The 50,784-nt window shown below is 59.6% G+C and carries 44 protein-coding genes; 10 read left to right on the plus strand and 34 right to left on the minus strand.

Annotated elements, in window-relative coordinates; genetic code table 11:
• Positions 1-447: 447 nt before the first annotated feature.
• From rpsI to LQE90_RS11350, 3 genes are all read right to left on the minus strand, one after another.
• Complete coding sequence (rpsI, locus tag LQE90_RS11340) at positions 448-840, minus strand: 30S ribosomal protein S9 (RefSeq protein WP_114567818.1); 393 nt, start codon at positions 838-840, stop codon at positions 448-450.
• A gap of 3 nt (positions 841-843) precedes the next feature.
• A complete protein-coding gene (gene rplM, locus LQE90_RS11345) occupies positions 844-1,278 on the minus strand; it encodes a 50S ribosomal protein L13 (RefSeq protein WP_114567819.1) in 435 nt (144 codons plus the stop codon).
• A 434-nt stretch (positions 1,279-1,712) separates the two neighbouring features.
• Positions 1,713-3,380: an FAD-dependent oxidoreductase gene (locus LQE90_RS11350; RefSeq protein ID WP_114567820.1), complete on the minus strand. Its 1,668-nt coding sequence runs from the start codon at positions 3,378-3,380 to the stop codon at positions 1,713-1,715.
• A gap of 220 nt (positions 3,381-3,600) precedes the next feature.
• On the opposite strand from LQE90_RS11350, the gene LQE90_RS11355 reads away from it, so the two are divergent.
• On the plus strand, positions 3,601-5,034 hold the full coding sequence (locus LQE90_RS11355; RefSeq protein WP_216529233.1) for a helix-turn-helix transcriptional regulator: 1,434 nt from the start codon (positions 3,601-3,603) through the stop codon (positions 5,032-5,034).
• A 37-nt stretch (positions 5,035-5,071) separates the two neighbouring features.
• Here LQE90_RS11355 and LQE90_RS11360 read toward each other — a convergent pair whose 3' ends face one another.
• Positions 5,072-5,959, minus strand: a complete 888-nt coding sequence (locus LQE90_RS11360; protein WP_231088317.1) for a GGDEF domain-containing protein — start codon at positions 5,957-5,959, stop codon at positions 5,072-5,074.
• 123 nt (positions 5,960-6,082) lie between these two features.
• Here LQE90_RS11360 and LQE90_RS11365 point away from each other — a divergent pair, with 123 nt between their 5' ends.
• Positions 6,083-6,493 carry a hypothetical protein gene (locus LQE90_RS11365; protein ID WP_231088318.1) on the plus strand — a complete coding sequence of 137 codons (411 nt, stop codon included), beginning with the start codon at positions 6,083-6,085 and terminating at the stop codon, positions 6,491-6,493.
• Between the two features lie 12 nt (positions 6,494-6,505).
• On the opposite strand, the gene LQE90_RS11370 is transcribed toward LQE90_RS11365, so the two are convergent.
• The 6 genes from LQE90_RS11370 to LQE90_RS11395 form a co-directional block, all read right to left on the minus strand.
• The gene (locus LQE90_RS11370) at positions 6,506-7,786 is read right to left on the minus strand and encodes an O-acetylhomoserine aminocarboxypropyltransferase/cysteine synthase family protein (protein WP_216529231.1); all 1,281 of its coding nucleotides are present in this window, start codon (positions 7,784-7,786) and stop codon (positions 6,506-6,508) included.
• A gap of 192 nt (positions 7,787-7,978) precedes the next feature.
• A complete protein-coding gene (locus LQE90_RS11375) occupies positions 7,979-8,257 on the minus strand; it encodes an Ig-like domain-containing protein (RefSeq protein ID WP_216529230.1) in 279 nt (92 codons plus the stop codon).
• Between the two features lie 8 nt (positions 8,258-8,265).
• Positions 8,266-9,075 (minus strand): molybdopterin-dependent oxidoreductase, encoded by an 810-nt coding sequence (locus LQE90_RS11380; RefSeq protein ID WP_216529229.1) that lies wholly within the window; start codon positions 9,073-9,075, stop codon positions 8,266-8,268.
• A 12-nt stretch (positions 9,076-9,087) separates the two neighbouring features.
• A complete protein-coding gene (locus LQE90_RS11385; protein ID WP_216529228.1) occupies positions 9,088-10,728 on the minus strand; it encodes a molybdopterin-dependent oxidoreductase in 1,641 nt (546 codons plus the stop codon).
• A gap of 131 nt (positions 10,729-10,859) precedes the next feature.
• Positions 10,860-12,350, minus strand: a complete 1,491-nt coding sequence (locus LQE90_RS11390) for a Fic family protein (RefSeq protein WP_216529227.1) — start codon at positions 12,348-12,350, stop codon at positions 10,860-10,862.
• A gap of 135 nt (positions 12,351-12,485) precedes the next feature.
• Positions 12,486-13,004 carry a hypothetical protein gene (locus tag LQE90_RS11395; RefSeq protein WP_114567828.1) on the minus strand — a complete coding sequence of 173 codons (519 nt, stop codon included), beginning with the start codon at positions 13,002-13,004 and terminating at the stop codon, positions 12,486-12,488.
• A gap of 289 nt (positions 13,005-13,293) precedes the next feature.
• On the opposite strand from LQE90_RS11395, the gene metA reads away from it, so the two are divergent.
• Both metA and LQE90_RS11405 read left to right on the plus strand, forming a co-directional pair.
• A complete protein-coding gene (gene metA / locus LQE90_RS11400; protein WP_114567829.1) occupies positions 13,294-14,235 on the plus strand; it encodes a homoserine O-acetyltransferase MetA in 942 nt (313 codons plus the stop codon).
• Positions 14,228-14,446 (plus strand): hypothetical protein, encoded by a 219-nt coding sequence (locus tag LQE90_RS11405; protein ID WP_216529226.1) that lies wholly within the window; start codon positions 14,228-14,230, stop codon positions 14,444-14,446. The genes metA and LQE90_RS11405 overlap by 8 nt, the downstream gene beginning before the upstream one ends.
• Before the next feature lie 19 nt (positions 14,447-14,465).
• Here LQE90_RS11405 and LQE90_RS11410 read toward each other — a convergent pair whose 3' ends face one another.
• From LQE90_RS11410 to lysA, 4 genes are all read right to left on the minus strand, one after another.
• Positions 14,466-15,143: an HAD family hydrolase gene (locus LQE90_RS11410; protein ID WP_216529225.1), complete on the minus strand. Its 678-nt coding sequence runs from the start codon at positions 15,141-15,143 to the stop codon at positions 14,466-14,468.
• A 570-nt stretch (positions 15,144-15,713) separates the two neighbouring features.
• A complete protein-coding gene (gene pyrE, locus LQE90_RS11415; protein WP_114567832.1) occupies positions 15,714-16,394 on the minus strand; it encodes an orotate phosphoribosyltransferase in 681 nt (226 codons plus the stop codon).
• A 213-nt stretch (positions 16,395-16,607) separates the two neighbouring features.
• Positions 16,608-17,894 (minus strand): homoserine dehydrogenase, encoded by a 1,287-nt coding sequence (locus tag LQE90_RS11420; RefSeq protein WP_216529224.1) that lies wholly within the window; start codon positions 17,892-17,894, stop codon positions 16,608-16,610.
• A 15-nt stretch (positions 17,895-17,909) separates the two neighbouring features.
• Positions 17,910-19,265, minus strand: coding sequence for a diaminopimelate decarboxylase (gene lysA / locus LQE90_RS11425; RefSeq protein WP_216529223.1), 1,356 nt, complete (start codon positions 19,263-19,265; stop codon positions 17,910-17,912).
• A 417-nt stretch (positions 19,266-19,682) separates the two neighbouring features.
• Here lysA and LQE90_RS11430 point away from each other — a divergent pair, with 417 nt between their 5' ends.
• Entirely contained in the window at positions 19,683-20,078 is a 396-nt protein-coding gene (locus LQE90_RS11430; protein WP_114567835.1) for a molybdenum cofactor biosynthesis protein MoaE, read from the plus strand.
• Between the two features lie 156 nt (positions 20,079-20,234).
• Positions 20,235-21,407, plus strand: a complete 1,173-nt coding sequence (locus LQE90_RS11435; RefSeq protein WP_216529222.1) for an Mbeg1-like protein — start codon at positions 20,235-20,237, stop codon at positions 21,405-21,407.
• A 126-nt stretch (positions 21,408-21,533) separates the two neighbouring features.
• On the opposite strand, the gene LQE90_RS11440 is transcribed toward LQE90_RS11435, so the two are convergent.
• The 5 genes from LQE90_RS11440 to LQE90_RS11460 form a co-directional block, all read right to left on the minus strand.
• Entirely contained in the window at positions 21,534-25,253 is a 3,720-nt protein-coding gene (locus LQE90_RS11440) for a phosphoribosylformylglycinamidine synthase (protein ID WP_216529221.1), read from the minus strand.
• Between the two features lie 9 nt (positions 25,254-25,262).
• The gene (locus LQE90_RS11445) at positions 25,263-25,898 is read right to left on the minus strand and encodes a hypothetical protein (RefSeq protein WP_114567838.1); all 636 of its coding nucleotides are present in this window, start codon (positions 25,896-25,898) and stop codon (positions 25,263-25,265) included.
• Positions 25,899-25,948: 50 nt separating this feature from the next.
• A complete protein-coding gene (locus tag LQE90_RS11450) occupies positions 25,949-26,821 on the minus strand; it encodes a phosphoribosylaminoimidazolesuccinocarboxamide synthase (RefSeq protein ID WP_216529220.1) in 873 nt (290 codons plus the stop codon).
• A gap of 98 nt (positions 26,822-26,919) precedes the next feature.
• On the minus strand, positions 26,920-28,488 hold the full coding sequence (locus LQE90_RS11455) for a sensor histidine kinase (protein ID WP_231088319.1): 1,569 nt from the start codon (positions 28,486-28,488) through the stop codon (positions 26,920-26,922).
• 82 nt (positions 28,489-28,570) lie between these two features.
• Positions 28,571-29,281 (minus strand): response regulator, encoded by a 711-nt coding sequence (locus tag LQE90_RS11460; protein WP_103264709.1) that lies wholly within the window; start codon positions 29,279-29,281, stop codon positions 28,571-28,573.
• 150 nt (positions 29,282-29,431) lie between these two features.
• Between LQE90_RS11460 and LQE90_RS11465 the strand changes: the two genes are divergently transcribed.
• Positions 29,432-31,021, plus strand: a complete 1,590-nt coding sequence (locus LQE90_RS11465; RefSeq protein ID WP_225749794.1) for a Tat pathway signal protein — start codon at positions 29,432-29,434, stop codon at positions 31,019-31,021.
• A gap of 445 nt (positions 31,022-31,466) precedes the next feature.
• Here LQE90_RS11465 and purB read toward each other — a convergent pair whose 3' ends face one another.
• Entirely contained in the window at positions 31,467-32,810 is a 1,344-nt protein-coding gene (purB, locus tag LQE90_RS11470; RefSeq protein WP_216529218.1) for an adenylosuccinate lyase, read from the minus strand.
• A 199-nt stretch (positions 32,811-33,009) separates the two neighbouring features.
• Here purB and LQE90_RS11475 point away from each other — a divergent pair, with 199 nt between their 5' ends.
• Positions 33,010-33,543: an MOSC domain-containing protein gene (locus tag LQE90_RS11475; protein WP_216529217.1), complete on the plus strand. Its 534-nt coding sequence runs from the start codon at positions 33,010-33,012 to the stop codon at positions 33,541-33,543.
• A gap of 11 nt (positions 33,544-33,554) precedes the next feature.
• Here the strand turns inward: LQE90_RS11475 and LQE90_RS11480 are convergent, their stop codons facing one another.
• From LQE90_RS11480 to LQE90_RS11530, 11 genes are all read right to left on the minus strand, one after another.
• Positions 33,555-34,127 (minus strand): TetR/AcrR family transcriptional regulator, encoded by a 573-nt coding sequence (locus LQE90_RS11480; protein WP_114567856.1) that lies wholly within the window; start codon positions 34,125-34,127, stop codon positions 33,555-33,557.
• 132 nt (positions 34,128-34,259) lie between these two features.
• Positions 34,260-34,964 (minus strand): succinate dehydrogenase/fumarate reductase iron-sulfur subunit, encoded by a 705-nt coding sequence (locus tag LQE90_RS11485; protein WP_216529216.1) that lies wholly within the window; start codon positions 34,962-34,964, stop codon positions 34,260-34,262.
• A gap of 35 nt (positions 34,965-34,999) precedes the next feature.
• Positions 35,000-36,859, minus strand: a complete 1,860-nt coding sequence (locus tag LQE90_RS11490) for an FAD-dependent oxidoreductase (protein WP_114567844.1) — start codon at positions 36,857-36,859, stop codon at positions 35,000-35,002.
• A 209-nt stretch (positions 36,860-37,068) separates the two neighbouring features.
• Positions 37,069-37,746, minus strand: coding sequence for a potassium channel family protein (locus LQE90_RS11495; protein WP_114567845.1), 678 nt, complete (start codon positions 37,744-37,746; stop codon positions 37,069-37,071).
• A gap of 62 nt (positions 37,747-37,808) precedes the next feature.
• Complete coding sequence (locus tag LQE90_RS11500; protein WP_114567857.1) at positions 37,809-38,468, minus strand: potassium channel family protein; 660 nt, start codon at positions 38,466-38,468, stop codon at positions 37,809-37,811.
• 214 nt (positions 38,469-38,682) lie between these two features.
• A complete protein-coding gene (locus LQE90_RS11505) occupies positions 38,683-39,495 on the minus strand; it encodes a CMP-2-keto-3-deoxyoctulosonic acid synthetase (protein WP_231088320.1) in 813 nt (270 codons plus the stop codon).
• Between the two features lie 297 nt (positions 39,496-39,792).
• A complete protein-coding gene (locus LQE90_RS11510) occupies positions 39,793-40,785 on the minus strand; it encodes a PspC domain-containing protein (protein ID WP_216529215.1) in 993 nt (330 codons plus the stop codon).
• The gene (locus LQE90_RS11515; RefSeq protein WP_216529214.1) at positions 40,782-42,122 is read right to left on the minus strand and encodes a hemolysin family protein; all 1,341 of its coding nucleotides are present in this window, start codon (positions 42,120-42,122) and stop codon (positions 40,782-40,784) included. The genes LQE90_RS11510 and LQE90_RS11515 overlap by 4 nt, the downstream gene beginning before the upstream one ends.
• Positions 42,123-42,134: 12 nt before the next feature.
• Positions 42,135-42,827: a PAQR family membrane homeostasis protein TrhA gene (gene trhA, locus LQE90_RS11520; RefSeq protein WP_216529239.1), complete on the minus strand. Its 693-nt coding sequence runs from the start codon at positions 42,825-42,827 to the stop codon at positions 42,135-42,137.
• 157 nt (positions 42,828-42,984) lie between these two features.
• Positions 42,985-44,823, minus strand: coding sequence for a PH domain-containing protein (locus tag LQE90_RS11525; protein ID WP_216529238.1), 1,839 nt, complete (start codon positions 44,821-44,823; stop codon positions 42,985-42,987).
• Positions 44,823-45,311: a PH domain-containing protein gene (locus tag LQE90_RS11530; protein ID WP_114567850.1), complete on the minus strand. Its 489-nt coding sequence runs from the start codon at positions 45,309-45,311 to the stop codon at positions 44,823-44,825. Before LQE90_RS11530 ends, LQE90_RS11525 begins: the two co-directional genes overlap by 1 nt.
• A 312-nt stretch (positions 45,312-45,623) precedes the next feature.
• On the opposite strand from LQE90_RS11530, the gene LQE90_RS11535 reads away from it, so the two are divergent.
• Positions 45,624-46,421 carry a prepilin-type N-terminal cleavage/methylation domain-containing protein gene (locus tag LQE90_RS11535; protein ID WP_216529213.1) on the plus strand — a complete coding sequence of 266 codons (798 nt, stop codon included), beginning with the start codon at positions 45,624-45,626 and terminating at the stop codon, positions 46,419-46,421.
• A gap of 46 nt (positions 46,422-46,467) precedes the next feature.
• The gene (locus tag LQE90_RS11540; RefSeq protein WP_216529212.1) at positions 46,468-46,911 is read left to right on the plus strand and encodes a GatB/YqeY domain-containing protein; all 444 of its coding nucleotides are present in this window, start codon (positions 46,468-46,470) and stop codon (positions 46,909-46,911) included.
• 58 nt (positions 46,912-46,969) lie between these two features.
• Here the strand turns inward: LQE90_RS11540 and LQE90_RS11545 are convergent, their stop codons facing one another.
• The 3 genes from LQE90_RS11545 to LQE90_RS11555 all read right to left on the minus strand — a co-directional run bounded on the left by LQE90_RS11545 (position 46,970) and on the right by LQE90_RS11555 (position 50,544).
• On the minus strand, positions 46,970-47,896 hold the full coding sequence (locus LQE90_RS11545; protein ID WP_216529211.1) for a DUF4190 domain-containing protein: 927 nt from the start codon (positions 47,894-47,896) through the stop codon (positions 46,970-46,972).
• A gap of 207 nt (positions 47,897-48,103) precedes the next feature.
• The gene (cydB, locus tag LQE90_RS11550) at positions 48,104-49,141 is read right to left on the minus strand and encodes a cytochrome d ubiquinol oxidase subunit II (protein ID WP_216529210.1); all 1,038 of its coding nucleotides are present in this window, start codon (positions 49,139-49,141) and stop codon (positions 48,104-48,106) included.
• 2 nt (positions 49,142-49,143) lie between these two features.
• Positions 49,144-50,544: a cytochrome ubiquinol oxidase subunit I gene (locus LQE90_RS11555; RefSeq protein ID WP_216529209.1), complete on the minus strand. Its 1,401-nt coding sequence runs from the start codon at positions 50,542-50,544 to the stop codon at positions 49,144-49,146.
• Positions 50,545-50,784: the final 240 nt, after the last annotated feature.

The raw sequence follows: 50,784 nt of genomic DNA on the forward strand, positions 1-50,784 counted from the left end.
TCCCGCCGCCCGCCTCCCCGAGGGGTCCGCGGCCGGCCGGGGTCCGTCTCATGCGGATCCGTTCACTTGGCTTTTTTCTCGCTTGTTCTGCTTCTCAGTATCCGGTTTTCAAGGTTCTCCGCCTTGGGCCGAAGCCCGAAGCGCAAGGAGATATACTACCCGTGCCCCCGCCCGGCGTCAAGAACTTTTTTCGAAAAAGTTCTTCGGCCCGTTCCCGTCGAGGCTTCGTCCGCCTTGCGAGGAACCGCGGGTTGCAGCCGCGCCCTCCCCTCGGGAAGCGCGGAGGGAGCATGTTACGTGAAGCCGGGACGCGGCGCAAGGCCCTTTTCGGGAATCGCGCGAAATCGCATAGCTTCACCCGTCCGCAGTCTCGCCCTACCTATATACAGAAAAAGCCCGCCTCGAACGAGACGGGCTTTGCAAAGACATGCTGTTCGCAAATACGACTTAGCGCTTCGAGAACTGCGGGCGCTTGCGGGCCTTCTTGAGACCGTACTTCTTGCGCTCCACCATACGGGAGTCGCGCGTCAGGAAGCCAGCCTTCTTGAGCTCGGCGCGATAATCGCCAGCGGAAAGCAGCGCGCGGGAGATGCCGTGACGCAGAGCGCCGGCCTGACCCGAGATGCCGCCACCGTTCAGAATGGCGATAACGTCGAAGTGGTCCACCGTGTCCGTAACCTTGAACGGCGTCTTGGCGTAATCGACCAAAGCCTCGCGACCGAAGTACTGCGCAGCTTCGCGGCCGTTGATGGTCATCTTGCCGGTGCCGGGAACGAGGCGCACGCGCGCAACAGCGTTCTTGCGACGGCCGGTGCCGTAGTACAAAGCTTCACCTGCCATGGGTTAACCCTCCATCTCGATCTTGCGGGGCTGCTGAGCCATGTGCGGATGCTCCGCACCCGTGTACACCTTGAGCTTCTTGCCCATGGCGCGACCAAGCGTGTTCTTCGGCAGCATGCCCTTGACAGCATGCTCGATAACGCGCTCGGGATGCTTTGCCATGGCCTCTTCAAAGGTCTCGGACTTCAGCCCGCCGGGGAAACCACTGTGACGGTAATAGCTCTTGGACTGAGCCTTCGTGCCCGTCACGCGGATCTTGTCCACGTTGATGATGACCACGAAGTCACCGGTGTCGACATGCGGCGTGTACTGCGGCTTGTGCTTGCCCTTGAGAATATGAGCAGCCTTTGCAGCGACGCGACCGAGAACCTGGTTCTCTGCGTCGATCAAGACCCACTCGCGCTCAACTTCGTTGGGCTTCGCGTAATACGTCTTCACTATCTTCCTCCAAAATCCTGTCCTACCCCGCCGTGCGGGGCGGGATTTCCGTCGCTCTTCAGCGGCTCGACAAAGCGAACCAACCGCTTCGCGGCGAATGATCGGTTTCAAAAGTGCAGGTAGATCGGATGTCGGGTTCCTACGCCGACGCGCAACCTAAGGTCTGGACTCCCCGGTTCGCGCTTCCGCTTCTTACTGCATGCACGGGGCTTTCGAAAGCGAACCTTTGCATTGTAAACAGGGAATACCCCAGAAGTCAACGAATAATCATGACGCTGCGCGCTATTTGCATAAAGAAAGAACGGCCGAGCACCTGGGCAGGCAACGCGGGCAACGATCCGCTCTGCAGGGCGACGTCGGACACGCAAGCGGTCCCCCGCGCCGAAGCGCGAGGGACCGAGGGAGGGGCCGGGAAATCGGATTGGCGGAAAGGCCTATGCCTGAGCCAACTCGTGTCCCAAAACGTAACCGTACGTGATGCAGCGACCGTGGCTGTTGCCGGCAACGTTGATGGGATAGTCAACCGCGCAGATGTCGCCTTGCACATTGCCGAGCGCGTAAAGGCCTTCGATGGCTTTGCCTTCCGCATCGAGGCACTGGAAGTCGACGTTCGTGCGCAGGCCGCCCGGGATGGCAAGCAATGCCGGGCCGACTTTGAGCGCGTAGAACGGGCCTTCCTTCACGGGGGTCAGGAACACGGGCTTCTTGTAGTAGTCGGTGTCCTCGCCCGCTTCGCACATGCCGTTGTAGCGATCGACCGTGGCCTTGAGCGCAGCGGCGTCGCAGCCGATCTTCTTGGCAAGGTCGTCCAGAGTGTCCGCCTGATAGGCAATGCCCTGCTCGATGTACTTGGGAATTTGCGTCTCGAAGTACTGCGGAGCCAGCTCCAGGTCGCTGCCGTAGGGGCGGAACGAATCCCAGAACATACCGCCGCCGTAGGGCAGACCGTTCACCAGGTCGGTCTTCCAGTTGGCGTCGAACACGGACCACGCTTCGCCGTTGGGCTGGCGGTTGATGGCAAGCGACTTGCCTTGCACCCAGGTATCTTCGCACATGAAGCGCTCGCCGTTGTCGTTCACGAACAGGAACGGCCCGTGGAACCAGCAAAACGCCTGCGGATGCATCATCGTGGGAAGCGGCAGGTCCTGCAGCTGCGCACCGGCCCACATGCCCATCTTGTGGCCGTCGCCCGTGTTCACGCCCATCGGGGTGTACTGGCTGCGCGGCTGTCCGTACTCGGCACAGATCGGCGCGTACGCCTTGACCATCTCCGCATCGCCGCCGATGTCGCCCGTGCACAGCACTACGCCCTTGCTTGCGTTGTACTGCACGTAGCCGTCCTTCGTCTCGCAGATGCAGCCCGTCACCCGAGAGCCGTCTTTTACCAGCTGCACGGCCGGCGCGTCGAAGACGAACTGGGCGCCATCGCGCACGGCGTCGTTGTAGCACAGCTCGGCGCCGGCGAACCCGGTGGACTTGAGGCCGGCTTCCTCGGGAATTCGGAGCATGTGGTAACCCGGCTGCTCGGCGTACACGTCGTCATGGCTGTAGAACGCACCCACCATGGCCGAGCCGCCCAACGCTTCAGCCTTAGCCAAAAGCCAGTTCGATGCTTCTTCGGAATGGTTGAAGAACTTGGAAATCAAATCTTCGTTCGCACGGCTTGCGCACTGCGCGATCCAGTGCTGCTTGGCGTTCACGCGATCGACCTTGATGCCCAGTTCGTCCATGTAGTGCGAGTTTATGGCGCCGAAGCCGCCACCGCGGCCGTTCCAACTGGACGTCTTCTCGACCACCGTGACCTTGCCGCCTTTTTCGGCAGCCGCCGCAGCGGTCGCGCATCCGGCCAGGCCCGCACCGATAACCAAGATGTCCGTGTCTACCGTGGACGCGATATCGGTAATGGGCTCCGGCGCAACTTCCCAAGCGTACGCAGACTTCCCTGCGGCGGAATCATCCGTCGTAGAAGCCTTCGAGTCTGACGCCCCGCCCGCCGCAGGCGCACAACCAGCAAGACCCGCTGCGCCCGCTGCAACGGCAGCCGTAGCACCCAGGCCTAGAAACGCACGGCGCGATAGACCGCTTTTCACATGCTCGGACATACGAACCCCTTTCGATTCATTCGCAGATCCCTCCGTCTGCGCTTGAGGTCATCATGGGTCTTCCGGGATGCGCAGTCATCGAACAAAGCGGCCCATTTTCGCAGGAAAACGGCTTATGGGCCACATCGGACCATAGGATTTCCTGAACGCAACTTGCACCTGTCCCACGGTTTTGCTAGCTTTGAAGAGGGAGGCCAGGGGGAAGCGAAACGGAGTACGCATGGGCGAAGCACGGTTGAACCAAGAGGGCGAGCGATTCTCAGGATGGCGTTTGCTGGGCCTGGGATTCTGGCAGGCTTGGCAAATGATCAGCATGTGCACCACCACGCTCATTCCCGATGCAGAACGATTCTCTTTCGCCGGCAATGCTTTGCTATGGGTACTCGCTCTTACCACGATGGGATACCTAGCCGTGATGCTCGCAGCTCGGTGGCATGCCCCGTTTCTCACCCGGCGTAGCTGCTTTGCAGCCGCAGGAGGGCTGACCGCAACGGGATCGGTCGTCATCCCCCTCGCTCTGACGTTCGGGGTCGGTCCGATTGGCTTCTCTGCATTTTTAGCAGGGGCGGTCGCCGTAGCGTTCGGCAATGCGTTGCTGCTTGTCATGTGGGGAGAATTATGGAGCGCGCTTGCCACCGGCCGCGTAGGGCGTCATCTATACGTGTCGTACACGTTTGCCTTCGCGCTGTTTTTCGCAGCATACGCGCTTCCGCAGTGGGCAGCCGTAGCCTTCAACGCCGCAATGCCCCTGGTGTCGGCAGCCGTTTTGAAAGCCTGTAAAAAGGAACCGCGCAGAGAGCCTTCCGTGCTGCCGCTTGATATAAAAACAATACCGGTACCTCGGGTCCTCACATGCATCCTTATCATAAGCGTTGTGTACGGCATGTCGCAGGGAATGGCCAACACGTTTGCCGACGGAGACGCTTCGTTCATCGCGAAAGCGCTCATTTTGGCAGGAGGAGGCATAGGCGCCATCACGCTTTCCATGGTAGCGGCACCGTCGTTCGCCGAGCCCATCGCGTTGTACCGTCCCGTTATTCCCGCCATGGTAGCAGGCCTTGTCCTCTTGCTTCTTCTATCCGCCCCTTATCGCTTTATAGGAGCGGGGCTCATCATCATGGGTGTGTACTGCCTGGATATGTTCATGATGCTGGTATCTACCGACGTTGCTTTCCGCGCGCGCATTCCCGTGGCGCTTTCGTTCGGGCTGGTCATCTTCTGCGCGCGAACGGGCACGCTTGCGGGATCGTTCGCCGCTGACGCGCTGCAACAACCATCGATATGGTCCGGCTCCTTGAGAACCGACGTGTTCCTTGTAGGCGTGCTCATTCTGACATTGGCGGGCATGCTGTTTTTCACGCAGACCGACGTGCAGAGACTGTATGCCACGCCGCGCACAGCGACCGACACGAGCCTTGAGCAAAAATGCGCGCGCATCGCGGCAATGTGCCGACTGACGAACCGCGAAGGAGAAGTGCTGGTCCTGCTGGCGCGCGGACGTACGGTCCGCTATATCTGCGATGAATTGTCCATCGCCCAGGGCACCGCGAAGCACCATGTAAGCAATATCTACCGCAAGGTGGGCGTGTTCGATCGTCAGGGGTTGCTCGACACCATCGAGCAAGGAGGAGTTGGAAAGCCGGGCTGGGAATAGGACCGCAAGCCTGGCTGCGCCTGGGAGGGCGAACGATTTATGAGAAGAACTCCCACGTATTGCCGCCGCTGCGCTTGGCTCGGTACATGGCCGCATCGGCGTTACGGTACAGCTCTTCGTATGTGGCGCCGTCACGCGGGAACCGAGCGATGCCCAAGCTCACGGTAGGATAGTCTCGGCGTCGCGGATCGTTGGCGGCCATCTCCGACACGGCCGCGCACATGCGCCGCGCAATGGCCTCGATAACCTCGCGCGACGAAATGCCGCGCAGGCACACCATGAACTCGTCGCCGCCTATGCGCCCAACCATATCGCCATGACGAACGGCCTCGGAAAGCGCCTCTACCGACCACACCAGCACAAGGTCGCCCACCGCATGGCCGAGCGAATCGTTCGTCATCTTGAAGCCATCCAGATCGGCCATAATGAAAGCATGGTTGACCTGGTCTTCTGATTCCCGGATAAGCTGAGAGGACAGCGCCTCGAACGTAGCCCGGTTCAAAACGCCTGTCAAGGAATCCCGTTCCGCACGCGTCTTCTGCGCGCGCTCGAGCTCGCGCCGCTCGGTCACGTCCCAAAACGAGATAACCGCTGAAGCGGGATTGCCCTCATCATCGGTCACCAGCGTATAATCAACCTGATACCACCGAAAATCGCCGGAAACGGACCTGCGCATGCGGATGACCGCCGTTCCATGAGGAACGCCCCTATCGATATCGTGGTACAGCCCCAAAAACGCATCGACCCCTTCGGGGGCAACCAGTCCTCGTGTTACCAGACTATCGGGAACGTCCTCGTAGCGGATAGGCTCGATCAGCCTTCCGCCGGAAACATTCTGCAAAAGCAGCGCTCGCTCGACGGTGTCGAAAACCGCAATGATCTTGCCGCTCATTTCGACGGCGACCCGAAAAGCATCCTCGCTCATGCGCAAGCGTCTGCGCGTCTCCAACCACGACGTCACGTCCAGTACGCTGCATGAGGCGATTCGTCGATCGGGGTCGTACTTGCAGCGCGTTCGAACCCTGAGGACGGATCCGTCAAGGGTTTCTTGAGGAACTTCGATTTCGATTATGGTTTCGCCCGCTTCGATGCCAATCCGCAGGCGCTCGGAAAACTGATCCCAACCAGACGTGGCAAGCAGGGCTTCGGGATAAAGCTCTCCGGGCGCGCGAACGCAACCCATCAAAGCGAAAAACTCATCGTTGGCAACAAGTGGCCTTATCCCCTCGTCAGTGCACTTCAACTGGGCAAACTCGACGGGGATATCAGACAGCGCGACCATATGCTCTTTGCGGTTTTCCATGAAAAACAGTATACCGAGCCTTGGCCGTCGACCGGAGGGGAATTCAGCAAGAAGCCGTCCGATTTCGAACTCTACCTCGCCGAAAAAGAAACGCAGGCGCTCGTTTTTCGAGCGTCCTGCGTTTCGCGATGCTTGGAATTCTTCTCGCTTGCCTAAAATGCGGCGCGTCTACACTGCGGCAAGAGCCTGTTCGACATCGGCGACAAGATCGCCCGTGCCTTCGATACCGCACGACAAGCGAATGAGATCGGCGGTGATGCCGGCGGCCGCCAGCTCCGCATCGTTCATTTGGCGATGCGTCGCGTTCGCCGGGTGCAACACGCAGGTCCGCGCATCTGCCACGTGCGTAGCGATCTGGGCCAACTTGAGGTTTTTCATGAACGTCTCCGCTGCCGCCCGACCGCCGGCAACGCCAAAGCTGACCACGCCGCTTGCGCCATGGGAAAGGTACTTCTGGGAAAGTTCGTATTCGGCATCGCCCTTGAGGCCCGGATAGCGCACCCACGCCACTTTTGGATGCTGCGCCAAGAATTCGGCCAGCGCAAGCCCGTTGGCATTGTGCTGCGCCATGCGCAGGTGCAGGCTTTCCAACCCCATATTGACGAGGAAGGCGTTTTGCGGCGACTGTGTGCACCCGAAATCGCGCATGAGCTGCGCCGTCGCCTTCGTGATGAACGCACCGGCCAAACCGAAACGCTCGGTGTACGTTACTCCGTGGTAGCTTTCGTCCGGTTCGCACAAACCGGGGAACTTGTCAGCATGCGCGGTCCAGTCGAACCTTCCAGAATCAACGATAGCCCCGCCGACGCTCGCTCCGTGACCGTCCATGTACTTCGTGGTGGAATGGGTGACGATGTCGGCGCCCCACTCAATGGGACGGCAGTTCACCGGCGTGGGGAACGTGTTGTCCACGATAAGCGGCACGCCGTGCGCATGTGCCGCCGCGGCAAAACGCTCGATGTCAAGCACGGACAAGGCGGGGTTTGCGATGGTTTCTCCGAATACGGCCTTCGTGTTCGAACGGAAAGCAGCCTCGAGCTCTTCGTCGGTGCAATCGGGAGACACGAACGTGCACTCCAGTCCCATGCGCTTCATGGTGACCGCCAGCAAATTGTAAGTACCGCCGTAGATTGCCGAACTGGCCACAATATGGTCGCCGCAACCGGCGATGTTGAACACCGCGAAAAAGTTTGCCGCCTGTCCCGACGAAGTGAGCATAGCCGCCGTGCCGCCCTCAAGCTCGGCGATCTTGGCCGCCACGAAATCGTTGGTGGGATTTTGCAGACGCGTATAGAAATACCCTGCTTCTTCCAAGTCGAACAGCTTGCCCATGTGCTCGCTCGTATCGTATTTCCAGGTGGTGGACTGGTAAATGGGAATCTGCCGAGGTTCGCCGTCGCCGGGACGGTAGCCCCCCTGTACGCAGGTCGTGCTTATGCTTTCACTCATAAAGGCTCCTCATCGCAAGGGTCCGGGAAATGTGTCCGGCTCATTATACCGAGCACTGCAACGCGCTTGGTAGCCGTGTCTTTCCGATAACCTGCAATCTGTTTATGGAATAACCGGGCTATCTGTTTTCAAACGCATAGAAACGGCCCCGGACGATCCGGGGCCGTTTCGGCAATCCGCCAAGCAATTTCATCAGGTAGCCGTGAACTCCGCTACGTCGGCCAGGGGACTCGCCGTCCCGTCCTCGGCAACAGATCGAACCAGCAGACGATAGAAACCAGGCTTAGGCGGCGTGTACGAGAAGCTCCATTGAACGGACAATTCGGGAGCAGAGTCGGAAACGTCGAACGTAGTCCAGTTCCGACCGTTGTCCAACGAAAACTGCACCGATGAAATCTGGTTTCCGTAGTCTTCGGCGTATCCGCTCAACGTCACCGGCTTCCCGGCCTCCACCTGCATAGGAACGATCATGGCTCCACCTATTCCTGAACGCCTGCCAACACGCCAATATTGGGGCTGTTGGGGTGAGCGTCGGAAAGCCCTGGATCCGCAGGAGGCTGCTCCTGCGTGGAGACCACGATGCTCGCAATGTCGCGAACGAAGTAGTTTGCAGGCGTTTTCGTCATCCAAAGCTGGTTATTGCCGCCTACGGAAGCGGACAGGTCTTCGTCGTTGATCTGATAGCTCAGCACCGCATGATGCCCCAGCACGTAGCCCAAAGAGAACGAAACTTCGGTACCGTCGGAAGAAACGAACGTCACCGTGTTCGCTCCCGGCTGCACGGACGCACGGCTTAGCAAGTGCTCCACGGGAATGCCCTTCACGTCGGCCGTGATGGTTGCGCGCCCGCCAACCGGATTCCCGCCGCAGGTGCATGACATCACCTTGTTCGTGGACTCCTCCTTGGCAAGATCGCCAACCGAAGCGGTGAACGCTGACTGCACGTCCCCTGAAACCGACAGCTGCCAACCAAGGGGATTGTCGACCGCAAGATCGACGGATGCTCCGCACAAGGCGTTCGTAGCCCGTTGAAACAGTGTTTTGATGAGGGCGTTCGGCGTAATGGCACCCTGGTCATACGAGAATTCGCCCTTGACTACAGTATCAGTGACCTGCACGTTCTCGATCGGCGCACCGTAGGTCCGCGCCTCGTTTTCGCCAGCGGGACGCGATGTCGAAGCATCCGTCTCGGACGCGAGAGCAACCGGCGCGGCCGCCATCGAAGCAACCATGGTCAAACCGGCCAAAGCGGAGAGCGTCGTGCGACCGTGCTGCATCTTCGTTTTCATGTCGACTCCTCTCTACTCTACCGTGAACATGAATTGCGTGTTGTACTGGCAAACACGATCGGCTCCGTCGGGCGTTACGCTGGTGGTGCGAATATCAAGCAGGTACGCACCCGGAGACGGCGGCGTGAAGTCCATGCGCCAATACGTCCAGTAATCGGCATTGTTGTCGGGCGTGTCGAGCGTCGTCCACGTTTTTCCATGGTCGAAGGAGAATTCAACCTTCTTGATAGGCTCGTCCCATGCATCGGCAAAGCCTTCCAAATGCACGGTCTTGGCCTCATCGCCCGACAGGACCACGCCGGTCGGGTAGTTCAGCACGCCGCTGTTGGGCTTGGAATAGATCTCGCCCGTGCGATCGTCGGTGAACTGGCCCACGTACAGCTGGTCATTGAGTTCGTCAGCGAGCTTCGTCATGAACGTCAGATTGGAGATGCGCTTCGTGAAGTTGCCGCCCGAAGTCTTATACACCCAGATCATGCAAGGATATCCTTGAGAATTGGGGAGCAGCTTGCCGTCCATCTTGGTCACGATGATGGCGTCGTTGTCGCGCAGCCAATCGAGGCTCATTTGAGCGTAATCGTATCCGTCGGAGCTGATGGGACTCAAAATGTTGGCACCCGCTTTGGGCTTCGCATAGTCGATGATGGCAGATACGGGAATGCCCTCCACCTCGCTCTGCATGATGGTAGCCTGGCCCACGCCGTTGATAGTGCAGTCCATCTTCATGACCTGCTTCACGGTGCCGAACTTCTGCTCCATTTCGGGCAGCGTCATCTCGACGGAATTCTCGCAATCGCCGTCAATGGAAACGACCCAGTTCTGGTAGATGGATTCGTCAACCTGGGAATCATCGGTCAACCATTGGCTCGGCTCGTCTTTGATGGTCTTGTAGAATCGGTTTTCCGGCGGTGTGATGGTGGTCTGGTCGTACGAGATGGAGGGCTTTGCCTCGTCGGCCTTCAAATCGGTGATGCCCTTGTACAGGTTGTACTTCACTTCGTCCCATCGCTCGAACGTCCCTGTTTTCGCATCGACGTAATGGCAGGACTGGCACGTGCCGCCGTCTTTGTCGACGAACATGGGGCTGCCCATGTGCAGCGTATGGATGGGGTCGCTCAGCTTGTTTCCCGAGTAGGATTCGGAATGGCACGCGATGCAATTTTGGTATCCCTGCTCGGTGTTGTATCCGAAGAAAATAAGCCGATGGTACGTTGGCAAGCTCATGAGCGCGTTCTCGAGCGTGTGGCACGAGGTGCATCCGCGCTTGTCTGCGTCAAGGTAGGTGTCGTTGAATCCGATGTCATCGGAAGGAACCGGCTGCACCAAAAAACCGTTGCGGTCGGTGTAACGACGCGGAGAGCGAGACTCGGCGTTGGCGTCGTTCTTCTCGGTGTTCTGGTAAAACTCGGGCAATGACGCAATGCCGTCCACAAAGCGACCCGACTCGGGAAATCCGCTATAGGCTGCAAGCTGATCGGGACCCGAACTAGCTGCAGGTTCCGCCTTCGTCCCGGTTGAATCCGGCTCGTCCGACGAAGGTTTGGGGCTGCACCCCCATGCGGCAAACGAAGCGACCATAGCTACTGCCACGAGGGAGGCGATCAACTTCGGCTTGCTTCGATGGCGCGAACCCGCGCATTCTTCTTTCTTCATGAAATCCTCCTTTGCAATGGGAAACGAAAACCGATTCTCCTTTCTTCCGGTTGTCCTCTTTTGGCAGGCCAGCGCCACAGCAAGCCGCGAACCCCTCCCTCGTGCCATGGGTTCGCAGCCGCTTGGCGCAGCTATCCCTTCGACTGTCCGCGTCTTTGCGGGCCATCTGATTCTGCGATTTGCGCGCGACGATGGTCGTAATGCTCGATATAGGTCTTGTCCAGCAGGGACTTTTCGTAAAACCCTACGTCTCGGTTGTATTCAAGAGACGCGTCCTCGATGCTTTTGAACTCATCTATGAGCGATCCGTCTTCGCGATAGTATCGAAGAAACATCTCGGAGCAGTGTTCTTGCAAGTAAGGCAGAAACGTGAGGTGGAACTTTTCGGAAGCCACGAAAAAGTGCCGAATACCATCATCATGCTGCCGCAAAAACCCCAGATCAAGAAGGCGGGCGAAATCGCTTCGAGCACATGGATAGGATATCCCGTACCGATGGACGTGGATTGCGTACGTGAACTCGGCGTTGCTGTGCAGAACGGCCTCGAGCAGGACCGCCTTTTGTCGATAGTTCAGCGACTCGTCAGCGTCGATAATGAGGCGAAGTCGCTCGCGCCGGCGCCGCATCCCCTCAAGCTTGGTCATGGTCCATCGCTGCTCGTCCACCACAAGCGCGACGGCCCGCTCAAAATAACCCGTCCAATCGTAGTACCCGTCGCAAGCCACAGCCAGATCTTCGGGCGTTCCGGAAAGGCAATGGTCCTCGACGAAGTTCTCGTCATCGGAGTACAGCAGCTTAAGGACGGGAATATGGGCGGAGAAGTGGTATCCAGCCCGATGCAAAACGATAAAGTACAGTATGTAGGCGAGCACGGAATTTCCCGCCGGAAAGAGACGAAACGTTTTGAAGTAGTACAGAGAAACAAGCGCGTTGATCAGCGTGTGGTTTCCTTCGCAGGTCGCGCAAAACGACTCCAGCGCCAAAGCACGCCGCTCGGAAACGTCGGCTTCGAGAAACTCGACGCCGCATACCTCTTTGATCGAAATGCCCTCGACCAGCTTGGCATGCAAAGACTCGATGAACGAAGCGGAAAGCGGCTCACCGCGATACGCCTCGATGTTCAGCAAGATGTTTCCGGCATTAGAAACAAGCAGTTCAACGCCGTTTTCAGGTTCGCATGCCTGAACGCACACGCGCTTCAACCGCAAGGTGTCGGACGCGCCGTACTCCAACCGCGCGGCAGCAGCAACCTCTTCGGCCGCAAGGTTCAACTCGTAATGCCCGCCCTCGGGATCCGACAAAATGCGAGCGTAGTGAACAGCCAAACCTTCGTTCACCTGGTACGTTTCAAGCAAGCTGCTCAAAAGCCATGTGGGAGCGTACCAATTCTGCGTCATCGGCGCTTCAGTGCTTGCGGCAGATTGTTCCACGGCGAAGGGAGCGGGCAGCGCTCTGCCCTGGCAGCGGCGCAGCTTATTGAGCACGATCCAGCACAACGACAGATCCTCGGGAGAAACGTCGAGGGCTTTCGCGATAGATTCGAGCGTTTGCGACTTTCTCGACGCAAGGGAAAAAGCACGCCCCAGCAACGACCGATCGTCTGCCACAAGACCCTCCCCCATGATCCTCACCTCGTCTCAAGAATCACCTTCTTGGGCCATAGTCTCAAATGCGTAACCAGGCGTTCAAGAGTTCGAGGAAGGACTAGAAAGTATTTGCTATGGGCAGATCATGGGCCGTGAAACCACGTGAAGCAATCAGCTTTCCAGCCCCGTAAGCGAAAGGACGATACCCTCCGGCAAGCGGTCGCGATACGTAGTGGTCTGCACGCGATAGGGATGAACCTTGTTATCTTCTTGGCACAAGACCTCGAAACCACGTTTGCCGAAGAACGCGAACGTCTTCTCCTTGTTGCGCGTCAGGTCGTCCTCGAACAGCTCCCCCATGATTCCGCGGCACCCGTAGTAATCGGCGATCAGGCACAGCACCTCCAGTACGAACGTGCCGCAGCCCAAGTCCTCCTTGCGCGTAACGAAATCGATAATGCGCACGTGATCGTCCGAGGAATCTCCCTGAGTAAGCGTGACGTCGGCGATAATAGTGGAAGCGGCATCGGCGTTCGCATCGTTTTCGGTGCGCACGTTCAGGTACAGCTGAATCCGGTCGTAGCCAAACGGCGCGTATTCAGGCTCCAGGCGCAACCTTCCCGCCAAAAAACAGTAGAGCGTACGCTCCCCGGTATCCTTCGTCGCAATAAGCGTCTCGATTCCCGCCATTGCTTCCTCCCGTCTCGCACCGTATTGCCACCGCACGTCGCAGCGCATCCCTATCGTATCCATTTTCCCCGGCGGATTCGCCCCGCAATGCACGACGAACGACCGGACGAACGCGGCATGGCTGAAAAACGAGGAAGGTTGGAAAAGGAATGGGGCGTTCCGATAACGCGTTATCTCTTCTTCGGATAGGTAGGTCATCTGATTATCCGGTATCATACACTCAGCCAAAACACTCGGCCTTGAGCGCCGCCGCAGCGCATGAAGCGGCAGACGAGATTGCGAGGTCATCATGCCCATCAGAATCCCCGATTCCCTGCCCGCCACCGACATCCTCGAAGGCGAGAACATCTTCGTCATGACCGAGTACCGGGCCATGCATCAGGACATTCGCCCGCTCAAGGTCTTGCTACTGAACCTCATGCCCACGAAGATCGTCACCGAAACCCAAATCATGCGCAAGCTGTCGAACACGCCGCTGCAAATCGAAGTCGAGCTGCTGCAGACCATCAGCCATGAGGCGAAAAACGTGTCCGGCGAGCACTTATCGACGTTCTACACCTCGTTCGACGAGATCAAAGACAAGCGATACGACGGTATGATCATCACGGGTGCGCCCGTAGAGCTGCTGGACTTCGAGCATGTGGATTATTGGGACGAGCTGACAGCTATCATGGATTGGTCGACGACCAACGTGCACTCAGTGTTCCATATCTGCTGGGGCGCGCAAGCGGGCATTTACCATCACTACGGCATTCAGAAGCACGAACTGGAAAACAAGCTGTCAGGCGTATTCGAGCACCAGGTGGACAAGCCCTCGTCGCCCTTGGTTCGCGGATTCGACGACGCGTTTCGCGCCCCGCATTCGCGCTACACCGAAGTGCGAGCCGAAGACATCGAGGCCCATCCGCAGCTCGAGCTGATCGCGACATCGGAAGAAGCCGGCGTGTATCTTGCCAAGAGCGTCGACAGCCGTCACTTTTTCGCGTTCGGCCACCCCGAATACGACGACGATACGCTTCTGAAAGAATACGAGCGAGACGCGGCGAAGGGCATGGGGGTGGCGCTGCCTGCGCACTACTTCCCCAACGACGACCCAACGCAAAAGCCCTCGGCAACATGGCGCGCCCATGCGCAGCTTTTGTACACGAATTGGCTGAACTACTACGTCTACCAGACCACTCCCTACGATCTGGACAAAGTGGGAACCGAGGAGGACTCTTCGCATGAGTAAGCAACGCGACGAAGCGAAGGAACGAGTTTTGCACTACACGCTGCGACCGGTATCGACGCCGATCGCGGAAACGATCGATGGATCCGCCCCCGCCCAAAAGCAGGCGGATCCATTCATTCGCCCGGCAACCGAAGACGACGACGGCTACGACCCTTTCAGCGATCGACCGCCCGCACCGGAGCCCACGTACCAGGAAGACCCCTGGCGCTAACCTTCCGCAATGCAGCTTGCTATCGAGCTTCGTTCCAAGCCAAGAACGCTTCCACCTCCAGCTCGTCGAACGTGCGAACCGCATGATCGCATGATTCGACGAGTTCTTCGTACGTGCCGGAAACGTCGCAGTCGTAGATGCCGAGCGTGCGATAGCCCGCCTTTCTGAGCGTATGCACGGCGTACACCGAATCCTCCATGCCCCACGTGAACGAACGCGGCGTGCCCATGAGCTCGCGCGCGCGGTCCCAAACAGCGGGTTCGCGCTTCGACGCGTTCACGTCATCCACCGACACGATAGCGTCAAAATACGGAGCAAACCCGCAACGCTCCAGGCCAGCTTGCAAATACAGCTGAGGGCTTGAAGATGCGACGGTCATGCGGACCCCGCGGCTGGCAAGTTCCTGCACGAACGCGAGCGCCCCCGCACGAGCCTCGACGCGCGTGCGATAAAAGTCCAGCATGAATTCGTCGACCATGTCCTCCACGTCTTTCCCGGACGCTCCCAAGCCGAATCGCTCATGGAAGAAGGCGCCGCATTCAGGAATGGTGAGCGTGGTCAGCACGTCTTTGTCGTCCTCAGTCAGCGTCACGTCCGCGCGGCGCGCAAGCTCGGCTTCCATCTCGCGCCACACGCACATCGAATCGAGCAACGTGCCGTCGCAATCGAACACGATGCCGATCGAAGATGGGTTCATGGTGGGGGGTCCTTTCGCGGATACGCCGAGCGACCAACGCACGTCGCTGCGGCAAGGTTTCTTGTTCGGGCAAATCTTAGCAAACCCCCGCCGTCGGACGAGCGACCGGAAACGCGAATTTGCAGGATATTTACCTCCGAAGCCAACGCCTGCCTTCGGGCGCTTGAAAGATGGCGGGTTCGCACGTTGCCCACGCGTTCCGCAACGCATGAAGCGCGCGAGCAACCGCAGATCGCAAGTCCCGCCCTCGCTGCCGGGAAGGGTCCCTGCCGTTCTACGACTGCCAGCGCGCGAAAAACCGCCCTCGCTGGCAGGTTTTGACGGTTTGAGGTCGTTTGATTCCGCAGGAGAAGCGCTTGCACCTGCGCAGTTCAGCTATCCGCCGCCGTGACCAGGTAAAACAAAAAGCGAGCCGGGCAACGATGAAAACGCTGCCCGGCTCGACGACCTCAAACCGCAAAAAGCTGCCAGCGAGGGCGGTTTTTCGTGCGCAAGGCCCTTGTCGATAGCGGTCCAGCAGCGAGCCCCGTCCTTCGCTGCACGCCGAGACCGGCAACCGCGGGCACTTGACTACTTCACGCCGTACTGCTGGTAATACGCGTCGAGCGCCGTCTTCACGGCGTCGTCGATGACCACGCCTCCCTGCACTTCGCGGTTGTACAGGTACTCGGTGACCTCGGCCATGCTGACGATGGACGCCACGGGGAACCCGTACTTCTCCTGAACCTCTTGCTGAGCCGTCACAACGCCGCCCTTCCCCACTTCCATGCGGTTGAGCGACACGATAAGCCCCTTGATGTCCACGTCAGCCGCGCCCTTGAGCACGGGATACGTTTCGTCAATGGACTTGCCGGAGGTGGTCACGTCCTCGACCATGACCACGCGGTCGCCGTCTTGCAGGTCGGATCCCAGCAGATTGCCCGCATCGGCGCCGTGGTCCTTGACCTCTTTGCGGTTGGAGCAATAGCGAACTTCCTTGCCGTACAGCTCGGAAATGCCCATGGCGGTAACCACCGACAGGGGGATGCCCTTGTAGGCCGGACCGAACACCACATCGAAGTCCAAGCCGAAATTGTCATGGATGGCGCGCGCGTAGTACAAGCCCAGCCGGTGCAGCTGATCGCCCGTCACGTAGGCGCCGGCGTTCATGAAGAAGGGAGACTTACGGCCGCTCTTGAGCGTGAACTCGCCGAACTTGAGCACCTTGCTCTCTACCATGAACTCGATGAACTCCTGCTTGTACTGCTCCATGCCCGGCTCCTTATCCGTATGCGGCGCGGCCCACCCGCGCACGATCTTCCGGTGAACATGATACTAGAATCAAGCCGGACGAGGGCTTCGAAACGCGAGCAACGCGCATCGCTCCGATACAAGAAGCGGCCCCGACGATCAACATCGTCGGGGCCGCTTGCATACGCTGTCAGAAAATCGGATCGCAGCTTGCTCAGCTGGAAAAGCCGGTCGCTACTCGTCTTCCACGCGGATGACGCTGGGTTCTTCGCGCAGGATATCGTCAAGCTGCGCGATCTCGGCCAGCACGTCGCGCACGCTCTTTTCGCATGCGGTATGCGTCACGTACACCAGATCCACCGTGCCGCCTTCCTTCTTGCCACGCTGCACCACCGAGTACACGCTTACGTTATGCTTGGCGAACACGCCGGCCATAGAGGCAAGAACGCCCGAGCGGTCGGCTACCTTGAAGCGGATGTAATACTTGGTCTTGAGCTCGTCCATGGGAACGATGGGCAAGCTGTCGGTGCAGGTGCAGCCCACAAGCGGCCCCACGCCCAACGTAACATGACGCGCCACTTCCAGCACGTCGCCCATCACGGCGCTCGCAGCCGGACCCGAGCCCGCGCCCTCGCCGAAGAACATGGTCTCGCCCACGGCATCGCCCGTCACGTAAATGGCGTTGAACACGCCGTTGACCGTGGCCAGCTGATGCGTCAGCGGCAGCATGGTGGGATGCACGCGCACGTCGATGCCCTGCGCCGTACGGTGAGCAAGCGCTAGCAGCTTCACGCAATAGCCCATGTCACGCGCCGCATCCAAGTCCATAGTGGTTACGTTGCGAATGCCCTCGGTGTGCACGTCGTTGATGGTCACGCGCGAGTTGAATGCAATGGAGGCCAGGATGGCAATCTTGGCGGCAGCGTCGAACCCGTCCACGTCGGCGGTGGGATCCGCCTCGGCGAAGCCCTTCTGCTGTGCCTCCTTGAGCGCGTCGTCGTAGCTCAAGCCGTCTTCGACCATGCGGGTCAGCATGTAGTTCGTCGTGCCGTTCACAATGCCCATGACCGACGAGATCTCATTGGAGATAAGGGAGTGCTTCATCGGATCGATGATGGGGATGCCGCCGCCCACGCTCGCCTCGAACGCGATTTCCTTGTTCGCCTGGTCCGCAGCGTGCATGACCTCTTCGCCATACGTAGCCATGAGCGCCTTGTTGGCCGTGACCACATTCTTGCCGGCGCGCAGCGCGCCCAGCACCACATCGCGCGCCACGGTAGTGCCGCCGATCAGCTCGATGACGATGTCGATGGAAGGATCATCGAGAATATCCTGGTAATCCTGGGTGAAGATGTCCTCCACGCCGTGTTCGATAGCCTGCTCGGGATTGCGCGAGCACACGCGCACCAGTTCCAGGTCAACACCATAGTGGCGCTTGAAGTCCTCCCGGTGGTTCTTCAGGATGTCGATGCATCCGCCGCCCACCGTGCCGGTGCCCACCAAGCCAAGTTTAACCGCCATGTCGCTCTCCCTTTCCTAAATGTCCCGGCTCATCAGATCATCGTACGTCTCGCGGCGCGTAACCACGCGCGCTTCGCCGTCCTTCACGAACACGACGGCCGGCCTCGGCTGGCCGTTGTAGTTGCTTGCCATAGTGTAGCAGTACGCGCCCGTACCGAAGACAGCAACGACATCGCCCAGGTCAGGATGCTGGATCGGCATGTCGATGACCACGGCATCGCCGCTTTCGCAATGCTTGCCCGCAATAGTGACGATCTCGGTACGCGGCTGCCCCGCCTTGTTGGCGATGACCGGCTCGTAATCGGCGTGGTACAGCGCCGTGCGAATGTTATCGGACATGCCGCCGTCAACCGCCACGTACTTGCGAATGTTCGGCAGGGTTTTGATAATGCCCACCGTGTACAGCGTTACGCCGGCGGTAGCCACCAGGCTGCGGCCCGGCTCGGTGAGCAGACGCGGCTCAGCCACGCCGTACTTCTGGCACGCGGCGAGCACGGACGAGGTCACCGTTTCGGCGAACTCGTCGATGGAGGCCGGCTTGTCGTCAGCCGTATAGGCAATGCCCAGACCGCCGCCCACATCCAATTCCTCGATGCGATAACCGTACTCTTGCTCGATGCGGGCCATAAGGTCCACCATGACCTCGACGGCCTCGGGGTAGGAGTGCAACGAGAAGATCTGCGAGCCAATGTGGCAATGCAGGCCCGCCAAACGCACGTTCGGCGCAGCCAGCACGTCCTTCACACAACCGAACGCAAAATCCTCGCGCATGGTGAAGCCGAACTTCGAGTCCTCGCAACCCGTGCGAATATACTGATGCGTGTCGGCCTCGACGCCTGGCGTGATGCGCATGTAGATAGGCTGCTCGACGCCCAGCTCACCGGCGATCTCGGAGATGCGCTTGAGTTCGATGCGACTGTCGATGATGATGCGGCCGACACCTGCCTGGATGGCTTCGCGCAGCTCGCGCGGCGTCTTGTTGTTGCCATGCATGAACACGCGCTCGGCCGGGAAATCCACTGCACGCGCGATAGCCAGCTCGCCACCGCCCGATACGTCAAGGCACAAGCCCTCGTCGGCCACCATGCGAGCCGCTTCTTTATTGAGAAACGCCTTGCTGGCATACACGATATCGGAATTCTGATAGCGGCTGCGGAACGCCTCGCGGTAGGACTCCATGCGGCTGCGCATGTCCTCTTCGTCCATGACGTACAAAGCCGTGCCCTGCTCGCGCGCCAGCTCCACCATGTCGACGCCGCCTACGTACAAGTGGTCGTCGCGCACTTCGGCGGTACGCGGCAGCACCGCGCCCAACTCCATGGTGGTACGGTTGTCGGGCTGCTTGCTCAAATCGGATGCGGGCAAAGCCATAGGTCCGCCTCCCTTTCTGCCTGTTTGCTTCCCTTGATGTCGCCGACCTGCCCGTCGGCAGAGCCGGCCCGTCGCCGGCTGTTGTGATTGGGGTTCATACTACCAGCCTTGCTGCATTTCCCCGGGTGCAGAGCGTAAATTTTCGTAGAATGGATACCCTGGAGCCAGGAGAAAGCCGTGCGCTGCCAAGCCGCTTCGGCCACCGCGCTTCCGGGCGAAGCCCGCATCGGCGCACGGGGCGCAGGCGAACCGGAATGCGCAGCAAAACACGAAGCCTTGTACGCGCGCCGCACCTCTACAGGGTTGGGTTCCATCCGTAAAAAAGGCAACTTTTCCCTATCAACTTGCTATGACTTTATAGCTTCTATAATCCTCAATAGAGTATACTATGCAGCACAGACAGAAAGGAGCTCGCTCATGGCCAAGCAGGAACCCTCTATCGATCAGTGGCTCAAGGAAGCGAAGCAGGATCCGAAGGCCGCTCAGTGCGGCATGTTTCTCACCCACAACGGCGTGGTGCGCATCACCCCGAAACAGCAGGTACGCGAAGGCGTCGAAGGGCTGGGCGACGTTGCGCAGGTGGAGTTCTCCTACGACGCCGCTGGCGTAGACGCAGCCGTTGAGGAAGCTCTGACCTGGCCGGGCGTATACTACGTGCGCGTATGGCTGAACGAGGGAGTGCTGGGCGTGGGCGACTCCATCATGTACGTTCTGATCGGCGCCGACATCCGCCCCAACTGCATCGACGCCTTGCAGAAACTGGTCGGCAAGATCAAGAACGACCTGGTGGTGGAAAAGGAAATCTACGCATAGGACAGCGGTGCTCGACGTTTCTCAAGGCCTCGGCTGCGCAGCTCATTCAGCAGTCGGGGCCTTTCCATATAAAAACGGCCCTCACCGCGTGCAGGAAGCTGGTGCGCTACACTAGAGGCAGGCACCAAGCGGTCGATCTGCCCTGAAGGAGCGCGCATGAACATCCTCGATTACCTGGCAACGGAATTCGCATCCTTCGACGAGAAGCCGTTCAACCCGGTGGACTCGGCAGCCCTTTCGCAGTTCTGCATGGTTCGCATGGAAGACATCGCTCCTATGAAACGCGCATGGAGCGAACCTCCGAGCCTTCGAGCAGCCGTCGCGGATCGCCTCCGTCCCGTACGGCCCGTGCGCTTCACCGACGCGCTGCGAGCGGAGCATTACGACAGCCTGTTCACGGGCCTGGTGCCCGAGCCCGTGAAAAACAACATGCTGGCCCTTGCAGCCAGCCCGCGCTTTCGCACTATGACCGTACAGGACTGCGCAAGCGTGTTCGACGAGGCGACGCAAACCCAATTCGCCGCTATGACGTTCGTTTGCGGCAAAAAGTTCGCCTACGTGGGGTTTCGCGGCACCGATCGGTCGTTCACTGGATGGCGCGAGAACTTCAACATGACCTACCAATTCCCTGTTCCCGCGCAAGACCTGGCTGTTCGCTACCTGGAAGCCGTCGCGCCCCGCCTGCCGCAGCGGCTGTATCTAGGAGGCCATTCCAAAGGCGGAAACCTGGCCGAATACGCAGCTCTGCATGCAACGCCGAAAGTCCAAGAGCGTATCGAACGCATATACGACCACGATGGCCCCGGCTTTCGGGCGGGAGCCGTCGACGACCGCGCGTTCTCGATCATCCGCGATCGCGTGCACAAGACGGTGCCGCAAGAGTGCATCGTGGGAATGCTTCTGGAAACGCCACGTGAACTGCCCCTGCACGTAGTGCGCAGCGCAGATCACGGTATGATGCAGCACAGCGTGCTGAACTGGGAAGTTAAGGGAACCGATTTCGTCTACGCTGACCAGCTGGCAGATTCGTCCCTCTCGACCCACGCGATCATGGAGCAATGGTTGACCGGGTTCTCCCCCGAGAAAACCCGGCAGGTGGTCGAGGCCGCGTTCAGGGCCATCGAAGCATCGAGCGCGCTCGATGCCGCAGACATCCTGATGGACGGGGTGAAGTCCATAGCCTTGCTGGTCGAAGCCGCCAAAGCGCTCGATCAGGCGAACCGGGACATTCTGGTAAGCGCGCTGGGCACGCTGACCAACCTGATCGCCCACGACGCAGCGCGAGGCGTTGCGGGCTGGCTTGCGCCGAAAACGAAGGGCGCCTCGTAAACCGAGGCCGACGATCGCCCCGACAACTTCACCTATTTGGCAGGAAAAGCGACCCGTCAATGTAACAAGGGCCGACGCACCTCGTGAGTACGCCGACCCCTGCGAACACGCTGTACGCGGAATCGATTAATCCCTGAAGTAACCCACGCCGCCCTCGAACAGGGGCTGGTACAGGTTGCCGGGCACGTTTTTGTACAGGCTGTAACCGCTGCGCTCGGTATGGCCCATCTTGCCCAGAACACGACCATCGGGGCTGGTGATAGCCTCGACCGCCCAAGCAGACCCGTTCGGGTTCACATCCAAGCCCATGGAAGACGCGCCCTGATCGTCAACGTACTGCGCGGCGATCTGACCATTGGCGGCCATACGCTCCAGCAACTCGGGGCTCGCCACGAACCGGCCTTCGCCATGGCTGATCGCCACTGTATGGATGTCGCCCACTTCGCACCGGCTCATCCAAGGCGACAGGTTCGACGCCACGCGCGTGCGCACCAAACGGCTCTGGTGACGGCCGATGTTGTTGAACGTAAGCGTGGGGCAATCCTCGTCCATCGGGCGAATATCGCCGTACGGCACCAGCCCCAGCTTCACAAGCGCCTGGAAACCGTTGCAGATGCCCAGCATGAGGCCGTCGCGGTTCTGCAGCAGATCGCGCACGGCTTCCGTCACTGCCGGAGCGCGGAAGAACGCCGTGATGAACTTCGCCGAACCGTCAGGCTCGTCGCCGCCGGAGAAACCGCCCGGAAGCATGATGATCTGGCTGTTCTTGATAAGGCGAACCAGCTCCGCCGTGCTTTCGGCAACCGCCTCGGGCGTCAGGTTGTTGATGACGAACGTCTCGGCCACGGCACCCGCGCGCTCGAACGCGCGGGCGGAGTCGTATTCGCAGTTGTTGCCCGGGAACACCGGGATGATGACGCGCGGCTTCGCGATGGTACCGTTGTACACAAGCGGAGCGCCGTTCGTGAAGCTCACGGCCTTGACCGGCTCGCCCTGGGCACGATACGGGAACACCGGCTCCAACGCGCCTTCCCATGCCTCCTGCAAACCGGCAAGGTCGATCGATTCGCCAGCAGCCTCGAACACGTACTCGTCAACGGTCTGGCCCAGCTCGGACACGCACACGGCATCGCTTGCATCCGGCAGTTCGACGCACGCGGGCATCTCCACCAGGAAACTGCCGTAAGCGGGAGCGAACAGCTGATCGGCCTGCACGCAATCGGCCAGCTTCACGCCAATGCCGTTGCCAACGCACATCTTGAACAGGGCTTCCGCCGTGCCGCCATATCCGGGCGTAGACACGGACAAAGCCGCGCCGTCGCCGATCAGGCGCTCGACCAGGGCAATAGCCTCCAGCAATCCATCGATCTGCGGCGTGACGCCGTCCTCGGCGTAACGCGGGGCAATGCGCAGCACGCGATTGCCGGCGGCCTTGAATTCGGGCGACGTCGCGCGCTCGACCGAACCCACCGCCGTCGCGAACGACACCAGCGTAGGCGGCACGTCCAGCGTTTCAAAGCTGCCGCTCATGGAGTCCTTGCCGCCGATCGAGCCCACGCCCAGATCGATCTGAGCCATCAGCGACCCCAGAACCGCCGCCGCGGGCTTGCCCCAGCGCTCGGGTTCGTCGCGCAGGCGCTCGAAGTATTCTTGGAACGTCAGGTACATGTCCTTGCGCAAAAAGCCCGCAGCCACCAGCTTCGCCACGCTCTCCACCACTGCCACGTACGAACCAGTGAACTGGTTCGCCTCGGTCAGGTACGGGTTGAATCCCCAGGACATGCCGCTGCACGTGGTGGTCTCGCCATCTACGGGCAGCTTGGCAACCATGGCCATGCTCGGCGTAAGCTGGTGCTTTCCGCCGAACGGCATGAGCACGGTAGCCGCGCCGATAGTGGAGTCGAAGCGCTCGGACAGGCCCTTGTTCGAGCAAACGTTGATGTCCGTGACCAGCGCCTGCATGCGCTCGGCCAGCGTGGAGCCCGGCCAAGAGCGCTCGTAGCGTCCGCCTTCGACCACGCGCACGTCCTGATGCTTCGGCGCGCCGTTGCTGGACAGGAAGTCGCGGCTCACGTCCACGATGGTCTTGTCGTTCCAGACCATGCGCACGCGCGCTTCTTCAGTGACCTCGGCGATAGGCGTAGCCTCGAGGTTCTCCTCGCGCGCAAGCGCCAGGAACGCATCGACGTCTTGGGGCGCCAGCGCCACGGCCATGCGCTCCTGGCTTTCCGAGATTGCCAGCTCGGTGCCATCCAGTCCGTCGTACTTCTTGGGAACCTTGTTCAAGTTGATGAACAGGCCATCGGCCAGCTCTCCCACCGCCACGGACACGCCGCCCGCGCCGAAGTCGTTGCAGCGCTTGATAAGCCGGCACGCGTCGCCGCGGCGGAACAGGCGCTGAATCTTGCGCTCGACAGGCGCGTTGCCCTTCTGGACCTCGGCGCCACAGCTTTCAAGGGAATCAAGGTTGTGGGCCTTCGAGGAGCCCGTGGCCCCGCCGATGCCGTCACGACCCGTGCGCCCGCCCAGAAGCACGATCACGTCGCCCGGTGCCGGCGTTTCGCGGCGCACGTGGTCAGCCGGCGTAGCGCCCACGACCGCGCCGATCTCCATGCGCTTTGCCGCGTACCCGGGATGGTAGAGTTCGTTCACCTGGCCGGTGGTCAAGCCAATCTGGTTGCCGTACGACGAATAGCCTGCGGCAGCCGTGGTCACCAGCTTGCGCTGCGGCAGCTTACCCGGCAGCGTTTCGGATACGGGCACCAGCGGATCGGCCGCACCCGTCACGCGCATGGCCTGGTACACGTAGCTGCGGCCCGAAAGCGGGTCGCGAATGGCACCACCCACGCAGGTGGCCGCGCCGCCGAACGGCTCGATCTCCGTCGGATGGTTATGCGTCTCGTTCTTGAACAGGTAGAGCCAATCCTGCTCTTCGCCGTCCACGTCGACCTTGACCTTCACGGTGCAGGCGTTGATCTCTTCGGACTCGTCGAGGCCGGTCAGCACGCCCTTCGACTTCAGGTACCGAGCGCCGATGGTGCCCATGTCCATAAGACACACCGGCTTATGATCGCGGCCCAGCTCATGACGCATGTCCAGGTACTTCTCAAACGCCGCGCGCACCGCCGCGTCGTTGATTTCGACGTTCGTGAGCTCGGTGCCGAACGTGGTATGACGGCAGTGGTCCGACCAGTACGTGTCGATCATCTTGATCTCGGTGATGGTGGGATTGCGGCCCTCTTCGGCGAAATACTGCTGGCAGAACACGATGTCGGCCAGGTCCATTGCCAACCCGCGGTCGGCTATGAACGCTGCCAGCCCTGCCTCGTCCAAATCAAGGAAGCCCTCGATCGTCTCCACCATGCCGGGAACCGGCTGCTCCATCTTGAGCGTGTCGCGCTCTTCGAGCGACGCCTCGCGCGCCTCGATGGGGTTGATCACGTACTGCTTGATAGCTTCGACATCCTCGTTCGAAAGGTCGCCGGACAGCACGTACACCTTCGCGCTGCGCACGTCGGGACGCTCGCCTTGGCTGATCAGCTGCATGCACTCGCTTGCCGAATCGGCGCGCTGATCGAACTGGCCCGGCAAGTACTCCACGGCGAACACGTGCGCGCCATCAGCCTGCGGAAGCTCGAACGTCGCGGTGTCGGACTGAGGCTCGCTGAACACGGTGGGAACGCACTGGGCGAATAGCTCGTCGCTTGCGCCTTCCACATCGTAGCGATTCACCAAACGCACGCTCTCAAGCCCCTCGACGCCCAAAATGCTGCGCAGCTCATGCGCAAGCTGCTGGGCTTCCACGTCAAAACCGGGCTTCTTTTCTACGTAGACACGAGAAACCATGGGGTCCCCTTACTTTTTGGAATCTTGCGCAGGCTTCGCATCCTGCTCGGTGGCCTTCGTCTCCTCGGCCTTCTTCAGCCTGAAGCCGCTGCCGAACAGCCCGCGCTTCTTCGGAGCCTCTTCGGCAACCTCCGGCGTTTCAGCCTCCTGCTGCTTCGCGGCGCGCTGAGCAGCCTTGGCCTTCTTTTCCTGCGCGCGCATCTCCTTGGACTTCTTGCTCATCATCTCTTCTTGATAGGCACGGCGAACCTTGCGGATCTTCGAGAAGTCCACGTACAGCGCGCCGATGATGCAGGCGTACGCCAAGCCCAACGAAATGTACGTCCCCACTTCCGGCAGGAAGGAACGGCCAACCCACGAAAGGGCCGTCAAGGCGATCGCGCCGATCAAAAGCCCCCACCAGATCTTGCGCAGCCTCTTGTACTGGGGCGTAGGCGGATTGTAGTACTGGCGATCGATCTGCGACTGCTTTGCGCGAGCGGCCTTTTGCTCGGCCTTCTTCTGCTGCTTGGTCTTCTGAGTGGGCTGCACGCGCACCGAAGCCGCGGCCTTGGACTTGGGCTTCGCGGACGCAGCGCTCTTGCGCGTTTGTCCCTGATGCTCGTCAGTCTGGTACCGGTCGTTCATGGGATTGCGTTGGGTCATGAGTTTGTTGCTCCTTGTTGGTTACTTGCGATTCGGCGAAGCGGGCGCGGCTAGTACGCGAACGCGCGGCCCGTGATCTTCTCGTAGGCTTGGATGTACTTTTGGCTGGTCTTCTCGATAACGTCCTGAGGAAGACGCGGCGGGTTGCCCGTCTTATCCCAGTTCGCGGTCAGCCAATCGCGCACGAACTGCTTGTCGAAGCTAGGCTGATCCTTGCCTTCGGCGTATTCGTCGCCCGGCCAGAAGCGGGACGAGTCGGGCGTCAGCACTTCGTCCGCCAAGATGATCCTGCCGTCCAGGCGGCCAAACTCGAACTTGGTGTCGGCAATCACGATGCCCTGCTTCTCGGCATGGTCGCGCGCCGTGGTGTACACCTTCAAAGACAGATCGCGCAGCTGCGTCGCGTCGTCTTCGCCAATGATCTCGACCAAGCGATCGAAGCTGATGTTCTCGTCATGGTCGCCGATCTCGGCCTTCGTGGACGGCGTGAAGATGGGCTGGGGAAGCTTCGACGAATTCACCAGGCCCTCGGGCAAGTCGATGCCGCACACGGTGCCCTGCTTCTGGTACTCTTTGAGGCCGCTGCCGGCCAGATAGCCGCGCACGATGCACTCGGAAGGGAACATCTCGGCCTTCTTGACCAGCATAAAGCGTCCGCGCAGGTAGTCGGCGTAGGGCTTGAACTGCTCGGGAAGATCCTCGACGTCGGCGGAAATCAGGTGGTTTTCCACCACGCCGTCCAAAAGCTCGAACCAAAAGCACGACAGCTGCGTGAGCACCGCGCCTTTGTGCGGAATTTCGTCTTCCAGGATGTAGTCGAACGCAGAAATACGATCCGTCGCCACCAGCAGCAGCTTGTCGCCCAGATCGTACAGATCGCGCACTTTACCCTGCGCATCGGGCTTGATGTCAATCCCCGTCATGCCGGTCCTTTCATTGCTCTCTCAACAACGCAGCGCGAGCCGGATAGCTCGCGCGCGATAGTTCCCTCAACCTACGTTATTATCGTCTATTTCAATGGCTATTTCTGGTCTTTACGGGACTTTCCACGTGATTTTTGCGCTTTTTGGCCCTTTTGCTGCCCCTCGTCCTTATACAGCGGAATATGAATGGTGAAGCACGCTCCCCTGCCCTTGGCGCCCTCCACCTGAACCCATCCGTGATGGCGATCCACGATCTCTTTCACCACGGACAGGCCAATGCCCAAACCGCCGCTTTCGCGCGTGCGCCCGGCGTCTGCTCGCCAGAACCGAGAGAACACCATTTTGGCCTCCTCGGGCGACAGGCCGATGCCCGTGTCCTCCACTTGAATAGCCGCCATGATCTCGCCGCGCCTCACGCGTACGGAGATATGACCGCCTTCGGGCGTATAGCGCACCGCGTTCGAAATGAGGTTGGCGGTTGCCTGGCGAATCATGTCGGCATCGCCGAGCACGCACACGTTGCGCTCCATTTCGTAGGACAGCGTAAGCCCCGAGTCGGACACGAACGCTTCGTGCGTGGACACGATGCCGTTGATCAACTCGCCCACGTCCACGATTTCTTTCTTCATGGGAGTGGAACGGCTCTCCAAGCGAGACAGGCGCAGAATGGCATCGACCAGGCGAGATAGGCGCTGAACCTCAGAGTTCACCGTTTCCAGGCGCTCCTCGTCGGCAGCGAACACGCCGTCCACCATAGCCTCGACCGTCGACTGGATGGCCATGAGCGGCGTGCGCAGCTCATGGGCAACATCGGTGGTCAGGCGGCGCTCCAATTCGCGGTCGCGCTCGATGGAATCGGCCATGGCGTCGAACGTCTCACCCAACCGCGCGATCTCGTCCTCGCCGTGCAAATCGGTTCGGGCGGACAGGTCGCCTTCCTTGATAGCTTTTGCCGTACTGGTCATGCGGTTGATAGGGCCAACCAGCGTGCGTGCGAACAAAAAACCGATGCACGAAGCCAGCACGATGGCCAGCACCGCGGCAAACACCATCGCCTGGTAGGAATTGTTGCGGAACTCCTCATCAGCCTGGGTTACCAAAGCCTCCGATCCGTACACCCATACGCGCACGGACCCGATGGCAACACCATCAACGACGATATTCGCGTGCTCCATGCCGTTGGAATTCATGCCCGGCGCAAGCGACGGCCCCCCATCAAGCGAAGGCCCGTCCTTCGGAGCGGGGGCACCAGAATCCCCCATCTTGATCCGGGCGGAGTTGTAGACTTCCGCTTGCCCGATGTTGTCAACCACCACAATGCCCACGCCGCTGCTCAAGCTTTGAGCGTATTCGGCAATAGCCTGCACATCCCGGCTGTAAAGCGTGCCGACCTCGCGGTACGATTCCTCGATTTTGTGAGCGGTGTTTTCGGCTAGAGACTTCATGTTGTCCTGGGAATACGTCTGGAAATGCTGCTCCCAAACAAAGGAAAGCACGCCAATGGCGACAAGCGCCGTCATTACGGCGATAAACGCAAAGGCGGCGGTGACGCGCGTCGTGTAGGTCAGGTTCTCCCACGAAAGGATCTTCTGCCCGCGCTTCCTGCCGGCCCCGGTATGGGGCACGACAACAGGTCCAGTTGTGCCGGAATCAGCTTCGACCGTCACACGCTCTGCCGATCTATCGGAAGAAACGGACGTTCCGGTCGAAGCTCGTTCGTTGATTGCGTCGCTCACGATGCGCTGCAGGCTACTGGGAGACCTTCGTGGGGTCTTCAAAGCGATAGCCCACGCCATGCACCGTGTGCAGCCACTTCGGGCTACGCGGGTTGTCGCCGATCTTCGCGCGAAGGTTCTTCACGTGCGAATCGATGGTGCGCTCGTAGCCCTCGAAGTCGTAACCGAGGACCTTCTCGACCAATTCCATGCGCGAATACACGCGACCCGGATAACGGGACAGCGTTGTGAGCAACTTGAACTCGCTCGCGGTCAGGTCGATTTCCTCATTGTTGACAAGCACTTTGTGGCCCGAAACGTCAATGGTAAGCTCGCCGAACTCCAAAACCTCGCGCTGAGGCTCCGAATCGGCATGCACGCGACGCAGAAGCGCGCGAGCGCGGGCAACCAGTTCGCGCGGGCTGAACGGCTTTACCAGATAGTCGTCAGCGCCCAGCTCCAGACCGATGATGCGGTCTTCAACTTCGCCCTTGGCCGTCAGCATGATAATGGGCACATCGGAATTGTCGCGGATGGCGCGGCAGACGCGCTCGCCCGGAACGCGAGGCAGCATCAGGTCAAGAATAACCAGATCGAAATGGTGCTTTGAAAATTCTTCGAGGGCTTCCTGGCCGTCGCCGACTGCCGTTACCCAGTAATTCTCGCGCTCGAGATACGCGGTCACCGCATCGCGGATGGCCTTTTCATCTTCAACCAGCAAGATGCGTCGTGTTTCGTTGCTCATGGATCACTCCTCAAGCTCGGTGGCTACCACCGCCGTGGCCCGCTTCCTCTAAAGCGACCAGGTGAAAACGCGGTGGTCGTGTTTGCGTTTATTGTAGCAATTACGCAAGAGGGCACTTGAACCTGTACAGGAAATGACACAATAAACACCATGGTAACCCGCAGATCAACACACGCTAATCACGCCAAACCCAGCACGGCTTCGAAACGACGCGCGAACAGGCGCGCCGCCTCGGAGAGCGCACCGCTTTACGCGGGCGGCAAGGCCAATGCGCGCGGCGGGCATGTAGGCAACGTCGCAGGATTCGGCACCGGAAGCGGAGGCAGCAGCCGCGGAGCAGCCCCGAGCGTCGGCAACGTTGCCGGGTACGGAACCGGCAGCACCAACGTCAGATCCGGCGGGGCTCATCGACGCACGACCTCTCCCGGCACAAGCCACGCAACTCCCCGCGCAACCACCGGCGGCAATACGAGCGGCCCGCGCATCCCCACGCCAAGCGGCGGAGAAATCCTGCTGACAAGACGGCACTTCCTGTTCGGCGCACTGGGAATCGGCGCGTTGGCCGCGGTCGGCGGCGGAGCTGCCGTGGTCGCGCAGCAGATGGAGAAAGACCCCGACGCCGACCTGACCGTGCTCAAAGTCCCCGCTAGCGCCGTCACCTCATCGGACTCGCTCGCGAACGTGGACGATTACCGCACGCGCATGAGCCTGACCGGCAGTTTCGAGCTGCCCTACGGAACGCTCGTGTGGGCGAACGACGAGCACGTAGCCGCTTGCCTGCTTCCCGCCGAAAGCGCCAAGCCGCTCACGCACGTTGCCCTGCTGGCCTTGGGATCAGGCGTCTCCACCACGGTTCTGGAGGGAGCCGTGGGCCTTGACGAGGGCTTCGAGATCTACGATGTACGCGCAACGTCTTCGGGACTGGTTTGGACCGAGGCGGACATCCTCGACGGCATCTGGCGCATTTACACAGCGCGCTCTGCCGGCACCAGCATAGGCGAGCCCGTGCTGGTTGAAGAAGGCAACGCCGACTACGAGACGCCGTCCATCGCCGCAGTTGGAAATCGTGCGTTCTGGCAAGTGCTTCCCAAACCGAAAGGCGCAAAGAAGGCGGAAAGCTCCTTGCTCAAGCGTGCGACCATGGGAGCATCCGACACCGAGGTGGTATACACCTCGCGCGGACGCATGGCAACGCCACCCTATGCGTCGAACGACTCTGTGATAATCACGCCCCGCACCGACACCTCGTCCATTCACTATCAATTGACCTGCATCGATGCAAATTCCGGCAACGTGAAAGACTCGTTAGCCCTTCCCGTTTCGATGAAGCCGCTAGAGGCAGGGTACGGCAAAACCGGATTCACGTTCTCGTTCGATGCCGGGTACGACTACGGCGACGGCATCTCCAAAGTAGGAACGTACACCCCAACCGCCGCCGCAACGAACGCCGACTACAGCAACGCGCCGTGGTTCTGGTTCGGCCGCGCGCCGTCCGCCCCGCCAGCATGGTGCGGCAAGTACTTCATGGTGAAGTCCACGACCGCCGTATGCGGAGTTGATTTTGCGACCAACGAGTACTTCGCGTTCGACGTGGAGAGCGGAGCCGACGACTACGGCGAGTATCTTGCCTCCACCGGATCGCACGACACCGTAGTCACGTTCGCCAACATCGACCACGTTCCGCTTGGCGGCGAACCCGTGAAGTGCTGCCGCGTGCGCGTGTGGACGCCGACGGCGTAAGCCGGGAACAAGCTGCAAGCGATTCCCAGATCGGTTCCGAAGCCGAAGGTCGGCGCACCGTCGAATGCGATTCAGGGTTTGCCGCTTGCGGCGGGCGGCTTGCAGCTCGCAACTTGAGGCTCGCGGCCCGCATTTTGGCACGAATCGACGGGCTTGCGCTCCCCTCGGTGCGTCGCCTTCAGACGTCGGGAAAACGCCAGAGCTCTGACCTGCGCTGTTTGTTCATGCGCGCAAAAAGGGTCCGTTTTATACGCTAGCTCGAGAACGCAGACCGGGAATGCCGCGCCAGTTTCATCTGGATCCGACGCCAGAAACGCGCGGAAGCGATCGCGAAGGCTCCGCAACTTGCAGGCATTCAAACTCCGGCCGGCAGCCCATGAACCACGAAGGCCCTCCGTACGTGAAGGGCCTTCGTTACCATGCGATCTTGCGTCCCGGCGATCAGCTAGAACTCCAGCTCCTGAAGACGATCGAACACGATGTCTTTACGGGTAAGGAAGTCCCACGGATCGAAGATCTCGTCGAGCGTTTCCTTCGACAACTTGGCTTCGGGATCGGCCTCGAGGTTCTCGCGGTACGTGGGGCCGTCCACCGCATTCTGGATGTCTTCCCACACCTTCATGGCGTTGCGCTGCACGATCACGTACGCATCCTCGCGGCTGATCCCCGTGTCCACCAGCGCAAGCAGCACTTTCGAGCTGAAGATGAGACCCTTGGTGCGCCACAGGTTGTGCTCCATCTTGGCGGGGTAGGTCTGCAAGCCATCCAGCATCCACTGCATCTTGCCGAACATGTAGTCAAGCGCCGTGAAGCTGTCGGCCAGCACCACGCGCTCGGCACCGGAGTGGCTGATGTCGCGCTCATACCACAGGGCCACGTCGTCGAAAGCCACCTGCGCGTTGGACTTCACCACGCGCGCCAGGCCGCAGACGCGTTCGGCCGTGATGGGATTGCGCTTGTGAGGCATGGCGGAAGAGCCCTTCTGGCCCTTCGTGAACGGCTCTTCGGCCTCGATCACGTCGGACTGCTGCAGCAAGCGCACCTGCATGGCAATGCTTTCGAGCGTAGACGCCGTCACGGCAAGGCCAGCCATGACCTGCGCATGACGATCGCGTGCGAGCACCTGCGTGGACAGCGGATCGGGCGTGAGGCCCAGCTTTTCGCACACGTACTGCTCCACGTACGGATCGATGCTGGAATACGTTCCTACCGCACCGCTGATCGCGCCCGTTGCCGCCACGTTGCGCGCCTCTTCCATGCGCGTTTGCGCGCGCTTGAGCGCCCAAGCCCAGCTACCGAACTTCATGCCAAACGTCATAGGCTCGGCGTGAATACCGTGCGTGCGACCGACACACAGCGTGTTCTGGAACTCGAACGCACGACGCTTGCACGTTTCTCCCAGTTGCTTGATGTCCTCAAGAATGATGTCGATAGCCTGCGTGACCTGGTACGATAAAGCGGTATCTCCCAAGTCGGACGAAGTCATGCCGTAGTGCACCCAACGGCTGGGAGGTTCCTGGCCCTCCGGCACGTCAGCGTCAATGTACTCGGCCATGTTCGTGGTGAAGGCGATAACGTCGTGGTTCGTCACTTTCTCGATCTCGTCGATGCGCTCCACGGTGAAATCGGCATGCGCGCGAATCCACGCAGCCTCCTCCTTCGTGATGCCCGCTTGGCCCAGCTCTGCTTGGGCTTCGCACGCCAGCACCTCGATCTCCTTCCAGATTTCGAACTTGTTCTGCAACTCCCAGATGGCCCCCATTGCGGGGCGCGTGTAGCGGTTGATCACGCCGGTCCCTTTCACCCAATCGTACCTGATGGCAATAGGATACCGCAAACATGCGGCCAAGCGACGGTTTCCACGGAAAGCGCCGAGGCCGCAGACGAACGCGGCGGCGCGGTGGGCCGGACGGAAGAAGCATCCTTGACTTCTTCCGTCAAATCAGTACTCTATTTCCTAGTAAGTTTCTAGTTTTTAGGGGGACGTCATGGAGCAAGCAGAACGAAATCGAAACATGCGAGGCCGCGTACGCTCGGTCAACGTCTCCAAACGAAAAGGCACGCGCAAAACGCCTTGCACCTCCCCTATTGCCGTCATCGAGCATCAGGGCGTGGCGGGCGACGCGCACGCCGGCGATTGGCACCGACAGGTTTCGCTTCTAGCCTGGGAGTCCATCGAGAAGGCTCGTGCCATGGACCTTGACGTGGCAGAAGGCGATTTCGCCGAAAACGTTACCACCGAAGGTATCGATCTGCTTTCTTTGCCCTTGGGCACACATGTGCGCATCGGCGATGACGTGCTTCTGGAGCTTTCCCAAATCGGGAAAGTCTGTCACACGAAATGCGCCATCTATCACCTAGCCGGCGACTGCATTTTCCCGCGCGAAGGAATTTTCTTCGTTGCGCTTTCCGACGGCCAAATCAAGGAAGGCGACGCCGTTGAAGTGGTTTCTCTAGGCGACGGAACGTGCGGCTACACGCCGCCCGAAGCCCTTGAAGAGCTGCGTGCGGCACAAGGATAGTCGACCGGGGATCAATCCATCAGCAACGCATCGTAGAGCATTCTTGGAGCCGCAAGGGCCAACTTTTCAGCAGCCTCCTGAGGTGAGGGCATGGTTCCCATGCGGTACCATTCAGTGAGTATCTCTGTTTCAGTTTTCACCCATCTATCGAGGCAAAACATAAGTTCATCGCTAATCTCCATATGACGGTAATCTTGCAGGGTTTCGAGCAACGCGCACTTTCTGTAATGAGGCATGATGCTGCGCTCGCTCGGGCAGTTAAGCGTGTATTGCGTCGCTACTTTAAAAAAATCGCTTTCAAGCGACAGCAGGGTCAAGTGATGGAAATACCCCGTTTCCCAGTCTATCGTACGACCGACCTCTATAAGATAGAACTTGTGAACATGCGTCGGCCACCACCAATGCAAGCTGTACTTACTGTCGAAATGCCGATAGAACATCTGTCGGGATATACCTGCGCGTTCGCAAAGATCCGTCACTTTAACCTGATCGAGAGATCTATCGACTGCGTGCATGATGCGCAATTTCATCTGCACATCCTCGTCATCAAAAAGCCCTTTCGGCTCCCAAGAATCCGCCTTCATAGCCCCCTCCGTCCGCATCCCCATACGGCCCCTCCAGTATACACTCACGATGAGCGCCAGCATACAACCCAGCTCCGTCGCGAAACGGAGCTGGGAAATCAACAGGCTATTTCAAACCTACATCGAAGCTCGTTAAGAGTGAGGCGGATTCAACCCGGCTGATTCGGCGGCTTCGCGAAGATCCTTCCAAACCGACAGGTGATCGATCTCAAGCGCCTTGCACACGGTATCGCACATGCCGCATTCTATACATTCCCACAAGCCGTTTTGCACAGCCTCCACCACACGGTCCCCTTGATCGTACGGATCGTAAAATCGATTTGCGATAGCAATCATGCCCGTCGGTCCAATATAGGATTTAAGTCCTTTCTGTTCCACAACAGGGCAAGCTGCCGTGCACACGCCGCAACGAGCGCAATACTCAAGCGGTTCGAGCTTCTTGGGCAAAGATGCGTCGACCGGAGCCTTCACCTCTTCGACCGTAAGATCGAAAGCACGCTGGCGCGCAAGAATTCGACTCACCCTGTCGGTAATCTTCGTCTTGTCCACGATCAAATCGCGCACTACCGGGAAATGCTTAAGAGGGGTAACCTCGTTTTTATCTGAATCTTCCACCAGCGTCACGCAAGCGAGGCAAGGAACCCCGTTGAGCGTCATAGCACACCGCCCGCACACGCGTCCACGACAGCTGTAGTCGAAAGCAATGGGCTCTATCGTATCGTTAACTTGAACCAACGCCTCGAGCAAAGTCATATGCTCGGTATGCGTGATTTCGTATTCCTCAAAATGAGGAGCGGGATCCACCGAAGGATTGTACTTTTGAATCTTGATTTTCATAACTTACCTCCTCGTAAGCGCGCAAACAGCAGCAGCTAGTCCAATTCGACAACGGGAACGGTTTCGAGCTGCATTTTGCCGTCCACGTTTTTAGCGACGATGTTGCACGTCCACTTTGCCGGGTCTTCTTGCGGGAATTCAGGTCGATAGCTATGTCCACGGCTTTCTTCGCGCATAAGAGCTGCTTTCGAACTAGCTTCGGCAATGTCGAGCAGGTTGTAAGCTTCGATAGCGGCCTTCCAGTCGGTGTTGTAGTTCAGAGAGGCGTCTCCGAGCTGCATTTTGGGCAGTTCTTCCGCACGGATGCGCTCGAGCTCCGCCACGGCCTCTTTCATTGCCGCGGTTTCCCGCGTAGGCTGACATGCTTGATAGCAGGCGCGTTGAATCATGCGCGTAATTTCCTGGGGGCGCTTGCCACCGGATCGGCGCGTACGCATTTCGTGCAACCGCCCGACTTCCTTTTCAACCGAAGCGAAGGTAAACGACTGCGGCTTGTTCTTGCCCGGTCCTTCGGCGTATTCAATCGCCTTCATCATCGCATAGGATCCGTCTCGGTATGCGACATTGACCGAAGTGCCCCCTTGAGCACCCGAGACGCCGCCGCCGCGGGCGCAGAACAACCCCGGCATGCCCTCGACCATCAGGCTCTCGTCCACACGCGGATTTCCACCGTGCTCGTACGTTTCAAGCGCGCATTCGAGCTTGGAAGAGGATACGTCTATGCCGAACACCTCTTTCCACAAGGTAACGTTGCGACGGTAGACTTCCCCCATAGCCGCGAAAGCCTCAGGGCTCGAGAAATCCACGTACACGCCGCCGTTGGGCGACCCTCCGCCATCGTGGATAGCCTTGGCAATCGTTCGCGTGAACGTGATGCGGTCGAGCGTCGAGTAGTCCATCCCTCTGAAGAAGTAGTTGTCGTTCGCATCGCAAATGTACTCGCAGCATAGGTTGTCGGCGCCGATACCGCCTACGAACGTAGCTGCAAGACCGGTCGGATACATGCTGATGAGATCGAACTGGAAGAACTCCGAATCCTGCAAGGCCGCGCCTCGTCGATAAGCTGCGGCATCGACATCGCCCGTATTGTCCGGTGAGTTGATGGAAGTGGCCGCTACTGTATTCCACCCATACACCCACGAGCTTGCGCCTGTGCAGGAAATCGTCGACTTGGCTCGAAACGCGCGCACCGTCCCGGTAGGAATATGCAATCCGATAGCGCCTATGCACGCGCCGTCTTCAATAATGACATCAGTAATCATAGTTTGATCGAAGATACGAGCACCTGATCGCTCTACCGAGTCGGTAAAGTAACGAGGAAAGCCATTGAAGGTTCCGAAAAGCGGGTACCCGGGCATGTCGAGGCCGGGGACGAACGCGCCCGTCTCGTCTCGCATAAACAGATTGTTCCCTTCCTGCGCATAACGCAAGAGAAGATTGCGATCCTCGACGGAAAATGCCTCGTGAGTCGCCTTGGCGATCTTCTTGTTCGTAAGCTCGTTCAGGACGAAGTCTTCGGACTTGTCCCATGGCGTATCGGTCTGGATGAAGTTCACCCAATTGCACCAATTGTATCCGCATGCTCCCCCGAAATGGAAAGGTGCTTTCTCCACCACCACGACGTCTTGTCCCTGCTTGTAAGCCTGAAGCGCCGCATGAGAGCCGGCAAGGCCGCCGCCGATGATAAGGATGTCCGTATCATAGAGCTCATACAGCACTTGCTCGCCGTCGACGGGTCCTTGCGCGCCCTGCTTGCCACCTTCCCCCGAAGAAGAGCACCCGCTCATAACCCCTGAAAGCACCATCGTGCCAAAGGCTACAGCACTGCCTCCGAGAAACGTGCGCCTCGATATACCCGCTTCGCCAAACGACCCGTTACCGCAACCGTCTTTCATACGATCCCCTCCTTGTTGCGTCCCATTCTCAGCGGAGCAGCGTCCGCTCGATGCACCCATTGTCACAGGTGCTCTGGGAAACTTTCAAAGAACGGAACTGGATAACCGTATGAGAAACGCAACAAAAAGCGAAGTTGTCCGCGCAAGGACAACAACTTCGTTTTCTGCTCGGCCTTTCCGACGCATAACGAAGGAGCTTTTTCAAAAAGCTACAACGCTTTGAACAAAGCTCGCACTTCGTCGAGAACCTCGTTGTCAACCACGACGATGGCCTTGTCGCCCGGATAGAGCACGGTTTCCTCGTTGACCACTTCCACGTTGTCGTCGTCTTGAGGAGAGACGGCGGCAACCAGGCTGTTTTCGGGCATGGGCAGCGACGACACCAGAATACCCGCCTCGTTGGAGTGATGGCGCATGCGCGGCACCACGATCTCGGTCAGCATGACGTTGCCGTGCGTAAGCGACGACGCAACGCTCACGCTGCCAAGCAGCGTCTCCTCTTCGATGAGGTTCGCAATGAGCGTGGTGGACGACACGCATTCGATGCCCACCTCTTTGAAAATGCGAAGGTTCTTCGGGCTGTTCACGCGGGCAATGCAGCGCGGCACGTTGAACACGCGCTGCGCGATCTCGCACGACACCAGATTGTCGTCGTCTTGGCCTGTAGTGGCCACGAACACGTCAGCGCGGCGAATGCCCGCATCTTCCTGATACTTCGAATCGCAGCCGTCGCCGTGGATGACCAGGTACCGGCCCTGCAGCGCCACCGACAACCTGTCGGCCGTCGAAAGCGTCTCCTCTATAATGGCCACGTCGTTGCCGCTTTGCAGCAGCACGGTGGCCAGGTACTCGCCAATTTTGCCGCCTCCCGCGATCACGATGTACATGAAGCTTCCTTTCCCGACAGCCCTGCAAGCCGCCCGCATTCATTGCAGGCCAACGCTGCACCTTAATCTTGAATATACTTCGAAAACGACTCGATCAGCTCATGGCGCACGCACGCCAGCACCGAATCTCCGTTATACAGAATGGAATCGCGCGTGGGAATGGAACTGGCCGATCCGTCTCCGCGCTCGAACGCCACAATGCGGATGTCGTGATCGCGCTCCAGCTCGGACACGCGAATGGTGCGCTTATCCGACCAGCTCAGGTCAAGCGAAAAGCGCAGCACTTCGAACTCCCCGAACGTGTCCAGGTGCGCACCGTGCCCCGACACCACCTTGCTGAACACGTCCTCGGCCACAAGCGACGTGCCGCACACGTAGTCAATGCCCAACTGCATGTACGCGCGTTCGTGGTCGGGATTGTACAGACGCGCGATAACGTGAGGCACGCCGAACAAACGGCTGCCCACCTCGGCGCACATAAGATTCGTGTTGTCGAACTGAGTAACCGCCGCCACAACGTCGCAATCCTCCACGCCGGCCTTTATCAGCGTCTCTTCGTCGAAGCCAACCCCTTGCACGGTGGAACCGTTGAAGTTGCGGCCCAGGTTCGCAAATGCATCGGCATTGCGATCGATCACGCACACGTTGCTGCCGTTGTCCGACAGCATGTTTGCCAGCTGAGAACCGACGCGGCCACAGCCTACGACGATCACGTTGCTCATACCAGTCCTTTCGTCTGCGCCCAAGGCGCACTTTCCTGCAAGCACCCAGCATACTGCAATAACAAGATAACGGAACGAAACGGTAGCGAAGAGGTGAAGCGGCAAGCGAAACGGAAGGGCGAGCACAGCGCCTCGATCGTTGCCTCGCTTCGCGCACGGGGCGGGCTCGCGAGCCCGCAACAAGCGAAACGCCGCCTTTCCGGCGGCGCTTCGATTAGATCATCTTCATTTGCGTAAGCGTTTTATTGAACCAGTCCATGTAAGTAGGAGGACAATACTTCTGCGCGTTCGCTACGGTGATGGAATACCCGTAGTTGCTAGCCAAACCCGCAACGTGCGCGTTGATGGACTCTTCCCAACTGCTCCACGCAACCGAGGACATCCACCCCCAAGCGTTGTAGGGCTTGAAGCACGCAGAGCCCTTCGAGCTTTCGGTATTGGAGATAGCGGGTGACCAGCGAGGATCAACGCCATGGACCCAAGCAGCTTCCGCGAACGTGGCACCGTGCCCAAACAAGGGAGAACCGGCCAGATACGCGTCGATGCGGCCGCTCCATTCGGCCACGAACGCCTCGTGGCCCACCGACCAGTCAACGTCGGAAAGGGAAGCCAGCGCATCTGCGGCACCCTCGCGAGCGGCGCGAGCCTGCTGCTCGGCCTTCGCAGCCTCTGCGGCGGCAATGCGAGCCGCCTCTTCCTTCCGAGCGGCCTCTTCGGCGGCAAGGCGAGCCGCCTCCTCTTCCGCCTCTATGGCAGCGATGCCCTGGGATATATCGCGCGAAGCCGTGCTGGTAAGCACCGTGGACTCGCGAGCGTCAGAATCGGCGGCCTCCGACGAAAAGCCGTAGTCCGTCGCAGACGCAGCCGTGCTTACCGAATCAATCCCGAACGAATCTATATCATGAGAAGCGCCGCTACCCGCGGAGGCAAAGCCGAAGCCAATGCACCCAGCCAGCACGCACGATGCGCAGCCAACCGCAGCGATTTTGGCAGCTATGTTCGACTTCCGTTGTTTAGTGCGTTTCACCGTCAAAACTTCAATAACCTTTCGTTACACAGCGCACGACCCCTTACCGCTTAGGCGGTTGACAGCGTAGTAGATTGTAAGAGGGATTGCTGCCTGGAGGGCGATATGCTGTTGTGGTACAAGACATTTTAGCGGACAAGGGGGCTATAGGGCAAAAAAGTGTGGAGACACCCTACATCATTTGTTCGCTTGACAAAAATTCGCTTTGCAAAACCGCAGGTCGCAATGCGTTCGATTGAAAAATCGAACAAGCGAACGAAATGTGCAGATGCGGGCGAACGGTAAGTGCTCCGCTAGCTAAAGCCGAATAGACCACTCTAGAACGTCTCCGTTGAGCAAATCGAATTCGCGTTCCTTCAACAGCATCTGAATATGGTATTCGCGCCCGTACGGAGCCATGAACACGATCTCGGTCGTAGGGCCGGGTATGGAATACCACAGCACCCCCACCGTGCAGAACGCCGCGAAGCAAGCGCCCGCAAGCAAATTCATCATGGAAGATTTAAGCGTTGCCGAAAACACCGCGAACGCAAGCGTCATGAGCAGCAGGGGCCACAGGTAAACCAGCATGGGAACGATGGATTCCCAAGCAACGATGCCCAAACTCATGGTCAACGCCATCGAGCCTATGCAAAAGCACGCAAGCCCCTCCACGAACTTGCGCATGCGGCGCCCGGGGGTTCCCGGAACAACCATGCCCACAATTCCCAAGATGACAAAGAAGAGCGGTGCGTACTGCCACCACGCGATATCGCGAACGAACGTCACCGCCATCGCGACGATGCCGGTAAACAGCAAAAACGAGCCCAGCCACAAAGCGGCTCGAACGCCTGCTTCAGACGCCTCCTTCGGAGGATCGACGGGATGGTGGACCACCGGTTGCGGGACCCGCTTCAACGGCGCGGCCGCAGGAGGCTCGGGAGGCACGTGCGCAGCGCCCGTATACGATGGCGCCGAATAGCGCCAACCCGCTGCCTGGGCCGGCGTGTTCGACCGCGACGGACCCTGCCCGGTCGAACCGTATCGACTGCCGAAGTCCACCGTTCCGTACGTGTCGGAATGAACCGATTGGGGTTTTACTTCAAGCGGTTTCACTATTTTAGGAGCCTTGGGAACCACGATCCACATCGCAAGATACGCCAAGCCAAGCAAGCCCCCGGAAGCGAGCGTAAATGCAGCTGCCAAGATGCGAACAACAAGCGGGTCCACGGAAAAATAGTCGGCTACGCCGGCGCAAACACCCGCTATAAGCGCATCGCGCGAACGATACAGCTGCCTTCCTTGCGTCACGCTTCCTCCCGGCCTAGTTCCTCACATGAGCATTCAGAGGAATCGGGCTGGGCTTTCAGGCGTTCAGCGCGCACCGACAAGATGCGGCGACGGCGCATGGACAAGATCTTGAATCGGTAGCCGTCGTGATCGAACTCATCGCCGGTTTGAGGAACGGAGTCGAGCATGTTCATCAACCAACCGGCAATGGTCTCGTAGTCTGCGGACTCCTCGACCGGCCACCCCAACTCTTCGGCATCTTCTACCGGGAAACGCCCGTCGACCACCCAGGTGTCGCCACTCGCTTGCTCCACGAACGGATTCTCTCGGTCCGACTCGTCAATGATCTCGCCGACGATCTCCTCCACGATGTCCTCTACGGTAATTAAACCATCCGTTCCACCGTACTCGTCCACGACAATGGCCATCTGTTGCCTGTTCGTTTGCATTTCCGCAAGCAGCGGGTAGATGTCTTTCGTCTCTGGAACGAACAGCGCTTCATACGCATAAGAAGAGACCGGATCAGCGCCCTTGGAATCCATGAACGGACCCATGAGGTCCTTGTAATGAACGATGCCCACGATGTGATCGATGTCCTCGTGATACACGGGAAGGCGCGAGTACCCCGTGCCGTGCATGCGTTCGAGAGCCTGCTGCACCGTTTCCGTATCCTCGACCAGAATCATGTCCACGCGCGGCTGCATGATCTCATGCACGCTCATGTCCCCCAGATTCAGAATGTCGTGGATCATGCGCTTCTCGTCTTCAAGCAGCTCGTCGTTGTCCGTGACCATGTACTTGATCTCTTCTTCGGACACGGTTTGACGCTCGTCGGCGTTCTTGACGCGCAGCAGCTTGGACAATCCGTTAGCAGAAGCCGACGTGAGCGTGACCAGCGGCGAAGCGATCTTGGCGAACACCATAAGCGGGCCCGCCACCGCTTTGCTCATGCCCTCCGCATCGGCAAGGGCAATGCGCTTCGGGACAAGTTCGCCCACCACGATGCTGAGGTACGACACCACCAGCGTGATGACCACGGGAGCCAAGCCGGGCGCAATAGCCGTAAGCCACGCCACGTTGAAGCTGGCAAACCACGAAGCCAAAGGCTCGGACAGGTTCGTGGCAGCGGCGGCCGAGGCGAAAAAGCCGACCAGCGTGATGGCCACTTGGATGGTTGCCAAAAACTGGCTGGAATCGCTGGCCAAGCTGTACGCGCGTTCCGCTCGTTTGTCGCCTGCTTCCGCTTCATGCTGCAGCAGCACCAACTTGGCGTTCACCAACGCCATTTCGGACATAGAAAAGTATCCGTTGACCAGCACGAGCAAGAATGTGACGATAATGCTTATCCAGATATCCATGCTGCTTCCTGTTTACATGACGTACAGCGCAATAGCCAAAAACTGCAAAACGCTGCCGGCAAGAACCCATAGATGAAAAATCGAATGCATGTAGGGAATCTTCTTCAGGACGTAGAAGATGCACCCGATGGAATAGCACACGCCGCCGCCCACGAGCAGCCACAGGCCTTGCGCGGGGATAGCCGAAACCAGCACCGGCAAAAACCACACGACGCACCAGCCCATGAGCAAATACAGCAGCGCCGAAATCCAACGGGGACGAAACACCCAGAACGCTTCGCACGCCACGCCGGCCAACCCGACCGCCCACACGAACAAGCACAGCCACATGCCACCGTGATCTGCAAGAGAGATCAGGCAAAACGGCGTGTAAGAACCCGCAATAAACAGGTAGATGCAACTGTGGTCGAGAATCTTGAACACTTTCTTCGCACGATCGACCGCAATGGCGTGGTAGAGCGTGGACATGGTGTATTCAAGCAGCATGGTCAGGGTGTACACAAGGGCGGCGAACAGATACACGCCGCCGCCGTCATCGAGCGCGCGCACCACCAAGATGGGGATTGCGGCGATGGCCAGCAAAGCGCCGATGCCATGCGTGATGGAGTTGGCGATTTCCTCGCCAAGCGTGTACTCCCGCACGTTGCGAGCCTTGTTCACCGCGCTAGCCGACGTGTTCGAAACCTTGTGGCGGTCGCGGCGCATGCTGGCGAAATTATCGGGCTTGAACTGCGAAGGCGTCCAACCGGGAGCCGGAGGCTTCGCGGAAGAGTCCCCCGGGGCATCGGGCCGCGCGTCGGCAGTGCCGGACTCCGTGCTTCGGGGGCTTTGTTTGTCAGATGTCGCTTGGGTATCCATAGCTCTACTGTATCACATTTCCATGGGGCTTGATCCATTCGAGCCAATCTTGCGCATCCTCGACGCGCGCATCGATCAAGCGAATGGTAGTCCCTCCGATGCCCGCCGCCGTGCGGGCGTTAACCGTAGCGGTGCCGGCTCGACGCTGGAAGGGGTTCGTCTTCGTATAGCCGAACTGGATCTTCTTGCGAGGGAAGCTGATGGTCTCGCGCGCCAAACCGCCGTTGCTCACCTGCATGAACCGATCGTTGTACGCGAATCCCGAGCCGCGGAACCACAAGATAGACCCCGCAACGTCGAACGCGAACAGCGCCACGCACAGCGCATAGCCCGCCCACGCACCCGCGTTGACGAATCCGAGGGACGCAGCCTGCGCCGGATCCGCCGGATTTGCGGCGATGTTGACGGCGATATGTCCGGCAGCAATAACAACAGCCAGCCAGAAGCCCGTGCCCTGCAACAGACAGCGTCGGATGAGCGCGCGCCTGAGCGCAACGGGAGCAACGGGCGTGGTCTCAACCGGCACGTCGGCAAACTCGGGGGCGATGCCGGCCAAGATCTCCGGCACGCGGTTGAGCTTCACGAACGGGTGGATGACGACGCCCTGCGGGGCAAGCCCCTGCTGCTGCTCGTCCGAGCCTTCCGCAGCCGCGTCGATCTTGCCCAACGATATCTCGCAATAGCCGATAAGCCGACGAATGAAGCTCTGCTTCACCATGATCGACTGCACGCGGTCGACGTCAACGCCCTGGAACTGATGCTGCAGCAGACCGCGCTCAACCTCGATGCGGCTACCGCGACGGCACGCACGGAACCCGCCGTACGAAAGGCAAGCACCAACCGCCGATATGGCCCAGATCACAACGGACCCTACGAAGAACGCAGCAACGCCCAGTGCGATCAAGTTGCCCCCGAACAAATGCGTGCCCAGCGTGACCGCTTGATCGACCATCGGCTCCGCCGCACCGGAAAACAAGGAGGCAAGCTGGCTGACAGCGCCGAAGGCGCCCAGAACAACCACCCAAAACGCCGTGTGGTTCGACAGGCCCGTGAAAACAAGCTCTTTGTTGGACAGGCCGTATTCGTAGCTGACAGCGCCGGTATCGACGTGCTGCCCACCGAACACGCCGCGCACGTCCTGCCAGATCTCGGCAGGAGCATCCAGCACGTTGGACGCAGGCCGATCCGCAGCAACTCCCGTCGCACCGGGAACAAGCACGCCGGTTGCCGCCGCAACGGCTTGGGCGGCAGCCTCGGGAGCCGCCCCGTTCTGCACGGCAACCGCGAACTGCTTGCGCGCAAACAGCTCTCTGCGCAATTCCTCGGCGCGCGTTTTCTGCACGTAGGGAACCTGAACCGCCTTGTTGGCCGCGCCGCCGGCCGTATCGATGCTCACCGTGCACACGCCGAAAACGCGCTGCATAAGGGTGGCTCGCTGATCGACGGACTGTATGCGCTGGTAAGGAACGTGGACGCGCTTCTTGTTGAAGATGCCCGAATACAGGTTGAATTCCTCGGCCCCCAGTTCGTAATACAGATGCTTGTACGACCACCACTGGATAAGCCCTATCAAACCCACCAGAAGAACGAAGCCGACAACGCTCGCGCCCAGGACGAACAGCACCAAGGGAACGCTGCCCGGACCAAACGCCTGCCCGTCGGCAAGCACTCCGATAATGGACGAGAACGAAGTGAACGCCATGACTACGAGCAGCGTGACGGCCACCTGGATGCTGTTCAACCAGATATAGCTATGGTGCACATGATGGCGTTGGGGCTCATCGGCCTGGGGCTGGGGTTGCGTCGGTTCGGACGGAATCGTTTGCTGCTGGAAGTCGGACATCACACGTCCTCCTGCGCCAAGCGAGCCAGCTCGGCGGCTTTGTCGCGCAGCTGCTCGGCCGTATCGGCGTCAAGGCCGGGAATCTCGTGTTCCCCCGCAGCCGTAGCAACGGTGACGCTCGCCAAGCCAAACGCGCGCAGGATGGGTCCTTGACGCGTATCGGTGTTCTGCACGCGAATGAACGGAATAATGTAGCGCTTGCGCCAGACGATGCCCTTCGCAATGTCCAGATAGTCATCCGACAGCTCGTAGCGCCAGCGCATGAAGCGAATGGGCGGCAAGACGATCAGGCACAGGATAAGCGACGCCGCGTACACGGCGGCGATAGCCGCCAAAACGACGAAGATCCAAGGAGACGCATCCGTCACCGCCGCTATCGCAAACGGCACGAAGCAGCACAGGAACACGACGGTAAGCCACACTGCGTCGTTTATCCGCCACACCGACTTGATTTTCGGATTGAGTTGATTGACCGGCAATTCTTTCATGGAGGTCCTTTTGCTCGTTATAGCTCTAACACTGGAATCCATCATACCAGAGCGGTCAAAAGGCTCCGACGCTATATCCCACCCTGTAACGAGGTTTTTGCACAAGGCACCAAGGTGCGTCCGCGAAATGCAGCGCCGACAGGACCGGCAGCGCTGCCGGCGCCGCCAATGCTGCGTCTTATTGTAAACTTTACCTCGACCAGCTATGATGCGCCTGGGGAATCTCTCTACGCGATCTTCGTTCGGAACGCTGCATCGCGCTGCTCCCTCCGCGTTCCTCGCCGAACGCGGGCGCATCGGGAAAGGAACTTCATGGAGAATCACGCCGTCGCACGTCGCTTCGCCTCTCGGCAAGCCGGAACCGCAGGCTTCACGCTGGCGGAATTGCTGGTAGTCGTAGCCATCGTGCTCGTGCTGGTGGCCATTGCCGTGCCCGTGTTCACCGGCGCGACCCAAAGCGCCGAGGAAGCCGCTTGCGCCGCCAACCGACGATCGCTGAAAGTCATGGTGGCCGACAACTACCTGCTGACGGACGAAACGCCCACTCAAAGCATGCTGGACGGATACGTCGCCCAGCTCAAGGAGGGCAACGGCAACCACGATCTGTGCCCCGCGGGAGGATCTTACAGCCTGGCGCTGGGGAAGGAACCCGGAAACATGGTGGTCAAATGCTCCAAGCATGGGCTGAGCTCCGAAGACGCCATGGTCAATTGGCTGGGCGGTCAAACATGGACCGGAAAGACGGATGATGAGTATCGACAAAACTACGCAAAAGCAGCCGGCATAACGGAATGGCCTTCGGTGCAGTCGACGGACGACAAAAAGACGTACTACCTGCAGTTCAAAAGCTACGACAATTCCGCCGCCCACGTGTTCCTGTACGCGGGCCCCGAAAAGCGCATAAGCGAAGGGGATCGATGGAAAGCCAAGTACATCTGCGACAACAACGGGCTGGTGGGCGAAAAGGGCCAATGGTACGAACTGCCCGCAGAAGAGAGCATCGCAATGTCTGGAAACGGAGCCGAGAATGCGCTGAGAAATCTTCTGCAAAAAGAGGGCATCAGGAAAGTCACTCTGGAAAACGAAAAGTTCGTAGCGGTTTCGCAGTAAGGTATACTCGGACACGAACGACGGCCGCAAGCGAAAGAGGAAGCGCATGAACTACGAGGAACTGCAAAACGAGATCAAAGCAGCCATGAAAGCAAAGGACAAGCCCCGCCTGTCGATCCTGCGCCAAGTGCACGGCGAGATCAAGAACATCGAGGTGAACGAACGCCGCGAGATCACGGACGCCGATGTGGACGCCATGCTCAAGCGCCTGATCAAGCAGACGAAGGAAACGCTCGACGGATCCATCAAAGCAGGAAACGACCAAGAGCGCACCGACACGCTGACCGCTCAGGTCGCCGTGCTGGAGAGCTATCTGCCCAAGCAGGTGGCAGGCGACGAGCTGGCCTCTTTGATCGACGAGGTGCTTGCAGAAACGGGCGCATCGTCGAAAAAGGATATGGGGCGCATCATGGGCGCCCTCACGGGAAAGACCGGCGGCAACTTCGACAAGGCAGCGGCCGCCCAAATGCTGGGCCAGAAGCTGTCCTAGCGCGCAACCATCGAGCGCCGCGGTTCGTACTGAAACGAACCGCGGCGCTTCTCATGTTCTAGTAGTACAGTCCCAGCAAACGCTTGAGCTCGATGTTCCAGGCATCCTGGTCGACCTTCCACACATCGCCCTGTTGAACAAGCGATATCCCGGAGTAACTGGTCGTAGTGCCCGTTGACTTCGCCATGGAGGAAGCGTAGATCTCGCCAAGCTTGGCCTTCATGGCAGCCTCGTCCAAGCCGTCCAGCTGGCCCGAATCGAGCGCCGCCTGGGCGTCGGCCACGAACGCGTTAGCGAAAGCGGTCGCATCGCGCACGGTCACGTTCGCGTAAACGGTTCCGGTTCCGTCACCGTTGTCGTACGCGCCGTCAAGGCTGTAATCGAAATCGGTCAGCATCCATTCAGCAAACGTTTGAGGATCAAGCCCCAGATCAGCCAGCCCGTAATGAGCCGCAGACGCAAAGCTTTTGTCCACGCTGGCCGCAATCTGCTGAATCAACGCAGCATCCTTGTTCTTGAGCCTATCGTATTCAGCCGCGGCAACGGCCTCCATATCGGCCTCGTTCGCGCGGGCGTCCCCCGTCGACAGCGAGGAAAGGTACTCGGTGCTGGTCGATCCCGCCATCAGGTAAGCCATGGTGCCGAAGCTGAACAGAACCAGATAGAGAACAAGCGAAAGCACCGCCAGCACGATTCCGATGATGCCGCAGGCCTTTCCTCCCGTAGCCTTGCCGTCTTTCCCGGACTCCCTGACCGCCTTGCCAGCCAAAACAATGGCCGCCACGCCAAGCGCCACGCCAAGCAAGGGCATCCAAGCGAACAGGATAGCAAGAATGCCGCATGCAAGCGCACCTACCGCTTTGCCGTTCGAGGGCGCATGAACAGGCTGCTGATCAGGAGCCGGCGGCGCAACAGGTTGATTGCCTTCGGGGTTTGGCGGCATGACGGGCTGTTGGGGCTGGTTGGGATTGTTCTCGGTACTCATACTAGTCCTCACGTATTCGGTGTCGTTAAACCCAAGGGGCTGGTTAGGCATTATACCGACGGCACCGCCGATGCAATAGATTCAGGCCGAAGGTTCGCGCCATGCTTTACCGATCGATTCAGTTCTCAAACAAGCAAGAGCGGGGCCGCATGCAACGGCCCCGCTCCAAGAACACCCTGGTCAACATGCCCGCTTGCGGGCGCTTGCCTAGTAGTGTGCCAGATCCTCTTCGGTCACCCGGCCACGGAACGTGCGGTAGATGATAACGTGGTACGCCAGCACCAGCGGCAAGCCAACGCACGTGATTCCGGTCATCCACATAAGCGAAAGCTCGGAAGACGCCGCGCTCATCGCCGTGATGGCGGGACCCACGCTGCCGGCCGACGCAACCACCAGGTTCGGGAACATGGAAGCAGCCAGCAATCCCACCAGCATCGCCGCCGAAACGGACTGGGCAAGAAACGCGCCCAGGTCGCAGTTCTTCTTGAGCGCGAAGAAGATCGACGCGCCGATGCCGCCCAGAACCAAAATCGCGAACATCCAGCGCAGCGCGCCGAGAGCGGGATCCATGGCCGGCTGGATGATGAAGTGGCCGTACACCGACACTGCCGCGAACAGAACCAGCGCAACCACCTGCAACGGCAGGCGCAGCTTCGCCGCGCGAGCCTGAAGGTCGCTTGGCTTGGGAGCCTTCAGCGACAGCCACGTAGCGCCCTGCGCCAAGAACATGGCCAAGCCCAAAAGACCGCACAGGAGCGTGAACGGCGTGATCAGGCCCAGCAGCGGAATACCCGCGTAATCGCCGTTGGCGTCCATGGGGATGCCAGCGTAGATGTTGCCCACGGCCACGCCCAAAAGCAGCGCGGGAAGCAGCGAGCCCACCGTGAAGCAGCCGTCCCACACCTTCCCCCACTGGGGGTCGTGGCCGCGATACTCAAGGGAAACCGCGCGCACGATCAAACCGAACAGCACCAGCATAACCGCAAGGTAGAATCCGGAGAACGTGGTGGCGTACGCCGCAGGGAACGCCGCGAACAGCGCGCCGCCCGCCGTGAGCAGCCACACCTCGTTGCCGTCCCACACCGGCCCGATGCTGCGACGCACGATAGCCTTATCGCGATCGTTCTTCGCAACGAACGGATACAGCACGCCGGCGCCCAAGTCGAATCCGTCGAGCACGAAATAACCAGCGATGAGCACGAAGATCAGCAGGAACCACAGCCCCTGGAAGAACGTGATTTCCATGACTACTCACCTTCCTTCTTCAACGCAGGCTCGACAACGGGGCCTTCCTTGATGAAGCGGCCCAGGACACGCGCCCACGCCACCATCAAGAACGTGTAGACCACCAGGAACAGCACCATGGTAATGAGCAGTTCGACGCTGGAAACCGACTGGGAGATGCCCTCGTTCGTCAGCAGGCTCACGCCATCCGGGCCCGTTGCGGACGGATAGACTACCCAGGGCTGACGCCCGACCTCAGCCGTGAACCAACCGGCCTGGATGGCCAGCATCGGAAACACCGGGGAAATGAGGATCAAGCGCTGGAGCCACTTCATGTTCTTAATCTTGCCGCCGCGCAGCGTGAAGAACAGCGCCAGGAAAACCGTGATGGCGATCAGGCCGAACAGGGCCACCATCAAGTGGTACGTCTGGAACACGAAGTTCACGGGAGCGGTCGACGGGTCGAAGTCACCGTACTTCTCGGACTTGGCAAGATCGTTGAGGCCCTGGAACTCGGTGTCCCACGTGCCCGTTGCCAAGAAGCTAGTGCCGCCCGGAATGTAGAACGGGGTAAGGACTTCCTGTTTCTCTTCGTCGACCCATCCGAACAAGTACAATGCGGGAGCCTCGGACTCGTACATGCCCTCCATCATGGCAAGCTTGGTGGGCTGCTCCTCGGAAACGACCACGGCCGAAGAATGGGCCGTGCCCAGCATCACAACGGTAGTGACAATGCCTACCACCGCGCCAATTTTCATGGTCTTCATGGCGAAGTCGGCATGCTTGCCCTTGAGCAGGTACCATGCGGCAACGGCCATCGCCACGAACGCGCCCACGATAAGCAGCGCGACCACCGTGTGCGAATAGCGCGCCATGAGCGACGGGTTGAAAGCCGCGGCGAAGAAGTCCGTGATGACGGCCTTGGAACCGTCCGCAGCAAGCTCGGCTCCGGCAGGCGTCTGCATCCACGAGTTGGCGATGAGGATCCACAGGGCGCTCAGGCACGACCCGAACCACACGAGCCAGGCCGACACCAGGTAGAACTTACGCGACACGCGATTGCGCCCGAACAGCAGCACGCCCAGGAACACCGACTCCAAGAAGAACGCGAACAGAGCCTCTGCCGCCAGCGGAGCGCCGAAGATGTCGCCCACGAAGCGCGAGTAATCCGCCCAGTTCGTTCCGAACGAGAACTCCATCGTGATGCCCGTAGCCACGCCGACTACGAACGTCGCGGTGAAGATCTTGACCCAGAACTTGGTAGCCGCCGCATCCGCCTGATTGCCGGAGCGGTAGTACCGTGTTTCGTTGATGGCAAGGATAAGTCCCAACCCGATGGTCAGCGGCACGAAAATGAAGTGGTAGGCCGCCGTGCAAGCGAACTGCAAACGCGCCAGAAACGCTGGATCGGTGAAGATATCCATCGCACACCCCCTTACTGTCTCGTCTTGCACCCTCGTGCCGAACGCCCTCTGAAACCATCCGACACCCTAATTGTTACAATATTAACATCATTTACGGAGAAGCGCCAGTACGTTTGCACGGGAATACCGCGCCGACGCCTTGTTTCGAGGGCGAAACAGCCTTGCAGCATCAATATACTCCCCTTTTCGTAAGATATTCGACCTCGTAAGGGAAGCGTAGAACTCGGGGGGGGGGGGTGC

It is taken from the genome of Paraeggerthella hominis, from assembly GCF_021044775.1.
GTDB lineage: Bacteria > Actinomycetota > Coriobacteriia > Coriobacteriales > Eggerthellaceae > Paraeggerthella > Paraeggerthella hominis.

Coding starts and splice junctions, on each gene's coding strand:
- rpsI (WP_114567818.1), bottom strand. CDS start 840: ATGGCAGGTGAAGCTTTGTACTACGGCACCGGCCGTCGCAAGAACGCT.
- LQE90_RS11350 (WP_114567820.1), bottom strand. CDS start 3,380: ATGTCCGAGCATGTGAAAAGCGGTCTATCGCGCCGTGCGTTTCTAGGC.
- LQE90_RS11355 (WP_216529233.1), top strand. CDS start 3,601: ATGGGCGAAGCACGGTTGAACCAAGAGGGCGAGCGATTCTCAGGATGG.
- LQE90_RS11360 (WP_231088317.1), bottom strand. CDS start 5,959: ATGAGCGAGGATGCTTTTCGGGTCGCCGTCGAAATGAGCGGCAAGATC.
- LQE90_RS11370 (WP_216529231.1), bottom strand. CDS start 7,786: ATGAGTGAAAGCATAAGCACGACCTGCGTACAGGGGGGCTACCGTCCC.
- LQE90_RS11375 (WP_216529230.1), bottom strand. CDS start 8,257: ATGATCGTTCCTATGCAGGTGGAGGCCGGGAAGCCGGTGACGTTGAGC.
- LQE90_RS11380 (WP_216529229.1), bottom strand. CDS start 9,075: ATGAAAACGAAGATGCAGCACGGTCGCACGACGCTCTCCGCTTTGGCC.
- LQE90_RS11385 (WP_216529228.1), bottom strand. CDS start 10,728: ATGAAGAAAGAAGAATGCGCGGGTTCGCGCCATCGAAGCAAGCCGAAG.
- LQE90_RS11390 (WP_216529227.1), bottom strand. CDS start 12,350: ATGGGGGAGGGTCTTGTGGCAGACGATCGGTCGTTGCTGGGGCGTGCT.
- LQE90_RS11395 (WP_114567828.1), bottom strand. CDS start 13,004: ATGGCGGGAATCGAGACGCTTATTGCGACGAAGGATACCGGGGAGCGT.
- metA (WP_114567829.1), top strand. CDS start 13,294: ATGCCCATCAGAATCCCCGATTCCCTGCCCGCCACCGACATCCTCGAA.
- LQE90_RS11405 (WP_216529226.1), top strand. CDS start 14,228: ATGAGTAAGCAACGCGACGAAGCGAAGGAACGAGTTTTGCACTACACG.
- LQE90_RS11410 (WP_216529225.1), bottom strand. CDS start 15,143: ATGAACCCATCTTCGATCGGCATCGTGTTCGATTGCGACGGCACGTTG.
- pyrE (WP_114567832.1), bottom strand. CDS start 16,394: ATGGAGCAGTACAAGCAGGAGTTCATCGAGTTCATGGTAGAGAGCAAG.
- LQE90_RS11420 (WP_216529224.1), bottom strand. CDS start 17,894: ATGGCGGTTAAACTTGGCTTGGTGGGCACCGGCACGGTGGGCGGCGGA.
- lysA (WP_216529223.1), bottom strand. CDS start 19,265: ATGGCTTTGCCCGCATCCGATTTGAGCAAGCAGCCCGACAACCGTACC.
- LQE90_RS11430 (WP_114567835.1), top strand. CDS start 19,683: ATGGCCAAGCAGGAACCCTCTATCGATCAGTGGCTCAAGGAAGCGAAG.
- LQE90_RS11435 (WP_216529222.1), top strand. CDS start 20,235: ATGAACATCCTCGATTACCTGGCAACGGAATTCGCATCCTTCGACGAG.
- LQE90_RS11440 (WP_216529221.1), bottom strand. CDS start 25,253: ATGGTTTCTCGTGTCTACGTAGAAAAGAAGCCCGGTTTTGACGTGGAA.
- LQE90_RS11445 (WP_114567838.1), bottom strand. CDS start 25,898: ATGACCCAACGCAATCCCATGAACGACCGGTACCAGACTGACGAGCAT.
- LQE90_RS11450 (WP_216529220.1), bottom strand. CDS start 26,821: ATGACGGGGATTGACATCAAGCCCGATGCGCAGGGTAAAGTGCGCGAT.
- LQE90_RS11460 (WP_103264709.1), bottom strand. CDS start 29,281: ATGAGCAACGAAACACGACGCATCTTGCTGGTTGAAGATGAAAAGGCC.
- LQE90_RS11465 (WP_225749794.1), top strand. CDS start 29,432: ATGGTAACCCGCAGATCAACACACGCTAATCACGCCAAACCCAGCACG.
- LQE90_RS11475 (WP_216529217.1), top strand. CDS start 33,010: ATGGAGCAAGCAGAACGAAATCGAAACATGCGAGGCCGCGTACGCTCG.
- LQE90_RS11480 (WP_114567856.1), bottom strand. CDS start 34,127: ATGAAGGCGGATTCTTGGGAGCCGAAAGGGCTTTTTGATGACGAGGAT.
- LQE90_RS11485 (WP_216529216.1), bottom strand. CDS start 34,964: ATGAAAATCAAGATTCAAAAGTACAATCCTTCGGTGGATCCCGCTCCT.
- LQE90_RS11490 (WP_114567844.1), bottom strand. CDS start 36,859: ATGAAAGACGGTTGCGGTAACGGGTCGTTTGGCGAAGCGGGTATATCG.
- LQE90_RS11495 (WP_114567845.1), bottom strand. CDS start 37,746: ATGTACATCGTGATCGCGGGAGGCGGCAAAATTGGCGAGTACCTGGCC.
- LQE90_RS11500 (WP_114567857.1), bottom strand. CDS start 38,468: ATGAGCAACGTGATCGTCGTAGGCTGTGGCCGCGTCGGTTCTCAGCTG.
- LQE90_RS11515 (WP_216529214.1), bottom strand. CDS start 42,122: ATGGATATCTGGATAAGCATTATCGTCACATTCTTGCTCGTGCTGGTC.
- trhA (WP_216529239.1), bottom strand. CDS start 42,827: ATGCGCCGCGACCGCCACAAGGTTTCGAACACGTCGGCTAGCGCGGTG.
- LQE90_RS11525 (WP_216529238.1), bottom strand. CDS start 44,823: ATGTCCGACTTCCAGCAGCAAACGATTCCGTCCGAACCGACGCAACCC.
- LQE90_RS11530 (WP_114567850.1), bottom strand. CDS start 45,311: ATGAAAGAATTGCCGGTCAATCAACTCAATCCGAAAATCAAGTCGGTG.
- LQE90_RS11535 (WP_216529213.1), top strand. CDS start 45,624: ATGGAGAATCACGCCGTCGCACGTCGCTTCGCCTCTCGGCAAGCCGGA.
- LQE90_RS11540 (WP_216529212.1), top strand. CDS start 46,468: ATGAACTACGAGGAACTGCAAAACGAGATCAAAGCAGCCATGAAAGCA.
- LQE90_RS11545 (WP_216529211.1), bottom strand. CDS start 47,896: ATGAGTACCGAGAACAATCCCAACCAGCCCCAACAGCCCGTCATGCCG.
- cydB (WP_216529210.1), bottom strand. CDS start 49,141: ATGGAAATCACGTTCTTCCAGGGGCTGTGGTTCCTGCTGATCTTCGTG.
- LQE90_RS11555 (WP_216529209.1), bottom strand. CDS start 50,544: ATGGATATCTTCACCGATCCAGCGTTTCTGGCGCGTTTGCAGTTCGCT.